This is a genomic window from Aquabacterium humicola (assembly GCF_030167915.1).
Lineage (GTDB): Bacteria > Pseudomonadota > Gammaproteobacteria > Burkholderiales > Burkholderiaceae_C > Pseudaquabacterium > Pseudaquabacterium humicola.
This window is the reverse complement of sequence record NZ_JARGNB010000004.1, coordinates 113035-169962: the sequence shown is the minus strand read 5'-3', so window position 1 is coordinate 169962 and position 56928 is coordinate 113035. Positions and strand designations below refer to the sequence as shown.

Below are 56928 nucleotides of genomic sequence, written 5' to 3'. Positions count from 1 at the left end.
GTGCGCCATCGTGCCGATGGGCACCAGGTTCAGGTCGCGCGCCAGCAGCACGTTCGAGGTGCCCTTGAAGTACTGCGGCACTTCGCGCGCCAGCGTCTGCACCACCTCGCGATGCCAGGCGCCGGAGAAGCGCCGCCGCACGCCGAAGTCGAAGAACTCGAACGGGTGGCGGCGCTTCGGCTCGCGCGCGATGTCGCGCAGCAGGCCGATCTTCTCGACCAGCCGCCGCCGGCCCTCGGCGATGACCTGCGGTGTCTCGAGGTGCCGGAAGTACAGCTCGTTGACGATGGCCAGCACGTGGATCTCGAAGGCCATCACGTGCACCTGCGGCCCGCGCGCGACGATCTCCAGCGTGCCGGCGTTGTCGCGCACGGTGATGAAGTCGCGCTGGAACTGGAAGATGCGCAGGAAGTCGACGAAGTCGCTCTTGATGAAGCGCAGGCCCGCCAGGTAGTCCAGCTCGTCGGGCTGGAAGCGCAGCGTGCACAGGTGGTCGAGCTGCTCCTCGATCTCGGCGATCAGGTGCGTCAGCGGGTAGTCGCGCGCGTTGCGGCACACGAACACGTACTCCGCCTGCACGGCCGGATGCCGATGCAGCATCGCCTGCCACATCGTGAACTTGTAGAGATCGGTCTCGAGCAGGCTGCGGATCACCGGTTGCATCGTGCGCTCCTGTCGGTTCCTAGCGCTTCAGATGCGCGGCCAGGAACTTCTCCATCGCCTCGTAGAACTCGAACTGGTTCTCCTGGTTGCGGAAGCCGTGGCCTTCGTTGTCCTTGACCAGGTAGGCTACCTCGACGCCGCGCTTGCGCAGCGCCTCGACCATCTGGTCGCTCTCGGCCTTGACGACGCGCGGGTCCTTCGCGCCCTGCGCGACGAACAGCGGCGTCTTGATCTTCTCGGCATTCAGCGCCGGCGAGGTGGCGGTGAACTGCGCGCGGTCCTTCTCCTCGTCGCCGATCATCTCCTTCATCATCTCCTGGAAGGGCTTCCAGTACGGCGGTATCGAGCGCAGGAACGTGAACATGTTGGAGACGCCGACATAGCTCACCGCGGCCGCGTACAGGTCCGGCGTGCGCGTGATGCCCGACAGCGTCGCGTAGCCGCCGTAGCTGGCGCCGTAGATGGCGATGCGCTTCGGGTCGGCGATGCCTTCCTTGATCAGCCACTGCACGCCGTCGGTGATGTCGTCCTGCATCGCCAGGCCCCATTGCTTGAACGAGGCCTCCCAGAACTTCCGGCCGAAGCCGGTCGAGCCGCGGAAGTTCATCTGGAACACCGCGTAGCCCCGGTTGGCCAGGAACTGCACCTCGGGGCTGTAGCCCCATCGGTCGCGCGCCCACGGGCCGCCGTGGGGGTTGACGATCACCGGCAGGTTCTTCGGCGGCAGACCCTTGGGCAGGGTGAGATAACCGCGGATCAGGAGCCCGTCGCGCGCGGTGTACTGCACCGGTCTGACCTCGGCCATGTCGGCCTCGGCGATCCAGGGGTTGATGTCGGCCAGCTTCGTCAGCTTGTCGGCCCGGACGTCGTACAGGTAGCGCGTGCCGGGCGTGCGGTCGTTGGCGGCGGCGACGATCCACAACTGCTCGTCCTTGGTCATCGACTGCGTCGTGACCTCGTAGCCCGGCAGCTTCTGCTTCAAGGCCTGGTAGGCGCGTTCGTAGGTCTTGTCGAAGAACACCGGCTGCGCCTTGTCGACATCGACGACGGTGTGCGTCGGCACCTTGCGTGCGCGCGACCAGCCGTAGGCTTCGATGTCGGCGACCGGGTGTTCGAAGATCAGCCGGCCTTCCTTGGCGGTAGCCGGGTCGAACTCGAACAGCGCGGCCGTGTCGCGGCCACGGTTGGACGAGACGACCATCGTCTTGTTGTCGGCCGACCAGCCCACCGGCGCCACCTGCTCGCGGAAGTTGGTGGTGACGATGGGCTTGAAGGGCTCCGCTTCATTCGCGCGGTAGAACAACGAGCTGTTCACGCCATCGCTGGCGATGGCGCCGCGGATGGCGCCCGCATGGTCGGTCACCCAGCCGGTGAAGTTGCCGGGGTTCTGCGCCGCGAGCTTCTCCTCGCCGGTGCGGATGTTGACGCGGTAGACGTCGAAGATGCGCTTGTCGCGCTTGTTGTGGGCGACGAGGATGTGCTCGTCGTCGTCGGGCAGCGCGTCCTGGATCATCGCGCGCACGCCGTCGTGCGGCGTCAGGTCGCGCACCGCACCGCTGCCGATGTCGGCGATCACCACGTGGTCGTTCTCGTCGCCGCCGAAGTCCTTCGTGTAGAGCACGTGGCGCGGGCCCTTGAAGAAGAAGTTCGGGATGTCGCGCGCGGTCTCGGCGGTGACCCGGCGGATGCCTTCGCTGGTGCCGACCTTCTCGATCGGCTGCACGAAGATGTTCATGCGCGCTTCGTGCGGCTGCATGAAGCCCAGGTGCCTGCCGTCCGGCGACAGCCGGAAGTAGGCCTGCTGCGGATTCTTGAAGAAGTCGCGCAGCGGGTACTGTTTGACCGCCGTAGCGGCGGCCGGTGCCGTGGCGGTCGCAGCGGCCTGCGCCAGGACCGCACTGCCGCTCGTGGCCAGCAGCACAGCGGCTGCCGTGTGCAGCAGCCAGTCGCGTCGGATCATGGGGTCTCCAGGGGGATCGGTCGCGCGATTGTGGTGGATCGCGCGACCGTCGTGCCTGGGGAACCTCGGGGGTCAGGCCTGCGCCTTGACCTTCTGCCGCCAGGCGTGCAGCAGCGGCTCGGTGTAGCCCGAGGGCTGCTCCTTGCCCTTGAACACCAGGTCCAGTGCCGCGCGGTAGGCGAAGCTGGAGTCGAAGTGGCCGGTCATCGGCCGGTACAGCGCATCGCCGGCGTTCTGCTGGTCGACCACCGCGGCCATGCGCTCGAAGGTCGCGCGCACCTGGGCTTCGGTCACGACGCCGTGCTGCAGCCAGTTGGCGATGTGCTGGCTCGAGATGCGCAAGGTCGCGCGGTCTTCCATCAGCCCGACGTTGTGGATGTCCGGCACCTTCGAGCAGCCGACGCCCTGGTCGACCCAGCGCACGACATAACCGAGGATGCCTTGCACGTTGTTGTCCAGCTCCTGCTGGCGCTCGGCGTCGGACCAGGTCGCCTCGGCGACGACCGGGATCGTCAGCAGCCCGGCGAGCAGGGCCGGGCGCTCGGCATCGGCATCGATCTTCTCGAGCTCCTGCTGGACCGCGGCGACGTCGACCTGGTGGTAGTGCAGGGCATGCAAGGTGGCGGCCGTGGGGCTCGGCACCCAGGCGGTGTTGGCGCCGGCCTTCGGGTGGCCGATCTTCTGCTCGAGCATCGCGGCCATCAGGTCGGGCATCGCCCACATGCCCTTGCCGATCTGCGCGCGGCCGCGCAGGCCCATGCCCAGCCCCACCAGCACGTTGTTGCGCTCGTAGGCCTGGATCCAGGCGCTGGACTTCATGTCGCCCTTGCGCAGCATCGGGCCGGCGAGCATCGCGGTGTGCATCTCGTCGCCGGTGCGGTCGAGGAAGCCGGTGTTGATGAACGCGACGCGATTGGCCGCCGCGGAGATGCAGGCCTTCAGGTTGACGCTGGTGCGGCGTTCCTCGTCCATGATGCCGAGCTTGACGGTGGCCTCGGGCAGGCCGAGCAGCTGCTCGACGCGGCCGAACAGCTCGCTGGCGAAGGCCACTTCCGCCGGGCCGTGCATCTTGGGCTTGACGATGTAGACCGAGCCCTGGCGCGAGTTGACGATGCCGTCTCCGTTCGGAAGCGCGCCCTTGCGCTGCAGGTCGACCAGGGCGATCGTCGTCGTGATCACCGCGTCCATGATGCCTTCGGGGATCTCGCGCTGCTCGGCGCCCCACAGGATCGCCGGGTTGCTCATCAGGTGGCCGACATTGCGCACGAACATCAGCGAGCGGCCGTGCAGCCGCACCTCGCCCTGGCCGTTCGGCGCGGTGTAGCGGCGGTCCGGGTTCAGCCCGCGGGTGAAGGTCTTGCCGCCCTTGCTGACGCTCTCGGTCAGCGTGCCCTGCAGGATGCCGAGCCAGTTCGTATAGGCCAGCAGCTTGTCCTCGGCATCGACGGCGGCGATGGAGTCTTCCAGGTCGAGGATGGTCGACAGCGCCGACTCGACCACGATGTCGGAGACGCCGGCGGCGTCGCTGGCGCCGATCGGCGTCGCGCGGTCGATGCGGATGTCCAGGTGCAGGCCGTGGTGCTTCAGCAGCACCGACGACGGCGCTGCCGGGTCACCCTGATAACCCACGAGTTGCGCGGCATCCAGCAGCGTGGCACGGCGCGCCCACGGCAGCGAGACGACGAGCTGGCCGTTCTCGATGCGGTAGCCGGTGGCGATGGTGTGCGAGGCCGCCTTGCCGTCCCAGTGCAGCGGTGCGGCCTGGTCGAGCAGCTTGCGCGCGAACTCGATCACCCGTGCGCCGCGCACCGGGTTGTAGGTGCTGCCGCGTTCGGCGCCCCCGCTCTCGGGGATCGCGTCGGTGCCGTACAGCGCGTCGTACAGCGAGCCCCAGCGGGCGTTCGCGGCGTTCAGTGCATAACGTGCATTCAGAATGGGCACGACCAGCTGCGGGCCCGCCTGCAGCGCGAGCTCGGCGTCGACGTTGGTGGTGGTCGCGCGCGCGCCGGCCGGCGGCGCCTGCAGGTAGCCGATCTGCTCCAGGAAGCCGCGGTAGGCCGCCGCGTCGGCGATCGGGCCCGGGTGCGCGCGGTGCCACTCGTCGAGCGCCGCCTGCAGCCGGTCGCGCTCGGCCAGCAGCGCCGCGTTCTTCGGCGCCAGGTCGCGCACGATGGCATCGAAACCCTGCCAGAAGGTGGTCGATGCGATGCCGACGGCCGGCAGCACGCGGTCTTCGATGAAGCGGTACAGCTCGGTCGCGACCTGGAGTGAGTGGCAGCGGGTGCGCGCGGTCATGGTGGTGTCCTCGGGAGAAGGGAAGGTTCAGGAAGCGGGAAAGAACGACAGCACGTCGCGCAGGCTGCTGCCGATGCGCGAAGGCTCGGTGTCGAGCTGTTCGAGCGGCGCGCCGGCGCGGTTGACCCACAGGGTCGTGAAGCCGAACCAGGTGGCGCCGATCGCGTCCCAGCCGTTGCTGGAGACGAACAGGATCTTCTTCGCCGGCAGGCCGAAGGCGGCCGGGCCCAGCGCGTAGACCGCGGGGTCGGTCTTGAAGCGCTGCACTGCGTCGGCACTGAGCACGCAGTCCAGCAGCTCGGCGAAGCCGGCGCTCCTGACGGCCACCGCCAGCATCTCGGGGTCGCCGTTGCTCAAGATGCCGGCGCGCACGCCGCGGGCCTTCAATGCGGCCAGCACGTCGCGGTTCTCGGGGAAGGCCGACAGGTGCCGGTACTGGTTCATCAGCCGGTCCTCGGCCTCGCGACCCAGTGCCAGCCCCAGCTTCAGCGCCGCGAAGCGCAGCCCGGCGCGGGTGAGCTCCCAGAACGGCTTGTAGCGGCCACTCATCGAGACCAGCCGCGTGTACTCGATCTGCTTGTCGCGCCACAGCGTGGCCAGCGCGTCGCCGTGGCCCGGGAAGAGCTGCTCGGCCAGCAGCCCGACGCTGTAGACGTCGAACAGCGTGCCGTAGGCATCGAACAGCACGGCTTCGGGCGGGTGCGACTTGGGCAGCATCCACGGACTGTATTTCGAACTTCGAATTCCATTAACTTCCGAAATGGCGATTGATTCATGACTGATCGGTGTGTAATCATCGACCGCATGAGCCGTTCAGAGTCCCGATGGATCGCCTGAAGCAGATCGAGTCCTTCGTCGCCGTGGCCGGCAAGGGCAGCCTGACCGCGGCCGCGCAAGCCGAGGGGGTTGCGCCGGCGGTGATCGGCCGGCGCATCGACGCGCTGGAGGAGCGCCTGGGCGTGAAGCTGCTGGTGCGCACGACGCGCCGGCTGTCGTTGACGCACGAGGGCAGCGCCTTCCTCGAGGACTGCCAGCGCATCCTGGCCGAGATCGCCAATGCCGAGGCCAGCGTGTCCGCCGGCGGGGTCAAGGCCAGCGGCCACCTGCGCATCACCGCGCCGGCCGGCTTCGGGCGCCGGCATGTCGCCCCGCTGGTGCCGAAGTTCCTCGCGCTGCACCCGGACGTCAGCCTGTCGCTGAACCTGTCGGACCGGGTCGTCGACATCGTCAACGAAGGCTTCGATTCGGCGGTGCGCGTCGGCGACCTGCCGGATTCCAGCCTCGTCAGCGTGCGGCTGGCCGACAACCGACGGCTGTGCGTGGCGGCGCCGTCGTACCTCAAGCGCGCCGGCACGCCGAAACATCCGCAGGAGCTGTCACGCCACGAATGCCTGATGCTGTCGTCCGACGCCAGCCAGACGCGCGGCTGGGCGTTCACGATCGACGGCGAGGTGCACCACCTGCGGCCGGGCGGCCGCCTCGACTGCAGCGATGGCCAGGTGCTGCACACCTGGTGCCTGCAGGGCCTGGGGCTGGCCTGGCGCAGCACCTGGGAAGTGGAGCAGCAGATCGCGGCCGGCCAGCTGACCGAGGTGCTGGCCGGTTTCGCCGCGCCGCCGAACGGCATCTACGCCGTCGTGCCGCAGCGCAAGCACCTGCCGCTGCGCGTGCGCCTGTGGATCGATTTCCTGAAGCACAGCTTCGGCGACCCGGCCTACTGGAAGGGGCCGCCAGCCGCGGCATGACATGCCAAGGGCCGCCGCAGCGGCATGACCGGCCACGGGCCGCCGCATCGGCCCGGGATCAGGAAAGCGAAAGGCCGCAGCGGCGGCCTTTGGTTCGAAGCGGCGGCTCTCAGGCCCTCAGGCCTTCAGGCACTCGCTCATGAACTTCTTGCGCTCGGCGCCCTTCTTGTCGCCGGCGTCCTTGTTGCACGTCTTCATCTTGCTCTGCTGCGTTTCCTTCTTCGCGGACAGGCAGGTCTTCATGAAGGCCTTGCGCTCGTCGCCCTTCTTGTCGCCGGCTTCCTTGTTGCACTCGCCCATCTTGGTCTGCTGGGCGGTGGCGGCCTTCGGTGCGCTGGCGGCTGCCGTTGCGCTTGCGGCTTGCGCCAGCCCGGTGCACAACGCGAGCGACGCGAAAGCGATGGTGGCTTGCTTGATCAGGTGCATGGAGATCTCCTTCCTCGTTTGAACGGCCTCCCTCGAGGCCGATGGCCATTGAAGCACCGCGACTGCGGCGCAGCAAACACTCAACGCGGGAGGCCGTCGCGCGGCGCACACGCTGCGCTTGCGCTGGGACAGAAACTGGCGTTACAGGATGCGGCGCGGATGCGCGAGCGACTCGTGCGCCGCATGCAGCCGCCGCACCAGCACGCGGATGAAGGCGCCGTCGAACAGGTGGCGCGTGGCCGCGCTCAGCGACTGCATCGTCTCGGGCGTGAAGCCCAGCGTCGTCGCCTGCTCGGAGACGATCACGTCGGCCGCATGCGTCTTCAGGTCAGGGCTCGGCGCGAGGTAGGCCATCTCGCCGACCGAGGTGCCGGCACCGAGCTGCGCGACGCGCGTGCCGTCGCGGTACACGTCGATGCGGCCCTGCGCGATGATGTGGAAGGTATTGCCCTCCTGGCCCTTGCGGTACAGCGCGGCGCCGAAGGCATGGCGCTGCCAGCGGCCGCGGTGCACCACTTCCCAGATCTCGACATCGCCGAACTCGGCGAAGAACTCCAGCGAGCGCAGCAGGTTGAAGCGCTCGGAGTGCAGCACATCGGTCAGCTGCCCGCGCGGCACCTCGGCATTGGCCACCAGCGACGACCAGTCGCGCGCGAAGCCGTCCCAGTCGGGGTAGCGGTCCTCGCGGCTCTTGCTCAGCGCGCGCTCGAGGATCGCCTGCATGCGCGGCGGCACGCCTTCGCGCAGCATCGTCAGCGGCGGCGGCTCGCCGTTGTAGATCTGGTGCATCAGCGCCGGCTGCGTCACGGCGTCGAAGGGCGGGCGGCCGGCGACGAGGTGGTACAGCAGCGCGGCCAGCGAATACTGGTCGGCGCGCGAGTCGAGCGTGCTGCCGTCGAGCTGCTCGGGCGACATGTAGGCCAGCGAGCCGACGCGGAAGACCTGCGTGCGCTCGCTCATCGTGTCGAGCACGCTGCCGAAGTCGCTGATCTTGACGTCGATCACGTGCTCGCCCTGCAGCACCGCGAGGATGTTGGCCGGCTTGACATCGCGGTGGATCAGGCCCTGCCGCGCGACGTAGCCCAGCGCCATCGCGCACTTGAAGCCGATCTCGACGATCTGGTCCAGCGACAGCAGCGCGTCGGCGCGGCAGAAGCGCCGCAGCGTGAGCCCGGGCACGTACTCCATCACGAGGTACGGCATCACCGGGTCGGGCACGGCGTCGTAGATCTCGACGACGTTCGGGTGCTTCAACTTGCCGGCCAGGGCGGCTTCGGCATCGAAGAAGTGCGCGCGGTAGTGGTTGTCGGCGCTGTCGCCGGCGGTGGCCGCGCGCACGCGCTTGATCGCCACCAGCCGGTCGCGGAAGTCGTCGCGGGCGAGGAAGACGTCGCTGGTCGCGCCTTCGCCGAGCCGGGACTGCACGCGGTAGCGGCCGATCCAGGCGGGATGGTCGGCTTGATCGGCGGGAGGGGCGTGCTCGGTGCTCAAGATGGCAGCAGGGCGGGTCGGGCCATTATGGGCCCCAACCTTAGAATCGCCGCCCATGATCCAAGCCAAGCAGGCGCTGCTGCAGACGCTGCAAGCCACCGTCGCGCAGCTCGCGCCCGACGCCGGTTTCACGCCGGCCTTCGAATCCCCGAAACAGGCCGCCCACGGCGATTTCGCGATCACCGCGGCGATGCAGCTCGCGCGCGGGCTCAAGCGCAATCCGCGCGAGCTGGCGGCCGAGCTGGTCGCCGCGCTGAATGCGCAGCCGGCCTTCCAGCGCTGGGTCGAGGCGCTGGAGATCGCCGGGCCCGGCTTCATCAACCTGAAGCTCAAGCCGGCGGCGCGGCAGGCGGTGGTCGGCGAGGTGCTCGCGGCCGGCGATGCCTTCGGCCGCCAGCAGGCGATCGGCCGCAAGCTGATGGTCGAGTTCGTCTCGGCGAACCCGACCGGGCCGCTGCACATCGGGCACGGCCGCAATGCGGCGCTGGGCGACTCGATCTGCCGCCTGTACGAGGCGCAGGGCTGGCAGGTGCAGCGCGAGTTCTACTACAACGATGCGGGGGTGCAGATCGCCAACCTCGCGCTGTCGGTGCAGGCGCGATTGCAGGGGCACAAGCCCGGTGATGCCGAGTGGCCCGATGCAGCGTACAACGGCGAGTACATCGCCGATATCGCGGCCGACTTCCTGGCGAAGAAGACCGTGCATGCCGACGACCGCGAATTCACCGCGTCGGGCGACATCGGCGACCTCGAAGGCATCCGGCAGTTCGCGGTCGCCTACCTGCGCCACGAGCAGGATCTCGACCTGCGCGCCTTCGGCGTACGCTTCGACCACTACTTCCTCGAATCGAGCCTGTACACCGATCGCAAGGTCGATGCCACCATCGAGCGGCTGAACGCCTCGGGCAAGACCTACGAGCAGGACGGCGCCCTGTGGCTGCGGTCGACCGACTACGGCGATGACAAAGACCGGGTGATGCGCAAGAGCGACGGCACCTACACGTACTTCCTGCCGGACGTCGCGTACCACGTCGACAAGTGGCAACGCGGTTTCGAGAAGGCGATCATCGTGCTGGGGTACGACCACCACGGTTCTCTCGCACGCGTGCGCGCCGGATTGCAGGCGGTCGGCGTCGGCATCCCGCAGGGCTGGCCCGACTACGCGCTGTACAAGATGATCACCGTGATGAAGGGCGGCGAGGAGGTCAAGCTGTCCAAGCGCGCCGGGGGCTACGTCACCTTGCGCGACCTGATCGACTGGACCAGCCGCGACGCGGTGCGTTTCTTCCTCGTCAGCCGCAAGGCCGACACCGAGTTCGTGTTCGACATCGATCTGGCGCTCAAGGCCAACAACGACAACCCGGTGTTCTACGTGCAGTACGCGCATGCACGCATCTGCTCGGTGCTGGCCGAGCACGTCCAGCGCGGCGGCATCTCGGTGGCAGAGGGTGCCGCGCCCGACCTCGCGCTGCTGACGGCGCCGAGTGAGCAGGCGCTGATGCTCAAGCTCGCCGCCTACCCTGACGTGGTGTCCGCTGCCGCGGCCGGCATGGCCCCGCACGACATCGCGTTCTACCTGCGTGACGTGGCCGCGGCCTTCCACAGTTATTACGACGCCGAGCGCTTCCTCGTCGACGACCCCGCGCTGGCCCGCGCCCGCATGGCGCTGCTGGCCGCCACCCGCCAGGTGCTGCGCAACGCGCTCGACCTGCTGGGCGTGAGCGCCCCCGAGGCGATGGCGCGCGAGGCTGCCGCACCGGAGGCCGCGGCATGAAGGCCGACAAGACCGTGAAGACCACGAAGACCGCGAAGCCCGGGCGTTCGTCGCAGCGCGGCGGCTTCGTGATGGGGCTGATCGTCGGCCTGCTGCTCGGGCTGGCGCTGGCGCTGGGCGTCGCGCTGTACATCACCAAGGTGCCGATCCCGTTCGTCAACAAGGTGCCGCAGCGCACCGCCGAACAGGACGCGGCTGAAGCGGCCAAGAACAAGAACTGGGATCCGAACGCACCGCTGGCCGGCAAGAACCCGGCGCGGCCGGCGCCGGCCGTGGCGGCCAGCGGCGTGATCGACGGGGCCTCGGCGCCCGCGCCGGCCCGCACGGCGGCCAGCGCCCCGGCGGCGCCGCCGCCCGCCGCATCGGCCACGGCCGCGAAGTCCGGCCGCGACCCCGCCGCCATCCTCGCCGGCCAGGCGCCGAAGGCGGCCGCGTCGGCCGGCGACGCGGGCTTCAGCTTCTACGTCCAGGCCGGCGCCTATGCGCGGCCCGAGGATGCCGAGCAGCAGCGCGCGAAGCTCGCGATGCTGGGCGTCGGCGCCCGGGTGATGGAACGCGAGCAGGCCGGCCGCACGGTCTACCGCGTGCGTGTCGGGCCGTTCGACGAGCGCCAGGAGGCCGAAGCCGTGCAGAGCCGGCTCGCCGCGGCCAGCGTCGAGGCGAACCTGGTGCGCGTCGACCGCTGAACCGCGCCGTCGGGCCGCTGGTCGGCTGCGGACGGGCCCGCTGCGTTGAGGAACCTCGGGCACTGAACTTCCGGGCCGGCATCCGGTCCGAAGCCCCGGAACACGAAAGGACTGAATCGAATGAAGCGTCGTCAATTCGCCCTCGGGACGGGTATGGCACTGGGCGGCGGCCTGGGATCTCTGGTCGCGCTGCCGGCCTGCGCGCAGGGCGAGCCGGTCGAAGGCAAGGAGTTCACGCGCCTGAACCCGCCCGTCGCGGTGTCGGTGCCGGCCGGCAAGGTCGAGGTGGTCGAGTTCTTCGGCTACTGGTGCCCGCACTGCGCGGCCTTCGAGCCCTCGCTGGACGGCTGGGCGCGCAAGCTGCCGGCCGATGTCGTGTTCCGCCGCATCCCGGTGGCCTTCGGCGCCCCGCACGAGCCCTACCAGAAGCTGTACTTCGCGCTGGAGGCGATGGGCCAGCTCGACGCGATGCACCGCAAGGTGTTCAACGCGATCCACGTCGACCGCATGCGGCTCGACAAGGACGCCGAGCTGCAGAAGCTGGCGCAGGCCAATGGGGTCGACTTCACGAAGCTGAAGGACACCATGAACAGCTTCTCGGTTGCCACCAAGTGCAACCAGGCCAAGAAGGCCGCCAGCGAGTACAAGATCGACGGTGTGCCGACGATGGGCGTGCAGGGCCGCTTCATGACCTCGGTCGGCCAGGCCGGCAGCCACGAAGGTGCGCTGCGCGTGATGGACGGGCTGATCCAGAAGGCCCGCAAGGGCTGACACGGGGCCCGGTCCCGGGCCCTGATCCGGGCCGCCGATCCCGGGCCGCGCGAGCGGCGTCTTTCACGACGTTCGCGCAGGAATTCCCACCCGGCATGCGCTACGCGGCGCAGGCTTGCGTCTAGAATGGCCTGCAAGTTTTGTGCCGCGAGATGACGCCCCCACGCCCCGCCCGATCCCCTGCCGCGTGCTGCACTGCAGCAGCGCTGGTTGCCGCCATCGGCGCGGCGCAGGCCGAGAAGACCGACCGCAGCAAGCCGATGACGCTGGAATCGGACAAGCCCTGCGTCGTCAACCTGGTCAAGAACACCAGCAGCTGCAGCGGCAACGTCGTCATCACCCAAGGCACGCTGCTGATCCGGGCCGACCGCGTCGAGCTGCGCGAGACGCCGGACGGCTACCAGGTGGCCAGCGCCGTCGGCGTCGACGGCAAGCCGGCGCAATACCGGCAGAAGCGCGACGGCGTCGACGAGTTCGTCGAAGGCGCGGCCCAGCGCATCGATTACGACAGCCGCGCCAATACGCTGCGCTTCGAAGGCCAGGCCACCGCGCGTCGCCTTCGCGGCACGGTGACCGCCGACGAGATCCACGGCAGCTCGATCCTCTGGGACAACACCGCCGAGCAGTTCAGCGTGCAGGGCGGCGCGGCCACGAACGACAACCCCAGCGGCCGCGTGCGCGCGGTGATCGCGCCGCGCGACCCGGCGGCCTCGGCGCCGCCGGCCCGCGCCGCCAGCGCCGCTCCGCTGCGCAGCACACCCACGCTCGGGGAGCGGCGTTGAACGCCCCCGGCCCGGCGGCGCATGCCGCTGCCGCACGCGTGTGGCCGGCCAGCCGGCTCGAGGTGACCGGCCTGCAGAAGACCTACGGCTCGCGCAAGGTCGTCAAGGAAGTGCACCTGGCGGTCGCCGGCGGCGAGGTCGTCGGCCTGCTCGGCCCCAACGGCGCCGGCAAGACGACCACCTTCTACATGGTCGTCGGCCTGGTGCGCGCCGATGCCGGCGCGATCCACATCGACGGCGTCGCGGTGCACGGCAAGCCCATCCACCAGCGCGCGCGCATGGGGCTGTCGTACCTGCCGCAGGAAGCGTCGATCTTCCGCAAGCTCAACGTCGCCGAGAACATCCGCGCGGTGCTCGAGCTGCAGCACGGCCCCGACGGCCGGCCGCTGAAGCCGAAGGACATCGACGCGCAGCTCGAGCAGCTGCTGCACGACCTGTCGATCGAGAAGCTGCGCGACTCGCCGGCGCCGGCGCTGTCCGGCGGCGAGCGCCGGCGCGTCGAGATCGCCCGGGCGCTGGCGACGCAGCCGCGCTTCATCCTGCTCGACGAGCCTTTCGCCGGCGTCGACCCGATCGCGGTGATCGAGATCCAGCGCATCATCGGCTTCCTGAAGAGCCGCGGCATCGGCGTGCTGATCACCGACCACAACGTGCGCGAGATGCTGGGCATCTGCGACCGTGCGTACATCATCAGCGAGGGCCGCGTGCTGGCCGAAGGCACGCCGTCCGAGATCGTCGAGAACCCGGACGTGCGCCGCGTGTACCTCGGCGAGCATTTCCGCATGTGAGCGGGGACCGGGCGATCCGATGAAGCCGTCCCTGCAGGCGCGCCAGCCATCATGAAGCCGTCCCTTCAGGTACGGCTGTCGCAGCACCTGGCGCTGACGCCGCAGCTGCAGCAGTCGATCCGCCTGCTGCAGTTGTCGACGCTGGAGCTGCACCAGGAAATCGAGCAGATGCTCGAGCAGAACCCCTTCCTCGAGGTCGAGGGCGACCAGTCGCCGATGGAGTTCGGCCTCGAGCGCGTCAGCGCGCCCGAACGTGCCGCCGACAGCGCGATCGACCGTCCGGGCGACCGCGACGACGCCGCGACCGATGCCGGCGGCGGCACCGACGAGCCCGCGGGCGTCGACTCGGCCGAATTCGGCGTCGCCGAGCGCGAGGACTGGGACAACGGCACCGAGGCCGACGACTTCGACGGCATCCGCGAGCTGCCCTCGTCCAATTCGGGCAGCGGCAGCGGAGGCGACGAGGATTTCGAGCCGATCGAATCGGCCGATGCCGGCCCCTCGCTGCAGGACCACCTGCGCCGCCAGCTGCTGGGCATGCGCCTGTCGCCCGAGGACTTCGCGGCGGTGAGCATCCTGATCGAGTCGCTCGACGACGACGGCTACCTCGCCGACCCGCTCGAGGAGATCGCGATGCGCCTCGCCGGCGAGGGCGACGAGTTCGCCGAAGCCCGCGAGGAGCTGCTCGACCGCCTGCGCTGTGCGCTGAAGTGGCTGCAGAGCCTGGAGCCGGCGGGCGTCGGCGCGTCGAACCTGGGCGAATGCCTGGTGCTGCAGCTGCGCCAGCAGCCGCGCTGCGAAGCGCAGGCGGTGGCCATCATCATCTGCAAGCAGCACCTCGAGCTGCTCGCCCGGCGCGACGCGAAGAAGCTGATGTCCGCCACCGGCGCCGACGAAACCCTGCTGCGCGCGGCGCAGGCGCTGATCGTCGCCTGCGAACCGAAGCCGGGCCGGCCGTTCACGCGGGCCGAGGCCAACATCGTCGTGCCCGACGTCATCGTCAGCAAGTCCGGCCGCGGCTGGAAGGTGCAGCTGAACCCCGACGTGATGCCCAAGCTGCGCATCAACGACCTCTACGCCCAGGCCATCCGCGGCCAGCGCAACGGCTCGGGCGCCGGCCTGTCGGCGCGGCTGCAGGAAGCGCGCTGGTTCATGAAGAACATCCTGCAGCGCTTCGACACCATCCTGCGTGTCAGCCAGGCCATCGTCGAGCGGCAGAAGGCCTTCTTCACGCATGGCGAGATCGCGATGAAGCCGCTGGTGCTGCGCGAGATCGCGGACGAGCTCGGGCTGCATGAGTCCACCATCTCGCGCGTGACCACCGCCAAGTACATGAACACGCCCTACGGCACCTTCGAGCTGAAGTATTTCTTCGGCTCGTCGCTGAACACCGAGGCCGGCGGCAATGCGTCGAGCACCGCGGTGCGGGCGCTGATCAAGCAGCTGGTGAGCGCCGAGAACCCGTCCAAGCCGCTGTCGGACAACCAGCTCTCGGACATGCTGGCCGAGCAGGGCATCCAGGTCGCGCGGCGCACGGTCGCGAAGTACCGCGAGGCGCTGAAGATCGCGCCGGCCAACCTGCGCAAGGCGCTGTGAATGCAACAAGGCCCCCACGTCGCTTCGCTCCTGCCCCCCGAGGGGGCGCTAGCCGCCTTGGGGCGGCCCGGCGGCGGCTGACGTGAAGATCGCCCTGTTCCTGCCCTGCGCCGCAGGCGTCGAGGCGCTGCTGGCCGCCGAGTGCGCCGAGGTTCTAGGCGCCGATGCACGCGTGCAGCCGGGCCGTGGCGGCGTCACCGTCTACGGCGACGCGCTCGCCGCGATGAAGCTGAACCTGCACAGCCGGCTCGCGCAGCGCGTGTTGTGGCCGCTGGTGCACGGGCCCTACCAGAGCGAGCACGACCTCTACGCGCTGGCCGGCCAGGTGCGCTGGGGCGACTGGATCACGCCGCGCCTGAGCTTCCGCATCGACACCACCGCGCAGCGCTCGCCGCTGCAGAGCCTGAACTTCGCGACCCTGCGGGTGAAGGACGCGCTGTGCGACCGCGTGCGCGAGGCCACCGGCGAACGCCCGAACGTCGACACCCGCTTCCCGGACCTGTCGCTGGCGCTGCACCTGAACGCCACGCACGCCACGCTGTACGCCGACACCTCCGGCGAGGCGCTGTTCAAGCGCGGCTGGCGCGAAGCGAAGGGCGAGGCGCCGTTGAAGGAAACGCTGGCCGCCGCGATGCTGGCCGCCGCCGGCTGGCGCGGGGCGCCCGAGGACGGTCCGCTGTTCGATCCCTGCTGCGGCGCCGGCACCATCGCGATCGAGGCCGCGCAGATCGCTTGCGGCATCGCGCCCGGCCTGCAGCGCCGTTTCGGATTCGAGAAGCTGCTGCCGTTCCGCACGCACCAGGCGGCGTGGCAGCAGATGAAGGCCGATGCACGCGCGCAGCAGCATGCGCCGGCCGTGCCGATCTTCGCCGGCGATGTGTCGTTCCGCATGACCGACTTCGCAACCCGCAACGCGGAGCGCGCGGGCGTCGCGAAGGCCATCGAGTTCAAGACCGCCGATGCGCTGCAGCGCACGCCGCCGGCCGAAGCCGGCACGCTGATGCTGAACCCGCCGTACGGGGAGCGCATAGATCCCAAAGGACGCGGCAGCCGCGACAGCCGCGAGGCCTTCGAAGGCGGTGGCACGGCGGGCGACTTCTTCCGCGAGCTCGCCGCGCACTGGAAGCGCCACTACGCCGGCTGGACCGCCTGGGTGCTGAGCCCCGACATGAAGCTGCCGCAGGCGCTGCGCCTGAAGGAAAGCCAGCGCGTGCCGATGTGGAACGGGCCGATCGAATGCCGGCTGTTCCGCTTCGACCTGGTCGCTGGTTCGGCGCGCGCGCCGCGGACCGTCGACGCAGGCGGCGAGGGCGCCGCGGACCGCACGGCGGGCTGACGTTCAAAAGGTGCGGCAGCATGCCGCACCCGCAGCCGCGCCCGCCGGCGTCACTCCTGCGCGAACACCAGCTTGATCTCGACGCTGTCGGCCTTGCCGGTGGCCTCGAACTTCCACTTCGACAGCGCGCTGACGGCCGATTCGTTGAAGACGCGCGCCTTGGCCGGCAGCGCCTCGACGATCTGCACGTCGGTGACCGCGCCCGTGCCGTCGATCGACAGCTTGGCCTTCAGCACGCCGTCGGTGACCTTCTTGCGCACCGCCTCTTCCGGGAACTCCGGCGGCACCTTCTTGATGACCTTGGGCTCGGCGAGGGCGGGGCCCGACAGGGCGAACAGCAGCGCTGCGGCGACGCCGCACAGGGACTTCAGGACGGGGGTCATCTTGCGGACTCCTGGAAAGAAGGAACGGATCAGGCGTGCTCGAGCTGGGCGGCCGGCAGGCGGAAGAACTCGACCGTCGACACCAGGCGCTGGGCATGGGTCTTCAGCGACTCGGTGGTCGCCGACAGCTCCTCGACCAGCGCGGCGTTCTGCTGCGTCGACTGGTCGAGATCGGTGACGCTCTGGTTGATCGAGCCGATGCCGGTTTCCTGCTGCTGGCTGGCCAGCGACACTTCCTCGATCAGCTGGCGCACGCCGACGACCTCGGTGACGATGCCCTTGATGCGCTGGCCGACCTCCGACACGGTGGCCGTGCCCTGCTCGACCTTGCTGGCCGAGTCGTCGATCAGGCCCTTGATCTCCTTGGCGGCGGCGGCCGCGCGCGCGGCCAGCGAGCGCACCTCGCCGGCGACCACCGCGAAGCCGCGGCCATGCTCGCCGGCGCGGGCCGATTCCACAGCCGCGTTCAGCGCCAGGATGTTGGTCTGGAACGCGATGCCGTCGATCACCGAGATGATGTCGCGGATGCGGTGGCTCGACTCGGCGATGCGCGTCATCGTGCCGACCAGGCCCTCGACCGTCTCGCCGCCCTCGATGACCGCGCTGCGCGCCTTCGCGGCGACCTCGGCGGCCTGGCGCGACTTCTGGCTCGAGCCGGCGACGGTCGCCGAGATCTCTTCCATCGCCGACGCGGTCTGCTGCAGGTTGGTCGACGCCCGTTCGGTGCGCGACGACAGGTCGGCATTGCCGTGGGCGATCTCGTCGGACGAGGTCGACACGTCGCGCGCGGCGCGGTGCACGTCCTCGATCACGCGCGTCAGGTGGTGCTGCATCTCGCCGATGGCGCCCAGCAGCGTGCCGATCTCGTCGCTCGACGCGGCCTGCACGCGGTGCGCGAGGTCGCCGTCGCGGATCGCACGCGCCGCGGCGATGGCCGACTGCAGCGGCACGGTGATCGAACGTGCGATCAGCACCGCCGCGACCACCGCCAGTGCGACCGCGATGCCGCCCAGCACCAGCAGCGCGAGCGAGCTGGTCTCGGCCAGGCGCTGGCCGTCGACCGCACGCGCGGCGGCGAGCTTCTGCACCGCGGCGTTCAACGCGGCGAGCGACTTCTCGTAGGCCGCCTGCACCGGGCGCAGCTCGACCAGCAGCGCGCGACGTGCATCGTCGGGGTTGCCTTCGAGCGTGGTCAGGTAGGCGGTGGTCGCCTTGGTGAAGTCCTCCTTGCCGGACTTCACCGCGGCGATCAGCGCCTGCAGCTCGGCATCGCCGCCGAGTGCGACGAGCTTGTTGAAACGCTCCTCGCTGTCGGCGAAGGACTTCGTGATCAGCTCGCGCTGGCGCTTCAGGCCGCCGGCGGTCTCCAGCAGCAGCAGCTCGCGGCTGGCGCGGGCGATCAAGCCGGCATTGCGGTCCAGCGCGTTGGCCAGGTCGACCCGCGTCAGGTCCTGGCTCGCGGTGGCTTCGAGGTCCGCGGCCAGGCGGCGCGCATTCCAGGCACTGAACGCACAGATGGCGGTCAGCAGGACGATCAGGGCTGCAAAGGCAATACCCAGCCGGGTTCCGATCCGGAACTTGCTCAACCAAGTCATGGCACTTCTCCTCAGCGCTCCCACGCTTTTGATTCGCAACAAGGTGTAGGGCAGTATCGACACCGGGTTCCCGGGCTTAAGGGCCCAAGAAGCCGGGTTTAACCGCCCTTCTTCGCGGGAGCGACGCGGGGTGTGAAGTGCTTGGTGGTTACCGACAGGTTACGCGGCGCCGCCCGGCGACGAGGCCGCCTCGAGCGCAGCGATCACCGCCAGCGCCGCCAGCGGCGCGGTGTCGGCGCGCAGCACGCGGCTGCCCAGCGACACCGGTGCAAAACCGCGCGAACGCGCGAGCGCGAGCTCGCCCTCGCTCAAACCGCCTTCGGGGCCGCTGAGGAACAGCGCATCCGTGCCGCCGCGGCGGGCGGCGGCGATCGGCCGCGCATCGTCGTCCAGGCTCAGCAGCAGGCGCTGCGTGGCTGCGTCGCCGGCCTCGAGCGAAGCCATCCACTCGCGCAGCGGCAGCGGGGCGTGGACCGGCGGCACGCGGTTGCGGCCACACTGCTCGCACGCGGCAATCACGATGGCCTGCCAGTGCGCGGCCTTCTTCTCGGCGCGCTCGCCGGCCACGCGCAGCACCGAACGTTCGCACACCAGCGGCTGGATCGCCGCGGCGCCGAGCTCGGTGGCCTTCTCGACCAGCGTGTCCATGCGCTCGTTGGCCGGCATGCCCAGCGCCAGCACCACGCGCATCGGCAGCTCGCGCTCGACGGGCATCGCTTCGATCGCGCGCACGCGCACGTCCTTGCGTCCGATCGCGAGCACCTCGGCGCGCCATTCGCCGCCGCGGCCGTCGAACAGCGTCAGCTCGGCGCCCGGCTGCAGCCGCAGCACCTGGACATGGCGTGTCGCGTTGGGCGGCAGATCGGCCTCGTGGCCGGCGGCGAGCTCGACCGGAGCGTGCAGGCGAGGAGTCATCGGCCGCAGTGTGCCAAAGCGCCACGGCGGCGCACCCGCGCGCCGCGGCCGGGGCGACGGTTCAGGCGGCGCCGGCGCGGCGGGCCGCCAGGCCGCGGCAGAAGGCATCGGCCGCGACCAGGCCCTTCTCCTTGCGCACGATCTCGACGAAGCGGCGTGCCAGCGTGCGCAGCTCCTCGACACCGTTGCACTTCTCGATGTCGAGCACGAAGCGGTAGCCGCTCATCAGGCCGAGCAGCGGACGCGCCTTGCCGGTCATCTCGTCGTACAGATCGCGGTAGGTCGAGGCCTCGAGCAGCGCGTCGAAGGAGGCGCCGGTCGACGAGACGACCGTCAGGGCCTCGATCGCCGGCAGCGGGGGAGGCGCGGGCGGGGGCGGCGGCGCCGAGAGGTCGCGCATGTCGACCGGCTCGGCCGCGGCGGGCACCGACACCGGTGCGACGGCCGGCGCCGGCGCGGCGGCGACCACCGGCGGCGCCTTCGGCGGCGGCGGCACGACCGGTTCGATGTAGCCGCGGTCGACGAGATGCTGCAGGGTGTCCGCGCTGCTGCCGGCCACGAGGCCCAGCCAGTCGTCGCCGCTCTTGCTGCCGTCGATGATCAGCAGCAGCGTGCGCGCGACCCGGGGCAGGTCGGGCGCGCGCTCCTTCAGCGCGGCGCGGCCGCCGTCGGTCTTCACGTAGCGCGGAGAGGGGGTCATGCCGGTGGTCTAGCGTCGGGCGCGTGGCCCGGAACGGGACGTCAACGTCGTGCGTCGCGCAGTTCGCGGCGCAGGATCTTGCCTACCGGTGTTTTCGGCAGCTCGGTCCGGAACTCAATGACCTTGGGACGCTTGTAGCCCGTGAGATTTGCCTCGCAGAAGGCGCGCACGTCGGCCTCGGTCAGCGCGCCGTCCTTCTTCACCAGCACCACCTTCACCGCCTCGCCGGCCTTCTCGTCGGGCACGCCGACGGCGGCGCATTCGAGCACGCCGGGCATCTGGCTCAGCACGTCCTCGATCTCGTTCGGGTAGACGTTGAAGCCCGACACCAGGATCATGTCCTTCTTGCGGTCGACGATGCGGAAGTAGCCGCGTTCGTCGACGACACCGATGTCGCCGGTGCGGAAGAAGCCGTCGGCCGTCATCACCTTCGCGGTTTCGTCCGGGCGCTGCCAGTAGCCGGCCATCACCTGCGGGCCCTTGATCGCGATCTCGCCCGGTGTGCCGGGCGCCACCTCGTTGCCGTCGTCGTCGAGCAGCTTCAGCTCGGTCGACGGCAGCGGCAGGCCGATGGTGCCGCTGTACGCGGTGGTGTCGACCGGGTTGCAGGTGGCCGACGGGCTGGTCTCGGACAGGCCGTAGCCCTCGCAGATCGGGCAGCCGGTCTTCTCGAGCCACAGGCGCGCGGTGCCCTGCGTCACCGCCATGCCGCCGCCGACCGAGATCTTCAGGTGGCTCCAGTCGACCTTGTCGAAGTCGGGATGGTTGGCCAGCGCGCCGAACAGCGTATTGACCGCCGGGAAGCTGTGGAAGGGCTGGTCGGCCAGCTCCTTCAGCACCGCGGGGATGTCGCGCGGGTTCGGGATCAGGAGGTTGCAGCCGCCGATGCGCAGCGACAGCATCATGTTCGCGGTGAAGCCGAAGATGTGGTACAGCGGCAGCGCGCAGACGGTGACGGTCTGCTGCCCCGATGGCACCTTCTTCAAGGCCGGCTGGTACCAGGCTTCGGACTGCAGCACGTTGGCCACCAGGTTGCGATGCAGCAGCACCGCGCCCTTGCTGACGCCGGTGGTGCCGCCGGTGTACTGCAGCACGGCGATGTCGTCCGGGCCGACGGTGGGCGGCGTGTAGCGCAGGCGCCGGCCCTTTGCCACCGCGTCGTTGAAGCGCACGGCGCCGGGCAGCGAGAAGGCGGGCACCATCTTCTTGACGCGACGCACGACGTGGTTGACCAGCGCGCCCTTCAGGAAGCCGAGCATGTCGCCCATCGCGGCGAGCAGCACCTTCTTCGTCGGCACCGCGTCGATCACCTGCTGCAGCACCGAGGCGAAGTTCTCGATGATGACGATGGCCTTGGCGCCGGAGTCCTTCAGCTGGTGCTCCAGCTCGCGCGGGGTGTACAGCGGGTTGACGTTCACCACCACGAACCCGGCGCGCAGGATGGCCGCTACCGCGATCGGGTATTGCGGGATGTTGGGCATCATCACCGCGACGCGGTCACCGCGCTCGAGCCCGATGCCCTGCAGGTAGGCGGCCAGCGCGCGTGAGGCCTCGTCGACCTCGCCGAAGCTGACCGAGCGCCCCATGAACTTGTAGGCCGGCAGGTCGCGGTGCTTGCGCAGGCTCTCGTCGACCAACGCCACCAGGGAGGGGTAGACGTCGGTCTTCACCTCGGCCGGCACGCCCGCGGGGTACTGCTTCAGCCAGATCTTCTCCATCTCGGTCGCTCGCCATCCCAAAAAAATTCGGCCCCGGATTCTGACCGAGCGGGCCTGGACGATTGATCAGGGCATTCGATAGCGGCGCGGGTTATCCCCAGGCGCACGGGCCGGGCCTCGCAGTTCAATGGGTTCGCCGACGGCGAAGGCGAGCGAGGAGCGGTGCATGCGTGAGGGGCAGATCTTTCGACGGATTCGGTGCGTCCTGTTCGCCTGCGGGCTGCTGCTGCTGGCGGCGCTGGCCGGCCAGGCTGCGCCCGCGGGCTTCAGCGCCTGGGCCGAGGCTTCGGGCCCGCGGCATCGCACCACGCTGGCGCTGCACTTGCAGGCCGGCACGGCCGATGTCGGACGCAGCGGCCAGCTGTACGTCGCCGCGTTGCTGCCGGACGGACGCTGGCTGGGCTTCACGGCGGCCGGCTGGGTGCCCGTCACTGGGGCTGCGTTCCCGGCGTACCAGCAGGTCACGCTGGGCACGCACACCGTCGCGCTGCTGCAGCTGGCCGACCTTCGGGCCTACGACGGCACGCAGCTGTTCGCGGGCTACGGCAGCTCGGTCGACGACCTGCTCGCGCGCCAGGCCTACGCGCGCGTCCACACCGTCGGCGGCGCGCTGGCCGGCGCGGCCGAAGCCGGCGATTTCGTCAGCTTCTCGATCAACGTGCAGGACTTCAGCTACCCCGAGATGAGCGCGGCCACGGTCCAGCGCATCGTCGACCTGCACGAGCAGTACCGGCTGCCGGTCGACATCTACCTCAGCGACACGATGCTGGACCTCTACCAGCGCGACTTCCCGGCGCTGATGGGCCGCCTGACGGGATCGCCGTACGTCGGCCTGAGCTACCACATCCGGCCGCCGAAGCCCTACTACCTGAACTACGACTGGGCGGGGCTCGCCGCGCTGCCGCAGGCCGAGCAGGTGTCGCGCATCAAGGCCTACGAGTCCGCGGTGGTCGACCTGGCGACCGGCCAGCCCACCAGCCGCGCCGGCGGCTACAGCCAGCTGGTGACGCTGCCGAACGCCCGGCCGGCGATCACCGCGGCGCTGCAGGTCGACGAACCCCTGCTGGACGCGGCGGCCACCGCGTTCCGCGAGCTCGGCGCCACCTGGTCGCTGGCGCATGGGCTCGGGTCGCTCAACTTGGGTGATAGAGCGCGCGGCCTGCACCTGCGGCCAGAGCACTACGACTTGAAGCTCTTCGAGCTGACGGGCCAGGCCGCGTCGACGGTGATCGACGCCGCGTTCGCCAGCGCCCACGACGCCGCCGGCGCGCGCGCGCCGTTCTTCGTCGGGGCGAAGATGCACGACAACGACTTCTTCGCGCAGAAGTCGGCCTGGAACGTGGTCTACGTCGATGGAGGCAAGCGTTCGCCATGGGACCCGGCGGCGAAGTCGCCCTTGAAGTCGGCGGCCGAGCAGGCCGCGCAGTGGGCGATCTACGAGGGCGCGCTGCAGTACGTGCACGCCAACCTGCAGCGCCTGGGCGTCGCCGGCGCGGCCGGCATGGCGCAGCTGCGCGGCAGCGCGGCGGCGCTGGGCGGGCCGCTGCTGCACGTCTCGGGCACCATGCACATCGAATCCGTGCCGACCAACTGGCCGAACGTCGATGCGCTGATCGCCTTCTTCCAGCGCGCCGTGCAGGCCGGTCGCGTCGGCGCGCAGGCCACGGGCATGAAGTGGTCGATCGGCGCCGACATCGACTGGCTGCTCGGCGAGGCGCGCGCCGGCGAGGTGATCGCCGCGCTGCGTCCGCTCGGCGTCGAGTTCGACGTGCATTCGCACAGCGCGGCCGATCGCGCACGCTGCGCCGAGCGCATCGCGGCGCTCGGCGGCGTCGCGACCAGCGTCGCCTCCGGCCTGCAGACGAACGAGATCGATGGCCTGCGCAGCGCTCAGGTCAGCGGCGGCACGCGCTGGCAGGCCGAGACGCTGTGGGGCATCGTGCAGGCGATCGGCCACGGCAGCGGCAGCGACGACACCGCCGCCGGGCTGTGGCGCCCACGCTCGTCGGCCGACTGGAAGGCGCACGATCCGCAGGCCAACCTCGTGGCGGTCGGCAACGGCGGCCGCACGCTCGCCACGGCCGAGGCGCTGGCCAACCAGCTCGCGGGGCTGGAGAACGGGGGCACGCTGGTGCAGCCGGTCTACAGCAGCACCATCAACGTCGCGCCGAAGACGCTGACGGTCGTCGGCACCAGCGACGGCATCGCGCAGATCGAGGCCTGGGCGGCGCGCGTCGGCCTGATCGCCGGCGTGCGCTGGAGCACCATCGCCGGCACGGCGTCGGCCTTCCGCGAGGCGGGGGCGCTGCCCAGCCGCATCAACCCGCAGACCGCCGCGGCGCCGGCACGCGCCGCGGCCGGCGCGCGCTCGCGCGACGGGGCCCGTGGCCGCTGAGGCACCGTGGCAGCTGCGGCTGCTGGGCGATCTGCAGCTCGTCGGGACGGCCGGCCCGCTGCGCCTGCCCGGCCGGGCGGCCGGCGCCCTGCTGGCGCGGCTGGCGAGCGCGCCGGACCGGGCCTTCGCGCGCGAGGAGCTGATCGAACTGCTGTGGCCCGGCGTCGGCATCGACGTCGGCCGCAACCGGCTGCGCCAGGTGCTGTCGACGCTGAAGAGCCTGCTCGAGCCGCCCGGTGCGCCAGCGGTGCTGCAGGCCGATCGCACCCACCTGCGCCTGGTCGCCGGTGCGCTCGACTGCGACGTGCCGGCCTTCGAGGCGGCGTGGCGCGCGCGCCGCGTCGATGCGGCGCGCGCGCTGTACCGCGGCGAGCTGCTGCCCGGCTTCTACGACGAGTGGATCGTCGACGAGCGGCAGCGCCTGGCCGCGCTGGCGGACCGCCTCGGTGAGCCGGCCGCCGCGGGGTCCGCGTCGCTGCCGGCGTCGCCACCGCAGCGGGCGCCGGTGCACGCGCCGGTGCACACCCCGGTCGCCCCCTCGGCGCCCGCCGCACGCTGGTCGGCGCCGGCGCTGCCACGCTACCTGACGCGGCTGCACGGCATCGAGCCGATGGTGCACCGGCTGTCGCAGACCGTGCGCCGGCAGCGCCTGGTCACCGTGACGGGCCCCGGTGGCCATGGCAAGACGCGGCTTGCGGTGGAGCTCGCGCGCCGTTTCGCCGACGCGGCCGAGCCGCCGTTCGACACCATCGCCTTCGTGCCGCTGGTCGACTGCCGCCGCGGCGACGCGCTGTTCGATGCGGTGCTGGCCGCCCTGCGCCACGAGGGTCGCGCCGGCACGCCGCTGCAGCAGCTGGGCGCGCTGCTCGGCGAGCGCCGCGTGCTGCTGGTGATGGACAACCTGGAGCAGCTGGCCGACGACGGCGCGCCGCTCATCGCCGAATGGCTCGAGCGCCTGCCGGGGCTGCATGTGCTGGCCACGTCGCGCCGGCTGCTGGCGCTCGACGGCGAAGCGGCCTTCGTGCTGCCGCCGTTGCCGCTGCCGCCCGCGCTCGATGACGGCGACGACGAGGCGCTGGCCTCGAACCCGGCGGTGGCGCTGTTCATCGACCGGGCCCGCGCCGCGCGCGGCGACTTCCACCTGAGCCGCCGCAACCGCGACGCGGTGCGGGCGCTGGTGCGCCGCCTGGAGGGCATGCCGCTCGCGATCGAGCTGGCCGCCGCACGCGTGCGCAGCCTCGCGCCGGCGCAGCTGCTGGCGCTGCTGGAGCAGGCGGCCGACGCCCCCTCCGTTCAGGCGCTGGCGCTGCTGGCGCGCGCCGGGCCGCGCAGCGGCCACGATCCGCGCCATGCGTCGATGCTGGCGGTCGTGCAATGGAGCTGGCAGCTGCTGTCGGCGCCCGCGCGTGCGCTGCTGGGCGCGCTGGCGGTGTTCGCCGAGGGCTTCGCGGCGCCGGCGGCGCAGGCGATCGCCGGTGAGGCGTCGCCGGTCGACACCGCGCTGGCCCTGGACGAGCTGGTCGCCCATTCGATGCTGCGCCTGGACGCTGACAATGACCGCTATCACCTGCCCGAGCCGGTGCGCGCCTTTGCCGCCGGTGGCCACGACGCCGCCACGTGGGCGGCGCTGCGCGCGCGGCACCGGCGGTGGGTCGTCGCCTGGGCGAGCGCACTGCCCGCCGACGCGCCGCTGCGCACGCTGCGCGCCGAGCTCGCCAACCTCGCCGCGGCCATCGCCAGCGCGCGCGACGATGATGCGCCGGACGATGCCGCGGCGCTGGCGGCCGCGCTGCAGGGCGCCGCGCTGACCGACCTGTCGCTGCCCTCGGCGGCGCTGCGCGCGCTGGCCGACAGCACGGCGGCGATGCGGCTTGCCGACGACCGGTCGACGACGCGGGCCTTCGTCGCGCGGGCGCTGCTGCGCGCGGGCGATCCCGCGGGTGCGACCGCGCTGGCCGACGCGGCGCTGGCCGAACTGCCGGCCGCGGGCCTGCCGCGCGCGCGGGTGCTGGCGCGCCTGGCGCACCTGCGCTGGCGCATGCGCCGCGATCCGGCCGTGCTCGGCTGGCTCGACGAGGCACAGGCGCTGGCCGAAGCCGCCGGCGCGCAGTCGCTGCTGGCCAGCCTGCTGGCCACGCGCGGCGCCGTGATGCGACCGCGCGACCGCGCCGCGGCGATCTCGCTGCAGCGCGGCGCGCTCGCCTTGTGGCAGCAGGCCGGCGACCGCCACGGCACCAACACCGGCCGCGCCAACCTGGCGATCGCGCTGGCCGAATCGCGCGACGGCTGCGACGAGGCGCTGGCACTGCTCGATGAGGTGATCGCCGATGCCCGCGACAGCGGCGACGGGGCGCAGCATGCACATGCCAGCAATGCGCGCGGCGAGGCGCTGCTGCGGCTGCGCCGCTGGCAGGACGCGGCCGATGCCTACCGCGACTGCGTGCGCGTGGCCTTCGCGCTGCCCGAGCCCTTGCTGCTGGCCTACGGCCTGTGGAACCTGCCGCGTGCGCTGGTCCGCCTGCGGCAGCCGCTGCCGGCGGCGCGGCTGATGGGCTTCGCCGAGCGCTTCGCGCCGCTGCACTGCGGCCCGCTCGGACGCGCCGACCGGCGCGACCTCCTGCGCCTGCGGCGCCTGTGCGCACGACAGGTCGATGCCGCGACGCTCGCCCGGGCCTGGCGGGACGGCGCCGCCTGCGCGCTGGCCGATGCAGTGCGAGACGCGCTGGGTTGAGGCGGTCCGGCCGCCCGCCCGCGCACCCCGCCCCCGCACACCCGCTTGCACGTCAACGCTGGGCGTCGGCCGCAGCGCGCCGGCAATCTGGGCGCTAACGATCGCCTAACGGCCGGTCGCGACAGTGCGGCGGCCCGATGCCCGCCGCCCGGAAAGGACCGCCATGACGCCCACCCCGCTGCCTGCCCCCGGTGTCCACGAGGGCGGCGTCGCCCGCCCGGGCGGCGGTGCCGCCGCGGGCGAGTCCGCCGGAGGAGAAGCGGCCCGCTGGTCGCCCGAGCAGTCGTTCAGCACGCAGTTCTGCTTCGCCTTCGAGCGGCCGCCGCATGCGCCGGTCGTCGCGGTGGCCGCCGACCTGCGCTCGGCCGCGCGCATCGCCGGCACCTACACCGTCAGCTACAACGCAGCCAGCGGCCTGCTGGTGCTGTCGGGCATCTTGAATGTCGACGGCGCAACCTACTTCGTCGACGACCAGCTGACGATCGACCAGGCGTCCAGCGCCGAGGGTTACGTCAGCGCCGACGATGGCGCCGATGGCGGCGCTGGCCGCCCGTCCGAGCGCCGCCTGACGGCCTGGTCGGTGGCGGGGCTGCCGGAGCAGAACGGCTCGTTGAAGCTGCTGGCAGGCCTCGCGGTCATGGCCCACCTGGGGCTGCGGCGCAACGGCTGATCCCCCGTTCGCGGGGCTTCCGGGCGCTCGCGACGGGCCGTGCCGCTAGCGATTGCCTAACGCGCGGCGACCACAGTGCAGCCCACCCCTTCCACCCCTCAGGAGCCGACGATGGACCGCCCCTTCCCGAACCCGCACCCGCTGCTGCGGGCCACCACCCGCGGCACGCTGGCCCTGCTGGCCGCCATGGCGGTCGGTGCCGCGCAGGCGACGTTGCTGGTCGAAGCCCGTTCGGTGTCGATCGCGCAATCCGGGCCGCAGCCCGATGGCTCGACCGCCCATGCGCGCAATGGGGCGCTGGTGCCCGGCGGCAATGTCACCGGGCCGAACGGCAGCAGCAGCGCGGGCGCCACGATGACGGCGGCCTTCGCGGACACGACGCAGATCTCCGGCGCGGTGCTGACGACGTCCTACGCGGCGGCCGACCTCGCCACCGGCAGCCTGCACGTCTACGCCGAGGCGGGCGCTGCCGGGCCCAGCCTCGGCTTCGGCTTCGCGCGCTGGATCGACACGATCACCTTCAACAACACGACCGGCAGCGTGCTGGAGCTGGAGTTCTTCTGGGAGACGCTGGGCAACGTCACCGACCAGAACGGGCCGGCGTTCGGCAGCCAGAACATCACCAGCTCGATCGTGCTGGGTCAGAACAGCCAGAACTTCTCGTCGATCTCGCTGCAGCACCTGAACCCGGGCGTGCTCGGCGGCGCGCAGTTCAACTACGGCACCTTCGGCGGCCCGGGCGGCAGCTACTTCACCTTCCAGCCGGCGGGCAACAACGACGCAGGTGCCTGGCACACGCAGTTCACCGGTCTGGCGAGCGGGCTGCTGTCGGCGACGCTGCTGGTGCCGCCGGGGCTGGCCTCGATCGACATCGATGCGAGCCTGAACGTCGACTGTCGCACCGGCGCCATCTGCGATTTCGGCCACACCTCGAGCTTCCGCTTCGGCGACCTGCCCGACGGCCTGAGCTGGACCTCGGGTTCGGGCGTATTCCTCAGCGACATCGGCGGCCCCGGCACGGTGCCGGAGCCGGGCTCACTGCTGCTGCTGGCGACGGCGCTGATCGGGCTGGCGTCGGCCGGCCGCGGGTCGGGTGCCCGGCGGTCCTGACGGCGACCGCGCCATCGATCTTCGTCAGGCCCCCAGCACCCGCGCCTGCAGCGCCAGGAAACGTGCGTCGCCGGCCACGCCGTCGAAGCACGGGTCCACGGGCAGGCACACCGCGTTCGGGTCGCGCTCGTCGACCGCGCGCGCCAGCAGCGTCAGCGCGGCGTCCGGCTCGTCCAGCCGCATCGCCACCATCGCCAGCTGGTACGGCGAGACGTAGTGGCCCGCCCAGCGCGACTGCAGCTCGTTCACCGCGGCGCGGGCTTCGTCGTGCCGCCCGAGCAGGGCCAGCGCCTGCGCGATGCCGGCCGGGCCGATGCTCATGCGCGGATGCAGCTGCTGCACGCGCTGGTAGCGCTGCAAGGCCGACGCGGCATTGCCCTGCAGCAGGTCGACGTTGGCCAGCAGGGCCAGCGCGAGCAGGTTGTCCGCGCTCATGTCGAGCAGCGCATGCAGCGCCGCGGCCGCGCTGTCCCAGTCGCGCCGGTACAGGTGCAGCAGGGCCTCGTGCGCGCGCAGGCCCAGGTGCAGCGGGTCGAGCCGCCGGGCATGCACGAGCTCGGACTCGGCCGCCTCGAACTGGCGCCGCAGCATCAGGCCGAACGCATGCGCGTGGCGCACGTACGGCGACTGCGGCGCGCGCGCGAGCGCACGCGCGAACAGCGCCTCGGCGGCCGGCCAGTCGAAGCGGAACCGGTGCTCGAGCTGGGCGCACAGCACCAGCGCATCGGCATGCCCGGGATCGCGGCGCAGCGCCTCGTGCACGGCCGCCAGCGCATGGTCGACGCCGGGCCGCGGCGGCTCGATGTTGGTGGCCACCAGCTGCATCCAGGCCCTGGCGACGCCCGCATGCGGGGCGGCCTGCGTCGGATCGGCGGCGACCGCCGCCTCGAAGCGCTCGAGCGCCTTGCGGTGACCGGTCTCGTGGCCCTGGCGCAGGAAGTACTGGCCGCGCTCGACCAGCTCGGCCGCCAACGCCTGGGCGCTGTCCTGCGGCAGTCGCTGGCGCACGAACTGCGGCTGGTAGCTGCCTCGCGGCAGCTCGATGCGCAGCTCGGCGGTGCGGCCCTCGTTGTCGTAGTGGCGCTGCAGCCGCTGCCGCAGGCGGCGGGCCTCGACACGCACGATGCTGTCCTGTGCCGGGTCGAAGCTGGCGGCCGGGCGCTGGAACACCTCGATGCCCAGCATGGTCTCCTTCAGTCGCGCCAGGTCGCCGGCGAGGCTGTGCTCCACCAGGTGGCGCAGCAGGCGCTGGTGCGCGCTGGCCGCGGCGAATGCGGGCGAGGCCAGCACCTCGGCCAGCTCCGCGCGCACCAGCGCGGTCGGCGGGTCGTCGGCGGGCGCTGCGGGGTCGGCTGGCGAGCGTGACATGGCGGGCAGGTCCGAGTGTGCGATGCATGTCACCTCGGCGTCACCCCCAGTCGCTTGGTGCACGCGGTCGCGTCGCCGAAGATGGTTGCGTGCCCGGATGTTCCGCTGCAACGAGCCCCGAAAGGACACCCACATGAACCCGACCACCCTGCAAGCCACCATCGCTGCCAGCCCTGCCGCCGGCGCCTGGATGCCGTCCTGGACTGCCGACGCATCGGCCGACGACGGCGTGAGCTGCTGGGCGCCGGAGCAGTCCTTCAGCACGCAGTTCTGCTTCGCCTTCGAGCGGCCGCAGGACGCGCCGGCCGAGGGCAGCGCCGCCGACCTGCGCTCGGCCACGCGCATCGACGGCACCTACACCGTCGGCTACAACGCGGCCAGCGGCCTGCTGTCGCTGTCGGGCACGCTGCATGTCGACGGCGCGACCTACTTCGTCGACGACCAGCTGACGATCGACCAGGCCGCGAGCTACGACGCCTACCTGAGCGCGGGCGCAACCGACCGGCGCACGGCCCCGGCGGACGGGCGCCGCCTGACCGCCTGGTCCATCAGCGGCATGCCGGAACGCGGCGGCTCGTTGAAGCTGCTGGCCGGGCTCGCGGTGATGGCGCACCTGGGGCTGCGGCGGCACGACTGACGTCGCGTCGCGACCGCGCGTCAGGCCTTCAGCGCCACCAGCACCTCGTCGAGCATCTTCTTCGCGTCGCCGAAGAGCATGCGGTTGTTCTCCTTGTAGAACAACGGGTTGTCGACGCCGGCATAACCGGACGCCATGCTGCGCTTCATGACGATGGAGGTCTTGGCCTTCCACACCTCGAGCACCGGCATGCCGGCGATCGGGCTGGTCGGGTCGTCCTGAGCGGCCGGGTTCACGATGTCGTTGGCGCCGATGACCATCGCGACGTGCGTGTCGGGGAAGTCGTCGTTGAGCTCGTCCATCTCCATCACGATGTCGTAGGGCACCTTGGCCTCGGCCAGCAGCACGTTCATGTGGCCGGGCATGCGGCCGGCCACCGGGTGGATGCCGAAGCGGATGTTGACGCCCTTCTCGCGCAGGTGCTTGGTGATCTCGTAGACCGTGTGCTGGGCCTGCGCCACCGCCATGCCGTAGCCCGGCACGATGATCACGCTCTTGGCCTCCTTGAGCAGCTCGGCGGTTTCGGCCGCGCTCACCGGCACCACTTCGCCGGCCGGCTGCGCCGGGCCGCCTGCTGGCGCCGGCGTGCCGCCGGCGGTGCCGAAGCCGCCGGCGATGACGCTGATGAAGTTGCGGTTCATCGCCCGACACATGATGTACGACAGGATCGCGCCCGAGGACCCCACCAGCGCGCCGACCACGATCAGCAGGTCGTTGGACAGCATGAAGCCGGTCGCCGCCGCCGCCCAGCCGGAGTAGCTGTTGAGCATCGACACCACCACCGGCATGTCGGCGCCGCCGATGGCCATCACCATGTGCACGCCGAACAGCAGCGCGATGACGGTCATCACGATCAGCGGCGTCATGCCCGCCTGGATGTCCGGCGCGGCGATGAAGCGGCCGCCGAACCAGATCACCACCAGCAGCCCGGCCAGGTTGAGCCAGTGGCGCGCCGGCAGCAGCAGCGGCTTGCCGCCGATGCGGCCGTTGAGCTTGCCGAAGGCGATCAGCGAGCCCGAGAACGTGACCGCGCCGATCAGCACGCCGATGTAGATCTCGAGCTCGTGGATGGTCTTCTCGGCGCCGGTGAGCGGGTGCGAGGTGTCGATGTAGGAAGCAAATCCCACCAGGCACGCGGCGAGGCCGACGAGGCTGTGCATCAGCGCCACCAGCTCCGGCATCTGGGTCATCTTGACGACCCTCGCCGCGTAGAGGCCGATCGCGCCGCCAGCGACCATCGCGCCGACGATCCACGGGATGCCGGCCGCCGTGACGCGCGGGCCGAACACGGTGGCGAGCACGGCGATGGCCATGCCGATGACGCCGTACAGGTTGCCGCGGCGAGAGGTCTCGGGGTTCGACAGCCCGCCCAGGCTGAGGATGAAGAGGATGATGGCGGCGATGTAGGCCGCAGTGGCCAGGCTCGGGGACATCTGCGTTCTCCTACTTGCGGAACATCGACAGCATGCGCTGCGTCACGGCGAAGCCGCCGAACATGTTCACCGCCGTCAGCGCGATGGCGACGACGGCCATCCAGCGTATCCAGCTGCCGGGCGCCGCTCCGCCGGCCAGCGGCGGCGCGATCTGCACCAGCGCGCCGATGGCGATGATGCTGGAGATGGCATTGGTCACGCTCATCAGCGGCGTGTGCAGCGCGGGCGTCACGTTCCACACCACCATGTAGCCGACGAAGCAAGCCAGCACGAAGACGGTGAAGTGCCCCAGGAACGCGGCCGGCGCGTAGGCGCCGACGAACCAGAAACACACGGCGGCGACGGCGAACATGATGGCCAGCGTGCGGCCGGCCATCGGCTCGCTGGGCGCACCGTGGCCGTGCGCCTTCTTCGCCGGCGCTGCCGCGGCGGCGGCCGGCTTGGCCACGGGCGTGGCCGCCGGCTTGGGCGGGGGTGGCGGCCAGGTGATGCTGCCCTCCTTGATGACCGTCAGGCCGCGGATGGCGTCGTCGTCCATCGCGACGTCGATGGTGCCGTCCTTGCTCTTGCACAGCTCCTCGGTGAGGCGGAAGAGGTTGGTCGCATACAGCGTGGAGGACTGCTTGGCCAGCCGGCTCACGAGGTCGGTGTAGCCGACGATGGTGACGCCGTGGCGGACCACGGCCTGGCCCGGCTCGGTGAGCTCGCAGTTGCCGCCCTGCTCGGCCGCCATGTCGACGATCACGCTGCCGGGCTTCATGCTCTTCACCATCTCGGCGGTGATCAGCCGGGGCGCCGGCTTGCCGGGGATCAACGCGGTCGTGATGATGATGTCCACCTCGCGCGCCTGCTGGGCGTACATCGCGCGCTGCGCGGCCTGGAAGCCCTCGCTCATCACCTTGGCGTAGCCGCCGCCGCCCGAGCCTTCTTCCTCGTAGTCGACCTTGACGAACTCGCCGCCCAGCGACACCACCTGGTCGGCCACCTCGGCGCGGGTGTCGTTGGCGCGCACGATGGCGCCCAGGCCGACGGCGGTGCCGATGGCGGCCAGCCCCGCCACCCCGGCGCCGGCGATGAACACCTTGGCCGGCGGCACCTTGCCCGCGGCCGTGATCTGCCCGTTGAAGAAGCGGCCAAAGGCATTGGCGGCCTCGATGACCGCGCGATAGCCGGCGACACCCGCCTGCGAGGTCAGCGCGTCCATCTTCTGCGCGCGCGACAGCGTGCGCGGCAGCGAATCGATCGCCAGCACGGTGGCCTTCTTCGCCGCCAGCTGCTGCATCAGCTCGGGGTTCTGGGCCGGCCAGACGAAGCCGATCAAGGTGCCGCCTTCGCGCATCAGGCCGACTTCTTCCGCGCTCGGCGGGCGCACCTTGAAGACGATGTCCGCGCCCGCCCAGAGGTCGGCGGCGCTGTCGACGATGCGCGCGCCGGCGGCGCGGTAGCTGTCGTCGTCGCAGTTCGCGGCGTCGCCGGCACCGCTTTGCACCGCGACCGAGAAGCCGAGCTTGATCAGCTTCTCGACCACTTCCGGCACGGTCGCGACGCGTTTCTCGCCGGCCGCCGTTTCCTTGGGGACACCGATCAGCAGCGGCTGCGTGGCCGTCTTGGACTCGATTGGAACGCTTGTCGACATGGTGCAGACCTCCTCGTCGCAGGGACGGCCATTGGAACATCACGCGGCGGCCAGGCCGGTGTCGTGCGCGCGACACGGCCGCGCGGGCCGAAGCCGCGGCAGCTTACCCAAGCCCGATGCGCGGCCCCTGCCGCCTCGGGGACGTTCTACGATCGGGTGATGGTCTGCCCCCTGCTCACGTCGTTCGCTCCCCCCGAGGGGGGCTCAGCGCCCTTCGGGCGGCCGGGCGGGCGCTGATGTCAGCGCGTTGGAAACCCAGTGTCACGGTCGCCGCGGTGATCGCCGAGGGTGATCGCTTCCTGCTCGTCGAGGAGCACACCGCCGAGGGGCTGCGGCTGAACAACCCGGCCGGCCACCTCGACCCCGGCGAGACGCCCCTGGAAGGCGTGGTGCGCGAGGCGCTGGAGGAGACCGCCCGCAGCTTCGTGCCCGAGGCGCTGCTCGGCGTGTACCTCGCGCGCTTCCATCGTCCGGCCACCGGCGAGGACGTCACCTACCTGCGTTTCGGATTCAGCGGCACCGTCGGCGAGCCGATCCCCGGTCGTGCGCTCGACCACGGCATCGTGCGCACGCTGTGGCTTACCGTCGATCAGATCCGCGCGCGCCAGGCCGAGCTCCGCAGCCCGCTGGTCCTGCGCTGCATCGACGACCACCTGGCCGGCCGGCGCTTCCCGCTCGACCTGGTGCACGCCGATCCGTCGCTGCATCACCCCATGCGGTTCGGCTGATCGTCCCGGCAGGGACAATCGCCGGATGCACAAGAGAAGGGTTGTCGTCGGGCTGTCGGGCGGGGTCGATTCCGCGGTCACCGCCTGGCTGCTGAAGCAGCAGGGCCACGAGGTCGTCGGCATCTTCATGAAGAACTGGGAAGACGACGACGACAGCGAGTACTGCTCGTCGAACGTCGACTTCGTCGATGCCGCGGCGGTCGCCGACGTGATCGGCATCGAGATCGAGCACGTCAACTTCGCGGCCGACTACAAGGACCGTGTCTTCGCCGAGTTCCTGCGCGAGTACCAGGCGGGCCGCACGCCGAACCCGGACGTGCTGTGCAATGCCGAGATCAAGTTCAAGGCCTTCCTCGACCACGCGATGCGGCTGGGCGCCGAGAAGATCGCCACCGGCCACTATGCCCGCGTGCGTGAGGTGGACGGCGGCCGCTTCGAGCTGCTGAAGGGCCTGGACCCGGCGAAGGACCAGAGCTACTTCCTGCACCGGCTGAACCAGGCGCAGCTGGCGAAGACGCTGTTTCCGGTCGGCGAGCTGAAGAAGACCGAGGTGCGCCGCATCGCGGAGGAGATCAGGCTGCCGAACGCGAAGAAGAAGGACTCCACCGGCATCTGCTTCATCGGCGAGCGGCCGTTCCGCGAGTTCCTGAACCGCTACCTGAGCCACGAGCCCGGCCCGATCCGCGATGACCGCGGCCGCGAGCTCGGCCGGCATGTCGGGCTGTCGTTCTACACGCTCGGCCAGCGCCAGGGGCTGGGCATCGGCGGCGTGAAGGAACGCGGCGCGCCGCGCGGCGGGGGCGACCATGCGCCGTGGTTCGTCGCCCGCAAGGAGCTGGACACCAATACGCTGCGTGTCGTGCAGGGTCACGAGCATCCGTGGCTCAAGTCGTCGGCGCTGGAGGCCGACGACGTCAGCTGGGTCGCGGGCATGCCACCTGCCGACGGCCGCTTCGGTGCAAAGACCCGCTATCGCCAGGCCGACGCGGCCTGCCGCTTCGCATCCGGCGAGAAGCGCTTCACGCTGCGCTTCGACGAGCCCCAGTGGGCCGTCACGCCAGGGCAGTCGGCCGTGCTCTACGATGGCGAGGTCTGCCTGGGCGGCGGTGTCATCGCTTCTGCCGAGCCGGTGTGATCCGAAGGCGGCGGTTGCCGCGTAGAAGTCATCCAGCGGCTGTTGCCGCGTAGAAGCCAGCAAGCGGCGCTTGCCGCTCGTGTGTCGCGCCAGTGTGGGAACGAAAGAGCCAACGCATGCCGTCGAACGCCACCTCCTGCCCGCTCCGGTCCTTGACCGCCTTGCTCGCCGCCTTGCTCGCCGCGTTCGTGCTCGCGGCCTGCGCCACCCCCTCCGAGCCGCCGCCGACCAACCGCCGCGAGACGCTGCACGTGATCACCGCCGACGGCCAGCTGCAGCGCTTCAACGCCGGCCGGCCGCAGCAGGCGCTGTCGACACGGCCGCTCGCGGGCCTGCCGCCCGGTGAACGCCTGATCGGCATCGACTTCCGCGTCGCCCGCGGCGTGCTGTATGCGTTGTCGTCGGTCGGCCGGCTCTACACGGTCGACACCACCAGCGCGCAGCTGACGCCGGTCGGCGCGACGCCGATCGCCTTCGCGCTCGACGGCGAGCGCTTCGGCTTCGACTTCAACCCGGTCGCCGACCGCATCCGCGTGGTCGGCGACAAGGGCCAGAACCTGCGCCTGCACCCGGACACCGGCGCGGCGGTCGATGGCGATGCGGCGAGGGACGGCCTGCAGCCCGATCCGGTGCTGCACTACGCGCCGGGCGATGCCAACGTCGGCCGCCTGCCGCAGGTGGTGGCCGCGGCCTACACCTACAACAAACGGGACGACAAGCTGACGACCAACTACGCGCTCGATGCCGCCGCCGGCGTGCTGGTGGTGCAGGGCTCGCGCGAGGGCGCCACGCCCGCGGTGTCGCCGAACACCGGCCGGCTGACGACCGTCGGGCCGCTCGGCGTCGAGGCGATCCAGGACGCCGCCTTCGACATCGCCGACATCGACAACGCGGCGCTCGCCGCGCTGCGCATCGGCGAGCGCACGCGGCTGTACACGCTCGACCTGGCGACAGGCCGCGCGACGCTGCTCGGCACGCTCGGCGACGGCCGCCCCGTGTGGGGCATCGCGATCGAACCATAGGATGAGGCCCACCCCCGAAGCGGCCTCCGGCCGCCCCCCCCTCCAGGGGGCCGCCCCAGCGGCCCGGCGGAGCCGGTTCCGCGGCGCGCGCTTGGGAAGACACCTCGCCAGCGGGATGCTGGTGGCGTGCACGCTGCCGCTCGCCGCCGCCCCGCTCGAAGTGCGCGTGACCGATCCGGCCGGCAAGCCGCTCGCCGGGGTCGTGGTCTTCGCCGAATCGCCGGAGGCCAAGGCGGCGCTGAAGCCGGCCGCCGGGATCGAGATCGCGCAGACCGGCAAGCAGTTCGTGCCGCCGGTCACCGTGATCCCGACCGGCACCGCGGTGAGCTTCCCGAACCGCGACACGGTGCGGCACCACGTCTACTCGTTCTCGCCGGCGAAGAAGTTCGAGATCAAGCTCTACGTCGGCACGCCGGCGAACCCGGTGGTCTTCGACCAGCCCGGCATCGCGGTGCTCGGCTGCAACATCCACGACCACATGGTCGCCTGGGTGGTGATCGTCGATACGCCTTACTTCGCGCAGACCGGCGCCGACGGCAAGGTGAACTTCCCGAACCTGCCCGCCGGCGGCTACCGGCTGCGGGCCTGGCATGCCGGGCTGCCGGTCGGCGCCACGCCCACCGACCAGGCCCTGCAGATGGGCGCCGGTGCGCAACAGGCGGTGGTGACCCTCGCCGGTCCGAAGTGATGCCCCGCGACGACGACCGGCCCCGCTTCGGCCGCTGGCGCCTGTCCAGCCGCATCGCGGTCTTCTCGCTGCTGCTGCTGCTGCTGGTGCAACTGGCTGGATTCGCGGCGATCAACGCCAGCATCCGGCACAACGCCGAGGACCAGCTCGACAAGCAGCTCGACATCGGCGGCCGCACCTGGCAGCGCCTGCTCGACCAGCGGGCGGCGACGCTGAGGCAGGGTGCGGTGGTGCTGGCCGCCGACTTCCCGTTCCGCGAATCGGTGGGCACCGGGGACATCGCGACCATCGTCTCGGTGCTCGACAACCACGGCCGCCGCATCGACGCGACGCTGACCGCGCTGCTCGACACCGACGGCTCGGTGCGCGCGACCGGCGAGGCCACCGACCCCGCGCTGCTGCCGGTGCTCAAGCGCCTGGCACCGCAGCTGGCGCAGAAGGACAACGCGCTGGCCGCCGCCGGCGACCGCGCCTACCAGTTCGTCATCGTGCCGATGAAGGCCCCGGTGATCGTCGGCTACGTCGTGATGGGCTTCGTGCTGGACAAGCCGGTCGCCGACGACCTGCTGCAGGTCAGCGGCGTGCAGGGCACGCTGGTGCTCGAGTCGACCCCGGGCGCGCCGCGCGTGCTGCTGAGCAGCCTGCCGCCGTCGCTGCCGGCCGCCGACGTCGCGTCCGGCCCGGCGCAGGGGGCGCTGAAGCTTGGCGGCGCCGCGCACCGGGTGCGCACGGTGGCGCTGACCAGCGACACCGGCCAGCGCCTGTCGCTGCGCCTGAGCGGTTCGCTCGACGATGCGGTCGAGCCCTACCGCGGCCTGCAGCTGACGCTCGCCGGCCTCACCGTGCTCGGCCTCGCGCTGTTCGGCATCGGCAGCATCTGGACCGCGCGCCGCGTCACGCAGCCGCTGTCGGACCTCGCCGAAGCCAGCGAGCGCCTGGGCCGCGGCGACTACAGCGCGTCGCTGCAGCACGTCGAGCGCGACGACGAGGTCGGCGACCTCGCGAAGGCCTTCGACCACATGCGCATCAACATCGCCGCGCAGCAGACCGAGATCCGCCAGCTCGCCTACTGGGACCGGCTGACCGACCTGCCGAACCGCGTGCAGTTCCGCGACGCGGTGGCCTCGGCGATCGAGACCGCGCGCCCCCTCGGACATCCGGTCGCGGTGCTGATGCTGGACCTCGACCGCTTCAAGAACGTCAACGACGCGCTGGGCTATGCCAGCGGCGACGCGCTGCTCAAGGGCGTCGCGACGCGGCTGCACGAAGTCGCGCGCAGCGGCGACCTCGTCGCGCGGCTGGGTGGCGACGAGTTCGCGCTGCTGATGCCGAAGGCCGACGCCGCGCAGGCCATCGTGCTGGCCGAGCGCCTCGCGCAGGCCTTCGAGCGGCCGCTGATGGTCGACGAGCAGGCGATCGACCTGTCCGCCGGCGTCGGCATCGCCTGCTGGCCCGAACACGCGGGCGACGTCGACGGCCTGCTGAGCCGCGCCGAGGTGGCGATGTACGCGGCCAAGGCGCGCACCGCCGGCGCGCAGGTCTACGACCCGGCCAGCGATTCCAGCCGCGCGATGAACCTGTCGCTGCTGTCGGAGCTGCGCCATGCGCTGGAGCACCACGAGCTGCGGCTGTACCTGCAACCCAAGGTGCATGTGGCCAGCGGCCGGGCCGCCGCCGCCGAGGCGCTGCTGCGCTGGCAGCATCCGCAGCGCGGGCTGGTGCCGCCGGTGCAGTTCATCCCGTTCGCCGAGCAGACCGGCTTCATCCGCCGCCTGACCCTGTGGATCTTCGAGGAGGTGGCGCGGGTGCAGGCGCCGCTGCAGCGGCTGGGCGTGCAGCGGGTCTCGGTCAACCTGTCGACGCGCGACCTGCTCGACCCGGAGCTGCCGGACAAGCTCGACGCGCTGCTGCGCCGCCATGGCGCGGCGGCCGACGGCATCTGCCTGGAGATCACCGAGAGCGCGATCATGGACGACCCAGAACGTGCCGAGGCCACCCTGAACCGGCTCGCCGAGCGCGGCTTCAAGCTGTCGATCGACGACTTCGGCACCGGCTACTCGTCGCTGGCCTACCTGCGGCGGCTGCCGGTCGACGAGCTGAAGATCGACAAGAGCTTCGTGATGGGCATGGAAGGCGAAGAAGGCGACGCGAAGATCGTGCGCTCGACGATCGACCTCGCGCACAACCTCGGGCTCACGGTCGTCGCCGAAGGGGTCGAGAACGGCGCCATCCTCGATCAGCTGTGCCGGCTGAGCTGCGACGAGGCGCAGGGCTATCACATGAGCCGGCCGCTGCCGGTGCCGGAGTTCGAGGCCTGGGTGCGCGCCTGGGCCGCGCGGCCGCAGTCCGACGCGGCCGCGTCGATCGTGGGTTAGGCGTCCCGCTGCTCCGCGAGCCAGTCGCGCAGCAGCGCGGCGATGCGCGCCGGCTGCTCCATCGTCAGCAGGTGGCCGCACTCGGACAGGCGCTCGAAGCGCGCGTGCGGCACCGCGGCAGCGATCTCCTCGGAGCACTCGGGCGGCGTCAGCAGGTCGCTGTCGCCCACCGCCACCAGCAGCGGGCAGCGGATCGTCGCCAGCAGCGGGCGGCTGTCGGCGCGCGCCATCACCGCGCGGTTCTGCCGCACCAGCTGGTGCGGGCCGGCGCGGCGCACCATCGCCAAGTAGTCCGGCACCAGGCCCGGCTGCCGCTGCGGCGCGCTGGGGTGGAAGGCGAAGGGCAGGTTGGCGCGCAGCACCTCGTCCATGCGGCCGCTCTCGAACAGCACGATGGCGTCGCTGCGCAGCTTGATCGCCTCGGGCGTGTCGGGTCGCGCGGTGCTGCCCAGCAGCGCCAGCGCCTGCACCCGGCCCGGCGCCTGGCGCAGCACCTCCAGCGCCAGCATGCCGCCCATGGACGTGCCGGCCAGCCGCAGGGGCCCGTCGTGTTCGGACAGCAGCGCGGCGGCCATCTCGGGCAGCGTGGCGTGGCGGTTGTGCACGTCGGTGACGTGCACCGGGCCGTGGCCAGCCTCGGCCAGCGGTTCGGCGATGCCGCGCCACAGCGTGTCATCGCTGGCGAGGCCGGGCAGCAGGATCAGGGTCGACATCGGCCGGCAGTGTGCCAGCGCCTTTATTTGCTTTGCTTCTTTGCATAGCGCATAAAAGTCGCTTGCCGAGTTTTGATCGGCGCGAATAATGCGATTTCCGAATAAGAAACCGATCCGGCCGTGAATTTCCAGCAACTGCGCTCGGTGCGCGAAGCGGTGCGCCAGCGCTTCAACCTGACCGAGGTCGCCGCGGTGCTGCACACGTCGCAGCCCGGCGTCAGCCGGCAGATCCGCGAGCTCGAGGAAGAGCTGGGCATTCAGATCTTCGTGCGCGCCGGCAAGCGCCTGACCGGGCTGACGCCGCCCGGCGAGACGGTGCTGCCGATCGTCGAACGGCTGCTGCTGGAGGCGGCGAACCTGAAGCGCGCCGGCGACGACTTCGCGCGTGCCGGCTCAGGCGCCTTGACCATCGCCGCGACGCATTCGCAGGCCCGCTACGCGCTGCCCGCCGCGGTGCGCGACTTCCGCGCCAGCCACCCGCAGGTGCAGCTGCACCTGCACCAGGGCTCGCCGCAGCAGGTGGCGCGGCTGCTGCTCGACGGCGAGGCCGACATCGGCATCGCCACCGAGGCGCTGGACCAGCACGGCGAGCTGGTCGCGCTGCCCTGCTACCGCTGGACGCATTGCGCCGTCGTGCCGCCGGGCCATGCGCTGGCCGCCGATGCCGACGCCGGCAAGCCGCTGACCCTGCAGCGGCTGGCGCAGTTCCCGCTGATCACCTACGAGGCCGGCTACACCGGCCGCGCGCACATCGACCAAGCCTTCACGAAGGCCGGCCTGGCGCCCGAGGTGGTGCTGGTGGCGATGGATGCCGACGTCATCAAGACCTATGTCGAGCTGGGCCTGGGCGTGGGCATCGTCGCCGCGATCGCCTACGACGACGAGCGCGACCGCCACCTGCGCGCGGTCGACGCGCGCCACCTGTTCGCCGCCAATACCACCCGGCTGGCGCTCAAGCGCGGCAGCTACCTGCGCGACTACGTCTACGACTTCATCGCCACCTTCGCCGCGCCGCTGACGCGGCCGGTGGTCGAGCAGGCGCTGGCCGAACCCGCCGAACCCGCCGGCGACGACCCCGCGCTGTAGCGTCCGGCGCGGGCCAGCCCGACGGTCGGCGACACTCGACGCCGCCGAAGGAGGACGGATGACGCTCGACGAGTACGACCAGCACGACGCGACCGCGCTCGGCGCGATGGTGAGCAACGGCGACATCGCGCCGGAGACGCTGCTGGACCTGGCCGCGCAGCGCATCGCCGCCGGCAATCCGGCGCTCAACGCGGTGATCGCCGACGGCCAGGACTACGCGCGCCGCGCGCTGCAGGCCCGACGTGCCGCCGGCACCGAAGGCGACGGCGTCTTCGCCGGCGTGCCGGTGCTGGTGAAGGACCTGCTGGCCACCGTGGAGGGCCTGCCGACCTGGCATGGCAACCGCCTGCTGCAGCGCGCGCTGCCGCCGGCCTCGCACGACAGCGAGTTCATCCGCCGCCTGCGCCGCACCGGCGCGCTGATCGTCGGCAAGACCAATACGCCGGAGTTCGGCCTGACGCCGTTCACCGAACCCGAGCTGACCGGCCCGACGCGCAATCCCTGGGATGCGACGCGCACCGCGGGAGGCTCCAGCGGCGGCTCGGCCGCGGCGGTGGCGGCCGGCTTCGTGCCGCTGGCCACCGGCGGCGACGGCGGTGGCTCGATCCGCATCCCGGCCTCGTGCTGCGGGCTGTTCGGCCTGAAGCCCACGCGCGGCCGCGTGCCCAGCGGCCCCGACCTGGGCGACCTGTGGAGCGGCCTGGCGATCGAACACGGCCTGACGCGCAGCGTGCGCGACAGCGCCGCGCTGCTCGACGCGGTGGCCGGCGACGATGCCGGCCCGCCCTGCGCCGCGCCGCCGCAGGCGCGGCCCTTCGTCGACGAGGTGGGCTTCGCGCCCGGCCGGCTGCGCATCGGGCTGTGCACCGAACCGTGGCTGGGCCATGTGCCGGTCGACCGCGACTGCCTGGAGGCGGTCGAACGCAGCGCCGCGCTGCTGCGTTCGCTGGGCCACGAGGTTTTCGAGACCCGCGTGCCGGTGAACGGCCCCGCGTTCGCAATGGCCTTCCTGCAGGTGCTGGCGGCCAATGTACGCGGCGAGATCGAGGTCATCGCGCAGGCGCTGCGCCAGCGCCCGCGGCGCCAGGACTTCGAGGCCACCACCTGGGGCCTCGGCCTGCTGGGCCGCGCTCTGAAGGGCGACGAGGTGATCAACGCCCAGCGCACGATCCAGCTCACCGGCCGGCGCATCGGCGCGCTGTTCGAGTCGACGATCGACGTGCTGATGACGCCGACGCTGGCCAGCCCGCCACCGCCGATCGGCAGCCTGAAACCGACGCCGGCCGAGCAGCGCCAGATCGAGTTCATCGGCGCGATCGGCTCGCCCTGGCTGATGCGCCGGCTCGGCGCCTTCGAGCAGCTGGCGAACAAGGTCTTCGACTTCATCCCGTTCACCGCGGTCTTCAACGGCACCGGCCAGCCGGCGATGTCGGTGCCGCTGCACTGGAATGCCGCCGGCCTGCCGATCGGCGTGCAGTTCGTCGGCCGCTTCGGCGACGAGGCGACCTTGTTCCGGCTGGCCGGTCAGCTCGAACAGGCGCAGCCGTGGTTCGACCGCCGGCCGCCGCGGCCCGCCTGATCAGATCATCGCCGCCGGATCGTCCACCGGCTCGCTGAAGCGCGTCACGCGCCGCGGCTGCAGGTGCACGCGCTGGCCGGGCGCGAGCTGCAGCGCGTCGCGCAACTGCAGCCAGCGTGCACGCGGCAGCTCGACGTCGACCGGACCGGCGTCGTCGCGCTGCAGTTCCAGGCGCGTCACCGGACCCAGCGTCAGCACCTGCGACAGCGTGGCGCTCCAGGTGCCGTCGCCGGCGTGCTCGACGATGTCGAGCTCGTGCGGCCGCACGTACAGCGCCTCGCTGCGGCCGTGGAACAGGTTCACGTCGCCGAGGAACTGCAGCACGAAGGGCGAGGCCGGGTGGTCGTAGACCTCGTCGGGCGAGCCGACCTGCTCGATGCGGCCCTCGTTCATCACGACGATGCGGTCGGCGACCTCCATCGCCTCGTCCTGGTCGTGCGTGACGAAGACGCTGGTCACGTGCATCTCGTCGTGCAGCCGGCGCAGCCAGCGGCGCAGCTCCTTGCGCACCTTCGCGTCCAGCGCACCGAAGGGCTCGTCGAGCAGGAGGACCTTCGGCTCGACGGCGAGCGCACGGGCGAGCGCGATGCGCTGGCGCTGGCCGCCGGACAGCTGGTGCGGATAGCGGTCCGCCAGCCAGTCCAGCTGTACCAGCTTCAGCAGCTCCATCACCTTGGCCTTGATCTGCGCATCGCCCGGCCGCGTGGCCTTCGGCCGCACGCGCAGCCCGAACGCGACGTTCTCGAAGATGTTCATCTGCGGGAACAGCGCATAGTGCTGGAAGACGAAGCCGACGCGGCGTTCGCGCGCGGTGGCCGAGGTGGCGTCCTCGCCGTGGAACAGCACCCGGCCGGCGTCGGGCACCTCCAGCCCCGCGATGATGCGCAGCAGCGTCGTCTTGCCCGAGCCCGAGGGCCCCAGCAGCGCGACCAGCTCGCCCGACTCGACCGTGAGGTTCAGCTGGTCGCAGACCTTGAGATGGCCGAAGCGCTTTTCCAGGTCCCGGACTTCGATGCTCATGTCCCTAGCCCCCTTCGCGCGTTCCGCGCTGTCCCCCCGAGGGGGAGCGAGTCCGCTTCGGAGCGGCCGGGCGCGGACTCATTCACCTCGGCCTTCGCCGCCTGCATCTGCTGCTGCACGCGCCGCTCGACCGCGAGCTTGAGCACCAGCGTCACCAGCGCCAGCGCCGCGAGCAGCGACGCGACCGCGAACGCGGCAGCGAACTGGTATTCGTTGTAGAGGATCTCGATGTGCAGCGGCAGCGTATTGGTCTGCCCGCGGATGTGGCCGGAGACCACGCTGACCGCGCCGAACTCGCCCATCGCCCGGGCGTTGCACAGGATCACGCCATAGAGCAGCGCCCACTTGATGTTCGGCAGCGTGACGCGGCGGAACAGCTGCCAGCCCGAGGCGCCGAGCACGGTCGCCGCTTCTTCCTGCTCGCGCCCCTGCGCCTGCATCAGCGGGATCAGCTCGCGCGCGACGAACGGGAAGGTGACGAACAGCGTGGCCAGCACGATGCCCGGCACCGCGAAGATCACCTTCAGGTCGTGGTCGCGCAGCCACTCGCCGAACCAACCCTGCAGGCCGAACACCAGCACGTAGATCAGGCCCGCGATCACCGGGCTGACCGAGAACGGCAGGTCGATCAAGGTCAGCAGCACGCTCTTGCCCTTGAAGTCGAACTTCGCGATGCACCACGCGGCCGCCACGCCGAAGACGGCGTTCAGCGGCACGCTGATCGCTGCGGCGAGCAGGGTCAGCTGGATCGCGGCCCAGGCGTCGGGTTCGGTGATCGCGGCGACGTAGACCGCCACACCCTTCTTGAACGCCTCGTGGAACACCGCGGCGAGCGGGATGAAGAGGAACAGCGTCAGGAAGCCGAGCGCGATGCCGATCAGGAGGCGGCGCACCCACGGCGGCTCGGCCGTCGCGCGGCGCAGCACCGCGGGGGAGAACGGGCGGCCGTCGTCGGCCGCGGCCGACGGTTGTTGAAGGGCCAACTCTGCGCTCATGCCTGCCCCTGCCGACGCCGCGCCCAGCCCTGCAGCGCATTGATCACCAGCAGCATCCCGAAGCTGGCGCCCAGCATCACGACCGCGATCGCGGTCGCGCCGGCGTAGTCGTACTGCTCGAGCTTGGTGATGATCAGCAGCGGCGTGATCTCGCTGACCATCGGCAGGTTGCCGGCGATGAAGATCACGCTGCCGTACTCGCCGAGCGCGCGCGCGAAGGCCAGCGCGAAGCCGGTGACCAGCGCCGGCAGCACGATGGGCAGGATCACGCGGCGAAAGGTCTGCCAGCGGTTCGCGCCGAGGATCGCGGCGGCCTCCTCGTACTCGCTCGACAGGTCCTCGAGCACCGGCTGCAGGGTGCGCACGACGAAGGGCAGGCCGATGAACAGCAGCGCGACGAAGACGCCCAGCGGCGTGAAGCTGACCTTCACCGGCAGCCACTGCCCGATCCAGCCGTTCTGCGAATAGAGCGCCGTCAGCGTGATACCGGCCACCGCGGTCGGCAGCGCGAAGGGCAGGTCGACCAGCGCATCGACGATGCGCTTGAACGGGAACTCGTAGCGCACCAGCACCCACGCGATCACCGTGCCGAACACCGCGTTGGCCAGTGCCGCGAGCAGCGACGCGCCGAAGCTCAGCCGGTAGCTGGCGAGCACGCGCGGCGAGGCCACCGCGTCCCAGAAGGCCGGCCAGCTCATCGTCGCGGTCTTCAGGAACGCGGCCGACAGCGGGAACAGCACCACCAGGCTCACATAGGTCAGCGTCAGCCCCAGCGCCAGGTCGAAGCCGGGCAGCACGGTGTGGCGTCGCAGGAGGGCACGGGACAGCAGCATCGGGGATGTCGATGAAAAGCGCGATGCTAGGCAGGCCGGCCGCTGCGCCGAACGACGTTCTCGGCCCATCGATATTCGGAAAGCGACGAAGGCGCCGGGCGACGGGCGCCGCGTGGTCCCTGCCTACAATTTGCCGCGATGACTTCGAACGACCTGCCGGCGACCTGCGATGTGCTCGTGATCGGCGCCGGCCCCGCCGGCAGCGCCTGCGCCACCGCGCTCGCGCGCGCCGGCCGCGACGTGCTGCTGGTCGATGCGCAGGCCTTCCCGCGCGACAAGGTCTGCGGCGACGGGCTGATTCCCGACGCGCACCACGCGCTACAGCGCCTGGGCGTCGCCGGCGAGGTGATGGCCGCCGCGCAGAGCGCGCGCCATGTCGCCTGCATCGGCCCGCGCGGTGGCCGCATCGACGTGCCGGGGCGGCTCGCGGTGCTGCCGCGGCGCGAACTCGACGACATCGTCAAGCGCAACGCCGAGCGTGCCGGGGCGCGCTTCGCGGCGCCCTGGCGCTTCGAGGCGACGATCGACGGCGAGGGCGGGCGCACCGTCGGCGCGCGTCTGAAGCAAGGCGACCGGCGCCGTGAGCTGCGGGCGCGCTGGACGGTGCTGGCCACCGGCGCGCAACCGCAGGCGCTGATCGCCGCCGGCATGTGCGAGCGCCAGACGCCCAGCGGCGTCGCGCTGCGCGGCTACATCCGCAACCCCCGCATGCGCGGCCGCATCGAAGCGCTGGAGGTGGTCTGGCACAAGCGCCTGCGCAAGGGCTACGGCTGGATCTTTCCCGGCCCCGACGACACCTTCAACATCGGCGTCGGCCTCGCGCACAGCCATGCCAAGCGCGGCAACGGCCGCGCGACGATGGCCGACGTCAACCTGCGCGAGATGTTCGCCGCCTTCACCGAGGTCTACGGGCCGGCGCGCGCGCTGCTGCAGGGCGGGCAGTGGACCGGCGCGCTGAAGGGCGCGCCGCTGCGCTGCTCGCTCGAAGGCGCCCGGCTGGCGAAGCCCGGCCTGCTGGTCACCGGCGAAGCCGCCGGCAGCACCTATGCCTTCACCGGCGAGGGCATCGGCAAGGCGCTGGAGACCGGCCTGCTGGCCGCCGACGCGCTGCTGGCGACGGACGCCGATGACGCGCTCATCGCGCGTTATCAGGCGTCGATCGCCGCGCTGAAGCCGCGCTTCGACCTCTACGAACGCGCCAACCGCGTCAACGACCACCCGTGGCTGGCCGACCTGCTGATCTGGCGCGCCAACCGCAGCCCGCGCATCCTGAAGCGCATGGAAGGCGTGCTCGAGGAGACCGGCAACCCCGGCCACCTCGTCAGCCTGCGCGGCATCACGAAGCTGTTCCTGCCGATCCCCTGAGGACGCCGCCATGTGCCAGCTGCTCGGCATGAACGCCAACACGCCCACCGACGTGATGTTCTCGTTCACCGGCCTGGCCACGCGCGCGGCCGAGCACAAGGACGGCTTCGGCATCGCGTTCTTCGAGGACCGCGGCGTGCGCCTGTTCGTCGACCCGCACTCGGCGCTCGTGTCGCCGGTGGCCGAGATGGTGCGGCGCTACCCGATCCGGAGCGACAACGTCATCGCGCACATCCGCAAGGCGACGCAGGGCCATGTGTCGCTGGAGAATACGCACCCCTTCATGCGCGAGCTGTGGGGCCGCTACTGGGTGTTCGCGCACAACGGCGACCTGAAGGGCTTCGAGCCGCGGCTGCACGGCGCCTTCCGCGCGGTCGGCTCCACCGACAGCGAGCGCGCGTTCTGCTGGCTGATGCAGGAGCTGGCGAAGGCGCATGCCAGCGTGCCGTCGATCGCCGAACTGACCACCACGCTGCGCGAGCTGTTGCCGCCGATCGCGCGCCACGGCACCTTCAACCTGCTGCTGTCGAACGGCCAGGCGCTGTGGGCGCACGCGACCACCTCGCTGTACTGGCTGGAGCGCCGCCATCCCTTCGGCGCCGCGCACCTCGCCGACGAGGACGTGGCGGTCGACTTCGCCGCGCTGACGCAGCCGAGCGACCGCGTCGCGGTGATCGCCACCGAGCCGCTGACGCGCGGCGAGCCGTGGACCGCGTTCACGCCGGGCGAGCTGCGGGTGTTCGTCGGCGGCGCGGCGGTGGGCTGACGGCGCGGGACCCGACGGCCGCGCACCGGCCGCGCGCCGTCGGCGGCCGTCCATGTCGCCGGACCGGCCGTTCGCCCGATGCGGCCGCGGGCGCGCCGCTGCTGCGCCTAGACTGCGCCGCGATGTGCTCCGATGCCTCGATGCCTGCCCGCCCGACGCCCCGTCCGTCGCGCCTGGCGCGCTGGTGGTACGGCGACCTCGATCCGCTGCTGCGTGCCGAGGCCCAGGCGCTGGACCGCCGGCTGGTGCAGGGCGGCGTCGGCCTGTGGCTGGGCTTCACCGCGGGCTTGTCGGCGACCGTGCTCGGCCTGCGCGCCGCCGGCATGCCGTTGCCGTGGTCGGTGTCGATCGCGCTGCTGTTCGTCATCGGCAGCGCACTCGCGATGCGCCGCGCCTGGCTGCAGCCGGAGAAGTTCGAAGGCCGCACGCTGCGGCGCATCGGCTTCGCGATGGTCGTGGCGACCTATGCCGGCGCGATCGGCGGCATCCTGTCCGGGCTGTGGGCGCCGGGCACGCCCGACCGCGCGGCCCAGTTGGGCCGCGCGCTGTGGCGCGCGACGCCGGTGCAGCTGCTCGGCGGCATCGGCCTGCTGCTGGTGCTGTGGGCGCTGGCCTCGGGCCGGCGCGCGCAGATCCAGCGCGCGCTCGTGCAGTCCCAGCTCGAGGCCGAACGCGACGCCGCCGCGCGCCACGCGGCCGAGGCGCGGCTGAAGCTGCTGCAGGCGCAGATCCAGCCGCACTTCCTGTTCAATACGCTGGCCGCGCTGCAGCACTGGGTGGACACCGGCGACAAGCGCGCCGCGCCGCTGCTGCGCGCGCTGACGAGCTTCCTGCGCGGCTCGACCGAGCTGATGCTGCGCGAGCAGATCACGCTGGCCGACGAGCTGCCGCTGGCCGAGCACTACCTGGGCATCATGGTCTCGCGCTTCGGGCCGCGGCTGTCGTACCGCTTCGACGTCGCCGACGATTGCCGCGACCAGCCGCTGCCGCCGGCGCTGCTGCTGACGCTGCTGGAGAACGCCGTCGAGCATGGCATCGCGCCCCTGCTGCGGCCGGGCACGATCACGCTGCGCGCGCGGCGCGCGGGCAGCGTCTTCGAGCTGACGATCGCCGACGACGGGGTGGGCCTCGCCGCCGGCTGGCACGACGGCGTGGGCCTGGGCAACTCGCGGCTGCGGCTGCAGCACCGCTTCGGCGAACGGGCGCGGCTCGAAGTGGGCGAGGGCGCGCCCGGCACCATCGCCCGTCTGACCATCGACGGCACTGGCGATGAACAACGCTGATCGCATCGACTGGAGCCAGCTCTGGTACCCGGGGCCGCGGCGTGTCTTCACGGCCGCCGAGCTCGAACGCGCCGGCGGCGACCGGCCCAGCCGCACCTTCCTGATGATCCTGGCGGTCAACGCGATCGGGCCGGCGACGCTGGTGCTGCAGCTCGCGCCGGCGTCGGTGGTGTGGATGCTGGCCGCGCTGATGCTGACGATGACGGTGGTCGTCTGGCGCGTCGCGATGGCGCTGTGGCGCGGGCCTTCGCGCCGGCGCCTGCTGGAATCTTCGCTGGGGCTGGTCGGCTTCTTCCTCGTCGCCGTGCTGGTCGGTCGCGGCTCGGGCCTGCCGGTGGAAGACAGCCGCTGGCTCTCCAACGTCGTCGCCGGCAGCGTCGCGCTGGCCGCGCTGGCGTTGTGGTTCGTCACCTCGTTCCGCGGCCACCAGATCGAGGCCCGGCTGCGCGAGCTGGACGAGCGCGAACGCGCGATCGACATGGCGCGCCAGCTCGCCACCGCGCAGATCCAGCCGCACTTCCTGTTCAATTCGCTGGCGTCGCTGCAGCACTGGGTCGACTCGGGCGATCCACGCGCGTCGAGCCTGCTGCGCTCGCTGACCGGCTACCTGCGCGCGACCTTGCCGCTGTTCAAGCGCGAGAAGCTGACGCTGGGCGAGGAGCTCGACGCCGCCGTGCGCTACCTGGAGGTGATGCAGGCGCGGCTGGGCGAGCGCTTGCGCTTCTCGGTCGACGCCGATGCCGCGGCGCGCGCGCAGGCCGTGCCGCCGGGGCTGCTGCTGACGCTGGTCGAGAATGCGGTCGAGCACGGCGTCGGGCCCAGCCTGTCGGGCGCCGATGTACAGGTCGCGGCAAGGCGCGCGGGCGAGCGCCTGCTGGTGGAGGTGGCCGACAGCGGCGCCGGCCTGCCGCCGGCGGTGGCCGAAGGCGTCGGCCTCGCGAATTCGCGCGCCCGCCTCAAACAGGCCTACGGCGACCAGGCCCGTCTGCAGCTGCTGCCGCGGCCCGCAGGCGGCACGATCGCGCGCCTGTCGATGCCGCTCATTTCAGACGATATCGATTCCCCATGACCCACCTCACCGCCCTCATCGCCGACGACGAAGAAGCCCCGCGCGCGCAGCTGCGCGCCGCGCTGCAGCGGCGCTGGCCCGAGCTGACGATTGCTGCCGAGGCCGTCAACGGCGTCGACGCCTGGGACGCCTTCCTCGAGCACGAACCGGACCTGTGCCTGCTCGACATCCGCATGCCCGGGCTCACCGGCATCGAGGTCGCCGAGCGCATCGCCGGCCGCGCGCAGGTGGTCTTCGTCACGGCGCATGGCGACCACGCGCTGGCGGCCTTCGATGCCGGCGCGGTCGACTACGTGCTGAAGCCGGTCGACGACGAGCGCCTGGGGCGTGCGCTCGAACGCGTGCAGGCCCGGCTGGCGCAGCCGCCGGCGACGGCCGAGGCCGCGCTTCAGGCGCGGGGTGCCGACGCCGCTTTGCAGACCCTGCTGGCGCAGCTGTCGGCCCAGGTGCGCCGGCCCGCGCCGCCGGCGGTGATCCAGGCCGGCATCGGCAAGGAAGTGCGGCTGATCCGCGTCGACACGGTGGTGTACTTCGAGTCCGATGCGCGCTACACCCGCGTCGTGCACGAAGGCGGCGAGGCGCTGATCCGCACGCCGCTGAAGGAGCTGCTGGCGCAGCTCGATCCCGAGCGCTTCTGGCAGGTGCACCGCTCGGTGATCGTCAACCACCACCACATCGCCGCGGCGCTGCGCATCGACGAGGGCACGATGCAGCTGAGCCTGCACGGACGGCCGGAGAAGCTGCCGGTGTCGCGCCATTTCCAGGGGCGCTTCCGCGGGCAGTGATCGCAGGGCGCGGGCCGGGCGCCGGGCCGCCCCGAGCCGGCCCGTGCATCCCCGCGCGGGATCGGGCGCCGTACCCCGCGAACGAGGGGCGCCGTCTTGCGCGAAACTCGCCAGCTTCGTCCCGAACGATGCCGCCCGCCAATGCCCGCGTTGCCCACCCCCCGCTTCGACACCTTCTACCGCCATGCCGAGCTCGGCCAGCTGCTGCGCGACTATGCCGCCGCGCGCCCCGAGCTGATCACGCTCGAATCGCTCGGCCAGAGCCATGAAGGCCGCGACATCTGGATCGTCACCGTCACCAGCGCTGCCACCGGCAGCGACCGCGACAAGCCCGCGTTCTGGGTCGACGGCAACATCCACGCCGGCGAGCTGACCGCGTCCACCGCCTGCCTGTACTGGCTGCACCAGCTGGTCTCGGGCTACGGCAAGGACGCGCAGGTCACGCAGTTGCTGGACACACGCGCGATCTACATCTGCCCGCGCCTGAACCCCGACGGCGCCGAGCTGGCGCTGGCCGACAAGCCGCGCCACATCCGCTCGTCGACGCGGCCCTACCCGTTCGACGAGGACCCGGTCGAGGGCCTGACGGTCGAGGACATCGACGGCGACGGCCGCGTGCTGCACATGCGCATCCCCGATCCGCACGGCCCTTGGAAGTGCCACCCGGACGACGCGCGACTGATGGTGCCGCGCGAGCCCGGCGAATTCGGCGGCCAGTACTACCGCGTGATGCCCGAGGGCACGCTGACGCACTACGACGGCCTGCAGATCTCGGTGAACCCCAACCGCGAAGGCCTCGACCTGAACCGCAACTTCCCGTCGTACTGGCGCCAGGAGTTCGAGCAGCTCGGCGCCGGCCCGTACCCGACCAGCGAGCCCGAGGTGCGCGCGATGGTCGACTTCCTGTCCGGCCATCCGAACGTCGGCGCGGCGGTCAGCTTCCACACGCACTCGGGCGTGATCCTGCGGCCGATGGGCACGCAGAGCGACGACGACATGACGCCCGAGGACCTGTGGATCTACAAGCGGCTGTCAGCGCTCGGCGAGAAGCTCACCGGCTACCCGGCGATCAGCATCTTCCACGAGTTCAAGTACCACCCGAAGGAGATCATCACCGGCACGCAGGACTGGGTGTACGAGCACCTGGGCGCGCTGTTCTGGACGGTGGAGATCTGGGCGCCGAACAAGGAAGCCGGCATCACGGACTACGACTGGATCCACTGGTACCGCGACCACCCGCCCGAGGACGACCTGAAGCTGCTGAAGTGGAGCGACGAGCAGTGCGGCGGCAACGCGCACGTGCAGTGGTACCCGTTCCGCCATCCGCAGCTGGGCATGATCGAGCTCGGCGGCTGGGACCGGCTGAACTACTGGCGCAACCCGCCGCCGCACCTGCGCGAGCGCGAGGCCGCACGCTTCCCGGCGTGGCTGACCCAGCTGGCCTTGAGCCTGCCGAAGCTCGAGGTGCTGCGCACCGAGGTGCGGGCGCTCGGCCCGGACACCTGGCGCGTGCGCTTCGCGGTGGCCAATGCGGGTTACCTGCCGTCCAACGTCACCAAGCGCGCGATCGAGCGCAAGACCGCGCGCGGCGTGGTCTTCGAGCTGCACCTGCCGCCCGGCGTCGCGCTGGTGTCGGGCAAGCAGCGCATCGTCGGTCCGCAGCTCGACGGCCATGCGCCGAAGAACTCGCTGCAGGCCTTCCTGCCGAGCAAGGAGATCACCGCCGACCGCGCGGTGGCCGAGTGGATCGTCAAGGCGCCCCGCGGCACGCACCTGGCGCTGACCGCGAGCGCGGACCGCGCCGGCACGGTGCGCACGGAAGTGGCGCTGGACTGACGCCGAAAAGCACCGGCCCGGCGGCCTCCCATGACCCGCTGCCTGCTGGTCGACGACGACGCGGACATCCGCACGCTGCTGGTCCACTTCCTGCAGCAGCACGGCATCGCCGTCGAAGCGCTGGCCGACGGGGCCTCGTTCCGCCGCCGCGCCGCCGCGGCCGACGTCGACCTGCTGCTGCTGGACCTGATGCTGCCGGACGACGACGGCCTCGTGTTGTGCCGCTGGATCAAGCAGCAGCGGCCGGCGCTGCCGGTGATCATGCTGACCGCGCAGGGTGACCCGATCTCGCGCGTGCTGGGGCTCGAGATCGGCGCCGACGACTACCTGCCGAAACCGTTCGAGCCGCGCGAGCTGGTCGCGCGCATCCGCGCGGTGCTGCGGCGCGGCCACGCCGTGGCGGCCGCCAGCGGCGCGGTGGTGGCCTTCGGCGGCTGGCGCTTCGACCGGCTGCAGCGCGCACTGCGCTCGGCCGACGGCACCGTGGTGCCGCTGTCGGCCACCGAGTTCCGGCTGCTCGGCGCGCTGATCGACCATGCCGGCCAGGTGCTGTCGCGCGAGCGGCTGCTGCAGCTGACGCAGGGTGGCGCGGGCACCGCGGCGGCGTCCGAACGCAGCATCGACCTCGCGATCTCGCGGCTGCGCGGCAAGCTGGGCGAACGCAGCGGCGCGCCGCTGATCCGCACGATGCGCGGCGCGGGCTACCTGCTGGACGCGACGCCGGTCGACGAGCGCTGAAGTTGAGCATGTCCGCCCCCAGCGCACTTCGTTCGCGGCCCGCGAGGGGCGCCGTCGGCTTGGGGCGGCCCGGCGCCGACTGACGATGCGGCGCTTCGACACGTTGTTCCTGCGCCTGTTCCTGCTGATGTGGGCGACGCTGGTGGCCGCTCACCTGGTGGCTTATGCGCTGTCGGTGCCATTGACCGAGCCGGGCGGCGGCACGGCCCCGCTGCAGCGCCTGGACCCGGCGCGGCTGCCGGTGCTGCCGTCGCTGCCGCCGATGGGCGACCCGGCGGCGCGGCCGGGGCCGCCGCCTGGTCCGCCGCCTGGTCCGCCGCCAGGAGGGCGCGACGGGCCGCCGCCAGGCCCCGGGGGACCGCTCGATGCCCGTGCGGGTCCCCCGCCGGGCGGCCCGTCGAGCCGCGCCTTCCTCTGGCTCGACTACCTGCTGCGCGCCGCGGTCATCGCCTTCGGCGCCGCGCTGGGCGCGCGCTGGCTGGCGGCGCCGATGCGCCGCATGGCCGATGCGGCGCAGGCGCTGCAGCAGTCGCTGGCGCGCGGCGAGCCGCTGCCGGCCTTGGACGAGCAGCGCGGCACCACGGAAGTGCGCGAGACCGCGCGCCTGTTCAACCGCATGGCGCAGCGGCTGCGCGAGCAGTTCGACGCGCGCGGGCTGCACCTGGCGGCCGTGTCGCACGACCTGCGCACGCCGCTGACGCGGCTGCGCCTGCGCCTCGAAGCGCTGCCGCCCGGGCAGCGCGCGGCCGCCGCGCAGGACATCGCGGCGATCGATGCGCTGCTCGATGACACGCTGGCGGTGCTGCGCGAGCAGCGCGCCGGCGCGCCCGAACGCATCGACCTGCAGGCGCTGCTGCAGGCACTGGCCGATGACCTGGCCGACCAGGGCCAGCCGGTGGAACTGCAGGTGCCGGCCGAGGCGCTGCTGGTGCGCGCGCGACCGGTCGCGCTGCGCCGCGTGCTCGACAACCTGGTGGGCAACGCGCTGCGCCATGGCGGCCGCACGCGGCTGCATGCGCGGCGCGACGGCGATGCGGTCGAGCTGTGCATCGACGACGACGGCCCCGGCATCCCGCCCGAGCAGATCGCGCGTGCCTTCGAACCCTGGGTGCGCCTTCACGACCAGGGGGTCGGCCAGGGCCTGGGCCTGGCGATCGCGCGCGACCTCGCCGAGCGCGACGGCGCGAGCCTGGCGCTGGCCAACCGGCCGGAAGGCGGCCTGCGCGCCTGCCTGCGCCTGCTGCCGGCCTGAACCGCGCGGCCCCTGGGCGCGCCGGGCGCGGCGCTCCGCCGTTGCAACTGTGTCGGCGCCGACACATCGGATCGCCACGGCCAGCAACCGGCGCCGGCCACAGTGAGCGGCATCGCGGCCGTCGTGCCGTTCAACGCCCCCCCGGAGCCCGCCACATGCCCCGCCACGATCCCCAGGATGCCCACCACCTCGGCCTCGCCGCCGACCTTGATACGCTGCTGCGCCAGAGCGCCGACCGGCGCCGCCTGCTGCGCTGGCTCGGCGGCGGGGCCGGCGCCGCGGCGCTGATGCTGGGCGGCTGCGGTGGCGGTGGCGACGACGGCAGCACGACCACGACTGGCGCCGACACCGGCACCGGCACCGGCACCGGCACGTCGACGGGTACCGGCACAGGGACCGGGACGGGCACGGGCACCACCACCACCTGCAGCGTGATCCCCGAGGAGACGGCAGGCCCCTACCCGGGCGACGGCTCGAACGCCAGCAACGGCGGCATTGCCAACGCGCTGATGCTGTCGGGCATCGTGCGCAGCGACATCCGTTCGAGCATCGCCGGCGCCAGCGGCACGGCGGCCGGCGTGCCGCTGACGATGCGCCTGCAATTGGTCAATACCGGCGCGTCCTGCGCGTCGCTGGCCGGCTACGCGATCTACCTGTGGCATTGCGACCGCGACGGCTACTACTCGATGTACTCGGCCGCTGTCGCCAGCCAGAACTACCTGCGCGGCGTGCAGGCCACCGGCAGCGACGGCATCGCGGTGTTCCAGACCATCTTCCCCGGCTGCTACGACGGCCGCATGCCGCACATGCACTTCGAGGTCTACCGCAGCACCACCACCGCGACCAACTTCTCGAACAAGCTGAAGACCTCGCAGATCGCCTTCCCGACCGACGTCTGCACGACGGTCTACAACACCAGCGGCTACGCGAGCAGCCTGCGCAACCTCGGGCGCACCAGCTTCGCCAGCGACAACATCTTCAGCGATGGGTATGCGACGCAGCTGGCGACGCTCAGCGGCAATGCGACCGACGGGTACGTCGGCACGCTGCAGGTCGGCATCGCCGGGTGAGTGGCCCCCTACGCGCCTGCGGCGCGGTCCCCCCAAGGGGGATCAGTCCCTTGGGGCAGCCCGGCGGGACAGAGGCGCGCCGGACTGACGCGTCTTTCACGCGTCAGCTCAGGTCCGACGCCAGCTCGCCCGCCGCCAGCACGCGCTGCAAGGTCGTGCGCAGCCGGTTGGCGTCGATCGGCTTGGTCAGGAAATCGTTCATGCCGATTTCGGCGGCGCGTTCGCGTTCGCTGGTCAGCGCGGCGGCGGTCAGCGCGATGATCGGCAGCTGCAGCAGCGACCAGCGCTCGCGCAGCCGGCGCGTCGCCTCGTAGCCGCTCATGCCGGGCATCTGCACGTCCATCAGCACCGCGTCGTAGGGTTGGCCGGCTTCGACCGCCCGCTCGATCGCCGCCAGCGCCTGCGGGCCGTCGGCGGCCTGGCCGACCTGCACGCCCCACTGCTCGAGCATCGCCGCGGCGATCATCATGTTGACCGCGTTGTCCTCGACCAGCAGCACACGCGCGCCGCGCAGCGGGTCATGCTCGAAGGCGCCGTGCCCGGAGGACGCGTCGAGCTCGTCGATCGGCGGCAGCGGCAGTTCGGCATGGAAGCAGCTGCCGCGGCCGGGCTGGCTCTCGGCGCCGACCTGGCCGCCCATCAGCTCGGCCAGCTCGCGGCAGATCGACAGCCCGAGGCCGGTGCCGCCGAAGCGCCGCGTGATCGATTCGTCGGCCTGCGTGAAGGGCTGGAACAGGCGCTGCTGCATCGCCGAGTCGATGCCGATGCCGGTGTCGTGCACCTCGAAGCGCACCCAGTCGTCGAGCGTGTGGTCGGTGCGCTGATCACCATCGTCACCGCCGTCGTCGAGGCCGTGGCCGTTGTCGCCCGGCCGCGCCACCAGCCGCCGCGCCACCAGCCGCAGCGCGCCGTGGCTGGTGAACTTCAGCGCGTTGTGCAGGAAGTTGGCGAGGATCTGCCGCACCCGCAGCGCATCGCCGCGCACC

General features: G+C 71.5%; 48 protein-coding genes (2 of these 48 cut by a window edge). 29 read left to right on the top strand and 19 right to left on the bottom strand.

The window, feature by feature from the left end; genetic code table 11:
* The 4 genes from pncB to P1K89_RS19605 form a co-directional block, all read right to left on the bottom strand.
* On the bottom strand, positions 1–663 hold the 5' portion of the coding sequence (gene pncB / locus P1K89_RS19620) for a nicotinate phosphoribosyltransferase (RefSeq protein ID WP_284618190.1). 540 nt of this gene lie to the left of the window's left edge; 663 of the gene's 1203 nt are visible here — the first part of the coding sequence; it begins with the start codon at positions 661–663; its stop codon lies off the left edge, out of view.
* A gap of 19 nt (positions 664–682) precedes the next feature.
* Positions 683–2581: a S9 family peptidase gene (locus P1K89_RS19615; protein ID WP_439898016.1), complete on the bottom strand. Its 1899-nt coding sequence runs from the start codon at positions 2579–2581 to the stop codon at positions 683–685.
* 114 nt (positions 2582–2695) lie between these two features.
* On the bottom strand, positions 2696–4918 hold the full coding sequence (locus tag P1K89_RS19610; protein WP_284618188.1) for a malate synthase G: 2223 nt from the start codon (positions 4916–4918) through the stop codon (positions 2696–2698).
* Positions 4919–4945: 27 nt separating this feature from the next.
* Positions 4946–5635 (bottom strand): haloacid dehalogenase type II, encoded by a 690-nt coding sequence (locus tag P1K89_RS19605; protein WP_284618187.1) that lies wholly within the window; start codon positions 5633–5635, stop codon positions 4946–4948.
* Positions 5636–5742: 107 nt separating this feature from the next.
* On the opposite strand from P1K89_RS19605, the gene P1K89_RS19600 reads away from it, so the two are divergent.
* Positions 5743–6663, top strand: coding sequence for a LysR family transcriptional regulator (locus P1K89_RS19600; protein ID WP_284618186.1), 921 nt, complete (start codon positions 5743–5745; stop codon positions 6661–6663).
* A 117-nt stretch (positions 6664–6780) separates the two neighbouring features.
* On the opposite strand, the gene P1K89_RS19595 is transcribed toward P1K89_RS19600, so the two are convergent.
* Positions 6781–7089, bottom strand: a complete 309-nt coding sequence (locus P1K89_RS19595; protein WP_284618185.1) for a PsiF family protein — start codon at positions 7087–7089, stop codon at positions 6781–6783.
* A gap of 141 nt (positions 7090–7230) precedes the next feature.
* Positions 7231–8580, bottom strand: a complete 1350-nt coding sequence (locus tag P1K89_RS19590; RefSeq protein ID WP_284618184.1) for a protein kinase domain-containing protein — start codon at positions 8578–8580, stop codon at positions 7231–7233.
* 55 nt (positions 8581–8635) lie between these two features.
* Here P1K89_RS19590 and argS point away from each other — a divergent pair, with 55 nt between their 5' ends.
* The 7 genes from argS to P1K89_RS19555 all read left to right on the top strand — a co-directional run bounded on the left by argS (position 8636) and on the right by P1K89_RS19555 (position 16313).
* Entirely contained in the window at positions 8636–10354 is a 1719-nt protein-coding gene (argS, locus tag P1K89_RS19585) for an arginine--tRNA ligase (RefSeq protein WP_284618183.1), read from the top strand.
* On the top strand, positions 10351–11040 hold the full coding sequence (locus tag P1K89_RS19580; protein WP_284618182.1) for an SPOR domain-containing protein: 690 nt from the start codon (positions 10351–10353) through the stop codon (positions 11038–11040). Before argS ends, P1K89_RS19580 begins: the two co-directional genes overlap by 4 nt.
* A gap of 120 nt (positions 11041–11160) precedes the next feature.
* Entirely contained in the window at positions 11161–11811 is a 651-nt protein-coding gene (locus P1K89_RS19575; RefSeq protein WP_284618181.1) for a thiol:disulfide interchange protein DsbA/DsbL, read from the top strand.
* Between the two features lie 152 nt (positions 11812–11963).
* Entirely contained in the window at positions 11964–12593 is a 630-nt protein-coding gene (lptA, locus tag P1K89_RS19570) for a lipopolysaccharide transport periplasmic protein LptA (RefSeq protein WP_284618180.1), read from the top strand.
* A complete protein-coding gene (lptB, locus tag P1K89_RS19565) occupies positions 12590–13381 on the top strand; it encodes an LPS export ABC transporter ATP-binding protein (protein WP_284618179.1) in 792 nt (263 codons plus the stop codon). The genes lptA and lptB overlap by 4 nt, the downstream gene beginning before the upstream one ends.
* Before the next feature lie 51 nt (positions 13382–13432).
* Positions 13433–14977 carry an RNA polymerase factor sigma-54 gene (locus P1K89_RS19560; protein ID WP_284618178.1) on the top strand — a complete coding sequence of 515 codons (1545 nt, stop codon included), beginning with the start codon at positions 13433–13435 and terminating at the stop codon, positions 14975–14977.
* Positions 14978–15059: 82 nt separating this feature from the next.
* Positions 15060–16313: a THUMP domain-containing class I SAM-dependent RNA methyltransferase gene (locus tag P1K89_RS19555; RefSeq protein WP_284618177.1), complete on the top strand. Its 1254-nt coding sequence runs from the start codon at positions 15060–15062 to the stop codon at positions 16311–16313.
* A 50-nt stretch (positions 16314–16363) separates the two neighbouring features.
* Here the strand turns inward: P1K89_RS19555 and P1K89_RS19550 are convergent, their stop codons facing one another.
* The 5 genes from P1K89_RS19550 to P1K89_RS19530 form a co-directional block, all read right to left on the bottom strand.
* The gene (locus P1K89_RS19550; protein ID WP_284618176.1) at positions 16364–16696 is read right to left on the bottom strand and encodes a TonB family protein; all 333 of its coding nucleotides are present in this window, start codon (positions 16694–16696) and stop codon (positions 16364–16366) included.
* A 29-nt stretch (positions 16697–16725) separates the two neighbouring features.
* Positions 16726–18291, bottom strand: coding sequence for a methyl-accepting chemotaxis protein (locus tag P1K89_RS19545; protein ID WP_284618175.1), 1566 nt, complete (start codon positions 18289–18291; stop codon positions 16726–16728).
* 159 nt (positions 18292–18450) lie between these two features.
* The gene (locus P1K89_RS19540) at positions 18451–19206 is read right to left on the bottom strand and encodes a 16S rRNA (uracil(1498)-N(3))-methyltransferase (RefSeq protein ID WP_284618174.1); all 756 of its coding nucleotides are present in this window, start codon (positions 19204–19206) and stop codon (positions 18451–18453) included.
* 61 nt (positions 19207–19267) lie between these two features.
* Complete coding sequence (locus P1K89_RS19535; RefSeq protein WP_284618173.1) at positions 19268–19906, bottom strand: hypothetical protein; 639 nt, start codon at positions 19904–19906, stop codon at positions 19268–19270.
* Positions 19907–19947: 41 nt separating this feature from the next.
* On the bottom strand, positions 19948–21624 hold the full coding sequence (locus tag P1K89_RS19530; RefSeq protein WP_284618172.1) for a long-chain-fatty-acid--CoA ligase: 1677 nt from the start codon (positions 21622–21624) through the stop codon (positions 19948–19950).
* A 166-nt stretch (positions 21625–21790) separates the two neighbouring features.
* On the opposite strand from P1K89_RS19530, the gene P1K89_RS19525 reads away from it, so the two are divergent.
* The 4 genes from P1K89_RS19525 (at position 21791) to P1K89_RS19510 (ending at position 28530) form a co-directional block, all read left to right on the top strand.
* The gene (locus tag P1K89_RS19525; RefSeq protein WP_284618171.1) at positions 21791–24019 is read left to right on the top strand and encodes a hypothetical protein; all 2229 of its coding nucleotides are present in this window, start codon (positions 21791–21793) and stop codon (positions 24017–24019) included.
* The gene (locus tag P1K89_RS19520; protein ID WP_284618170.1) at positions 24009–26750 is read left to right on the top strand and encodes an AfsR/SARP family transcriptional regulator; all 2742 of its coding nucleotides are present in this window, start codon (positions 24009–24011) and stop codon (positions 26748–26750) included. Before P1K89_RS19525 ends, P1K89_RS19520 begins: the two co-directional genes overlap by 11 nt.
* Before the next feature lie 163 nt (positions 26751–26913).
* Positions 26914–27420 carry a hypothetical protein gene (locus P1K89_RS19515; protein WP_284618169.1) on the top strand — a complete coding sequence of 169 codons (507 nt, stop codon included), beginning with the start codon at positions 26914–26916 and terminating at the stop codon, positions 27418–27420.
* A gap of 111 nt (positions 27421–27531) precedes the next feature.
* A complete protein-coding gene (locus tag P1K89_RS19510) occupies positions 27532–28530 on the top strand; it encodes a PEP-CTERM sorting domain-containing protein (protein ID WP_284618168.1) in 999 nt (332 codons plus the stop codon).
* Positions 28531–28554: 24 nt separating this feature from the next.
* On the opposite strand, the gene P1K89_RS19505 is transcribed toward P1K89_RS19510, so the two are convergent.
* Complete coding sequence (locus tag P1K89_RS19505) at positions 28555–29898, bottom strand: tetratricopeptide repeat protein (RefSeq protein WP_284618167.1); 1344 nt, start codon at positions 29896–29898, stop codon at positions 28555–28557.
* A gap of 133 nt (positions 29899–30031) precedes the next feature.
* On the opposite strand from P1K89_RS19505, the gene P1K89_RS19500 reads away from it, so the two are divergent.
* Positions 30032–30535 (top strand): hypothetical protein, encoded by a 504-nt coding sequence (locus tag P1K89_RS19500; RefSeq protein ID WP_284618166.1) that lies wholly within the window; start codon positions 30032–30034, stop codon positions 30533–30535.
* 20 nt (positions 30536–30555) lie between these two features.
* Here the strand turns inward: P1K89_RS19500 and pntB are convergent, their stop codons facing one another.
* On the bottom strand, positions 30556–31968 hold the full coding sequence (gene pntB / locus P1K89_RS19495; protein WP_284618165.1) for a Re/Si-specific NAD(P)(+) transhydrogenase subunit beta: 1413 nt from the start codon (positions 31966–31968) through the stop codon (positions 30556–30558).
* A gap of 10 nt (positions 31969–31978) precedes the next feature.
* Positions 31979–33604: a Re/Si-specific NAD(P)(+) transhydrogenase subunit alpha gene (locus tag P1K89_RS19490; protein ID WP_284618164.1), complete on the bottom strand. Its 1626-nt coding sequence runs from the start codon at positions 33602–33604 to the stop codon at positions 31979–31981.
* A 236-nt stretch (positions 33605–33840) separates the two neighbouring features.
* Here P1K89_RS19490 and P1K89_RS19485 point away from each other — a divergent pair, with 236 nt between their 5' ends.
* The 5 genes from P1K89_RS19485 to P1K89_RS19465 all read left to right on the top strand — a co-directional run bounded on the left by P1K89_RS19485 (position 33841) and on the right by P1K89_RS19465 (position 39552).
* Entirely contained in the window at positions 33841–34332 is a 492-nt protein-coding gene (locus tag P1K89_RS19485; protein ID WP_284618163.1) for an NUDIX hydrolase, read from the top strand.
* 25 nt (positions 34333–34357) lie between these two features.
* A complete protein-coding gene (gene mnmA, locus P1K89_RS19480; protein ID WP_284618162.1) occupies positions 34358–35467 on the top strand; it encodes a tRNA 2-thiouridine(34) synthase MnmA in 1110 nt (369 codons plus the stop codon).
* Between the two features lie 152 nt (positions 35468–35619).
* On the top strand, positions 35620–36489 hold the full coding sequence (locus P1K89_RS19475; protein ID WP_284618161.1) for a DUF4394 domain-containing protein: 870 nt from the start codon (positions 35620–35622) through the stop codon (positions 36487–36489).
* Between the two features lie 91 nt (positions 36490–36580).
* Positions 36581–37177 carry a methylamine utilization protein gene (locus P1K89_RS19470; protein WP_439898010.1) on the top strand — a complete coding sequence of 199 codons (597 nt, stop codon included), beginning with the start codon at positions 36581–36583 and terminating at the stop codon, positions 37175–37177.
* Positions 37177–39552, top strand: a complete 2376-nt coding sequence (locus tag P1K89_RS19465) for a putative bifunctional diguanylate cyclase/phosphodiesterase (protein ID WP_284618160.1) — start codon at positions 37177–37179, stop codon at positions 39550–39552. Before P1K89_RS19470 ends, P1K89_RS19465 begins: the two co-directional genes overlap by 1 nt.
* On the opposite strand, the gene P1K89_RS19460 is transcribed toward P1K89_RS19465, so the two are convergent.
* Complete coding sequence (locus P1K89_RS19460) at positions 39549–40265, bottom strand: alpha/beta fold hydrolase (protein WP_284618159.1); 717 nt, start codon at positions 40263–40265, stop codon at positions 39549–39551. The genes P1K89_RS19465 and P1K89_RS19460 overlap by 4 nt on opposite strands.
* Before the next feature lie 120 nt (positions 40266–40385).
* On the opposite strand from P1K89_RS19460, the gene P1K89_RS19455 reads away from it, so the two are divergent.
* Together P1K89_RS19455 and P1K89_RS19450 are read left to right on the top strand one after the other, a co-directional pair.
* Positions 40386–41351, top strand: coding sequence for a CysB family HTH-type transcriptional regulator (locus tag P1K89_RS19455; protein ID WP_284618158.1), 966 nt, complete (start codon positions 40386–40388; stop codon positions 41349–41351).
* Between the two features lie 58 nt (positions 41352–41409).
* The gene (locus P1K89_RS19450) at positions 41410–42930 is read left to right on the top strand and encodes an amidase (protein ID WP_284618157.1); all 1521 of its coding nucleotides are present in this window, start codon (positions 41410–41412) and stop codon (positions 42928–42930) included.
* Here the strand turns inward: P1K89_RS19450 and P1K89_RS19445 are convergent, their stop codons facing one another.
* From P1K89_RS19445 to cysT, 3 genes are read right to left on the bottom strand one after another with little or no spacing between them, the layout of a single operon-like run.
* Positions 42931–43950, bottom strand: coding sequence for a sulfate/molybdate ABC transporter ATP-binding protein (locus P1K89_RS19445; protein ID WP_284618156.1), 1020 nt, complete (start codon positions 43948–43950; stop codon positions 42931–42933).
* Entirely contained in the window at positions 43947–44945 is a 999-nt protein-coding gene (cysW, locus tag P1K89_RS19440) for a sulfate ABC transporter permease subunit CysW (protein WP_284618155.1), read from the bottom strand. The genes P1K89_RS19445 and cysW overlap by 4 nt, the downstream gene beginning before the upstream one ends.
* The gene (cysT, locus tag P1K89_RS19435; protein WP_284618154.1) at positions 44942–45778 is read right to left on the bottom strand and encodes a sulfate ABC transporter permease subunit CysT; all 837 of its coding nucleotides are present in this window, start codon (positions 45776–45778) and stop codon (positions 44942–44944) included. The genes cysW and cysT overlap by 4 nt, the downstream gene beginning before the upstream one ends.
* A 138-nt stretch (positions 45779–45916) precedes the next feature.
* On the opposite strand from cysT, the gene P1K89_RS19430 reads away from it, so the two are divergent.
* The 9 genes from P1K89_RS19430 (at position 45917) to P1K89_RS19390 (ending at position 55942) form a co-directional block, all read left to right on the top strand.
* On the top strand, positions 45917–47143 hold the full coding sequence (locus P1K89_RS19430; protein ID WP_284618153.1) for an NAD(P)/FAD-dependent oxidoreductase: 1227 nt from the start codon (positions 45917–45919) through the stop codon (positions 47141–47143).
* Between the two features lie 10 nt (positions 47144–47153).
* Positions 47154–47909 (top strand): class II glutamine amidotransferase, encoded by a 756-nt coding sequence (locus P1K89_RS19425; RefSeq protein WP_284618152.1) that lies wholly within the window; start codon positions 47154–47156, stop codon positions 47907–47909.
* Positions 47910–48049: 140 nt separating this feature from the next.
* Entirely contained in the window at positions 48050–49192 is a 1143-nt protein-coding gene (locus tag P1K89_RS19420) for a sensor histidine kinase (RefSeq protein ID WP_284618151.1), read from the top strand.
* Complete coding sequence (locus P1K89_RS19415; protein WP_284618150.1) at positions 49179–50261, top strand: sensor histidine kinase; 1083 nt, start codon at positions 49179–49181, stop codon at positions 50259–50261. The genes P1K89_RS19420 and P1K89_RS19415 overlap by 14 nt, the downstream gene beginning before the upstream one ends.
* On the top strand, positions 50258–51046 hold the full coding sequence (locus tag P1K89_RS19410; protein ID WP_284618149.1) for a LytR/AlgR family response regulator transcription factor: 789 nt from the start codon (positions 50258–50260) through the stop codon (positions 51044–51046). Before P1K89_RS19415 ends, P1K89_RS19410 begins: the two co-directional genes overlap by 4 nt.
* 141 nt (positions 51047–51187) lie before the next feature.
* Positions 51188–52882: a M14 family metallopeptidase gene (locus tag P1K89_RS19405; RefSeq protein WP_284618148.1), complete on the top strand. Its 1695-nt coding sequence runs from the start codon at positions 51188–51190 to the stop codon at positions 52880–52882.
* Positions 52883–52912: 30 nt separating this feature from the next.
* The gene (locus tag P1K89_RS19400; protein ID WP_284618147.1) at positions 52913–53620 is read left to right on the top strand and encodes a response regulator; all 708 of its coding nucleotides are present in this window, start codon (positions 52913–52915) and stop codon (positions 53618–53620) included.
* 85 nt (positions 53621–53705) lie between these two features.
* On the top strand, positions 53706–54872 hold the full coding sequence (locus P1K89_RS19395; RefSeq protein ID WP_284618146.1) for an ATP-binding protein: 1167 nt from the start codon (positions 53706–53708) through the stop codon (positions 54870–54872).
* A gap of 155 nt (positions 54873–55027) precedes the next feature.
* Positions 55028–55942 carry a dioxygenase family protein gene (locus P1K89_RS19390; RefSeq protein WP_284618145.1) on the top strand — a complete coding sequence of 305 codons (915 nt, stop codon included), beginning with the start codon at positions 55028–55030 and terminating at the stop codon, positions 55940–55942.
* Positions 55943–56045: 103 nt separating this feature from the next.
* On the opposite strand, the gene P1K89_RS19385 is transcribed toward P1K89_RS19390, so the two are convergent.
* Positions 56046–56928, bottom strand: the final stretch of a protein-coding gene (locus tag P1K89_RS19385; protein WP_284618144.1) for a PAS domain-containing hybrid sensor histidine kinase/response regulator. Its footprint extends 2390 nt past the window's final position; the window shows 883 of its 3273 coding nt (coding positions 2391–3273); its start codon lies off the right edge, out of view — the gene reads right to left on this strand; the stop codon is at positions 56046–56048.

Excerpts from the sequence above, each read along its gene's own strand:
- P1K89_RS19610 (WP_284618188.1), bottom strand. The coding sequence starts at position 4,918 with ATGACCGCGCGCACCCGCTGCCACTCACTCCAGGTCGCGACCGAGCTG.
- P1K89_RS19605 (WP_284618187.1), bottom strand. The coding sequence starts at position 5,635 with ATGCTGCCCAAGTCGCACCCGCCCGAAGCCGTGCTGTTCGATGCCTAC.
- P1K89_RS19600 (WP_284618186.1), top strand. The coding sequence starts at position 5,743 with ATGGATCGCCTGAAGCAGATCGAGTCCTTCGTCGCCGTGGCCGGCAAG.
- P1K89_RS19595 (WP_284618185.1), bottom strand. The coding sequence starts at position 7,089 with ATGCACCTGATCAAGCAAGCCACCATCGCTTTCGCGTCGCTCGCGTTG.
- argS (WP_284618183.1), top strand. The coding sequence starts at position 8,636 with ATGATCCAAGCCAAGCAGGCGCTGCTGCAGACGCTGCAAGCCACCGTC.
- P1K89_RS19580 (WP_284618182.1), top strand. The coding sequence starts at position 10,351 with ATGAAGGCCGACAAGACCGTGAAGACCACGAAGACCGCGAAGCCCGGG.
- P1K89_RS19575 (WP_284618181.1), top strand. The coding sequence starts at position 11,161 with ATGAAGCGTCGTCAATTCGCCCTCGGGACGGGTATGGCACTGGGCGGC.
- lptA (WP_284618180.1), top strand. The coding sequence starts at position 11,964 with ATGACGCCCCCACGCCCCGCCCGATCCCCTGCCGCGTGCTGCACTGCA.
- P1K89_RS19560 (WP_284618178.1), top strand. The coding sequence starts at position 13,433 with ATGAAGCCGTCCCTTCAGGTACGGCTGTCGCAGCACCTGGCGCTGACG.
- P1K89_RS19550 (WP_284618176.1), bottom strand. The coding sequence starts at position 16,696 with ATGACCCCCGTCCTGAAGTCCCTGTGCGGCGTCGCCGCAGCGCTGCTG.
- P1K89_RS19545 (WP_284618175.1), bottom strand. The coding sequence starts at position 18,291 with ATGACTTGGTTGAGCAAGTTCCGGATCGGAACCCGGCTGGGTATTGCC.
- P1K89_RS19540 (WP_284618174.1), bottom strand. The coding sequence starts at position 19,206 with ATGACTCCTCGCCTGCACGCTCCGGTCGAGCTCGCCGCCGGCCACGAG.
- P1K89_RS19535 (WP_284618173.1), bottom strand. The coding sequence starts at position 19,906 with ATGACCCCCTCTCCGCGCTACGTGAAGACCGACGGCGGCCGCGCCGCG.
- P1K89_RS19530 (WP_284618172.1), bottom strand. The coding sequence starts at position 21,624 with ATGGAGAAGATCTGGCTGAAGCAGTACCCCGCGGGCGTGCCGGCCGAG.
- P1K89_RS19525 (WP_284618171.1), top strand. The coding sequence starts at position 21,791 with ATGCGTGAGGGGCAGATCTTTCGACGGATTCGGTGCGTCCTGTTCGCC.
- P1K89_RS19515 (WP_284618169.1), top strand. The coding sequence starts at position 26,914 with ATGACGCCCACCCCGCTGCCTGCCCCCGGTGTCCACGAGGGCGGCGTC.
- P1K89_RS19510 (WP_284618168.1), top strand. The coding sequence starts at position 27,532 with ATGGACCGCCCCTTCCCGAACCCGCACCCGCTGCTGCGGGCCACCACC.
- P1K89_RS19505 (WP_284618167.1), bottom strand. The coding sequence starts at position 29,898 with ATGTCACGCTCGCCAGCCGACCCCGCAGCGCCCGCCGACGACCCGCCG.
- P1K89_RS19500 (WP_284618166.1), top strand. The coding sequence starts at position 30,032 with ATGAACCCGACCACCCTGCAAGCCACCATCGCTGCCAGCCCTGCCGCC.
- pntB (WP_284618165.1), bottom strand. The coding sequence starts at position 31,968 with ATGTCCCCGAGCCTGGCCACTGCGGCCTACATCGCCGCCATCATCCTC.
- P1K89_RS19490 (WP_284618164.1), bottom strand. The coding sequence starts at position 33,604 with ATGTCGACAAGCGTTCCAATCGAGTCCAAGACGGCCACGCAGCCGCTG.
- P1K89_RS19485 (WP_284618163.1), top strand. The coding sequence starts at position 33,841 with ATGTCAGCGCGTTGGAAACCCAGTGTCACGGTCGCCGCGGTGATCGCC.
- mnmA (WP_284618162.1), top strand. The coding sequence starts at position 34,358 with ATGCACAAGAGAAGGGTTGTCGTCGGGCTGTCGGGCGGGGTCGATTCC.
- P1K89_RS19465 (WP_284618160.1), top strand. The coding sequence starts at position 37,177 with ATGCCCCGCGACGACGACCGGCCCCGCTTCGGCCGCTGGCGCCTGTCC.
- P1K89_RS19460 (WP_284618159.1), bottom strand. The coding sequence starts at position 40,265 with ATGTCGACCCTGATCCTGCTGCCCGGCCTCGCCAGCGATGACACGCTG.
- P1K89_RS19450 (WP_284618157.1), top strand. The coding sequence starts at position 41,410 with ATGACGCTCGACGAGTACGACCAGCACGACGCGACCGCGCTCGGCGCG.
- P1K89_RS19445 (WP_284618156.1), bottom strand. The coding sequence starts at position 43,950 with ATGAGCATCGAAGTCCGGGACCTGGAAAAGCGCTTCGGCCATCTCAAG.
- cysW (WP_284618155.1), bottom strand. The coding sequence starts at position 44,945 with ATGAGCGCAGAGTTGGCCCTTCAACAACCGTCGGCCGCGGCCGACGAC.
- cysT (WP_284618154.1), bottom strand. The coding sequence starts at position 45,778 with ATGCTGCTGTCCCGTGCCCTCCTGCGACGCCACACCGTGCTGCCCGGC.
- P1K89_RS19430 (WP_284618153.1), top strand. The coding sequence starts at position 45,917 with ATGACTTCGAACGACCTGCCGGCGACCTGCGATGTGCTCGTGATCGGC.
- P1K89_RS19425 (WP_284618152.1), top strand. The coding sequence starts at position 47,154 with ATGTGCCAGCTGCTCGGCATGAACGCCAACACGCCCACCGACGTGATG.
- P1K89_RS19420 (WP_284618151.1), top strand. The coding sequence starts at position 48,050 with ATGCCTGCCCGCCCGACGCCCCGTCCGTCGCGCCTGGCGCGCTGGTGG.
- P1K89_RS19415 (WP_284618150.1), top strand. The coding sequence starts at position 49,179 with ATGAACAACGCTGATCGCATCGACTGGAGCCAGCTCTGGTACCCGGGG.
- P1K89_RS19410 (WP_284618149.1), top strand. The coding sequence starts at position 50,258 with ATGACCCACCTCACCGCCCTCATCGCCGACGACGAAGAAGCCCCGCGC.
- P1K89_RS19405 (WP_284618148.1), top strand. The coding sequence starts at position 51,188 with ATGCCCGCGTTGCCCACCCCCCGCTTCGACACCTTCTACCGCCATGCC.
- P1K89_RS19400 (WP_284618147.1), top strand. The coding sequence starts at position 52,913 with ATGACCCGCTGCCTGCTGGTCGACGACGACGCGGACATCCGCACGCTG.
- P1K89_RS19395 (WP_284618146.1), top strand. The coding sequence starts at position 53,706 with ATGCGGCGCTTCGACACGTTGTTCCTGCGCCTGTTCCTGCTGATGTGG.
- P1K89_RS19390 (WP_284618145.1), top strand. The coding sequence starts at position 55,028 with ATGCCCCGCCACGATCCCCAGGATGCCCACCACCTCGGCCTCGCCGCC.